The 46456-nt window shown below is 45.8% G+C and carries 40 protein-coding genes and 2 pseudogenes; 32 read left to right on the top strand and 10 right to left on the bottom strand.

From position 1 onward, the window contains the following. Positions 1-171: 171 nt before the first annotated feature. Genes Selli1_RS13955 through Selli1_RS13970 form a run of 4 tightly spaced genes read left to right on the top strand, consistent with a single transcriptional unit; the run spans position 172 to position 4394 of the window. Positions 172-825 carry a nitroreductase gene (locus tag Selli1_RS13955; protein WP_281873506.1) on the top strand — a complete coding sequence of 218 codons (654 nt, stop codon included), beginning with the start codon at positions 172-174 and terminating at the stop codon, positions 823-825. Then, positions 753-2090 carry an MATE family efflux transporter gene (locus tag Selli1_RS13960; RefSeq protein ID WP_281873508.1) on the top strand — a complete coding sequence of 446 codons (1338 nt, stop codon included), beginning with the start codon at positions 753-755 and terminating at the stop codon, positions 2088-2090. Before Selli1_RS13955 ends, Selli1_RS13960 begins: the two co-directional genes overlap by 73 nt. Before the next feature lie 22 nt (positions 2091-2112). Continuing rightward, positions 2113-3486 carry an MATE family efflux transporter gene (locus Selli1_RS13965; protein WP_281873510.1) on the top strand — a complete coding sequence of 458 codons (1374 nt, stop codon included), beginning with the start codon at positions 2113-2115 and terminating at the stop codon, positions 3484-3486. After that, positions 3483-4394, top strand: coding sequence for an ABC transporter permease (locus Selli1_RS13970; RefSeq protein ID WP_281873512.1), 912 nt, complete (start codon positions 3483-3485; stop codon positions 4392-4394). Before Selli1_RS13965 ends, Selli1_RS13970 begins: the two co-directional genes overlap by 4 nt. Here the strand turns inward: Selli1_RS13970 and Selli1_RS13975 are convergent. After that, positions 4384-5262 (bottom strand): LysR family transcriptional regulator, encoded by an 879-nt coding sequence (locus Selli1_RS13975; RefSeq protein WP_281873514.1) that lies wholly within the window; start codon positions 5260-5262, stop codon positions 4384-4386. The genes Selli1_RS13970 and Selli1_RS13975 overlap by 11 nt on opposite strands. A 116-nt stretch (positions 5263-5378) precedes the next feature. On the opposite strand from Selli1_RS13975, the gene Selli1_RS13980 reads away from it, so the two are divergent. The 6 genes and pseudogenes from Selli1_RS13980 to fucO form a co-directional block, all read left to right on the top strand. Continuing rightward, the gene (locus tag Selli1_RS13980; RefSeq protein ID WP_281873517.1) at positions 5379-6386 is read left to right on the top strand and encodes an alpha/beta hydrolase; all 1008 of its coding nucleotides are present in this window, start codon (positions 5379-5381) and stop codon (positions 6384-6386) included. A 128-nt stretch (positions 6387-6514) separates the two neighbouring features. Beyond that, positions 6515-7642, top strand: a complete 1128-nt coding sequence (locus Selli1_RS13985; RefSeq protein ID WP_281873518.1) for an ROK family transcriptional regulator — start codon at positions 6515-6517, stop codon at positions 7640-7642. A 219-nt stretch (positions 7643-7861) separates the two neighbouring features. After that, entirely contained in the window at positions 7862-8911 is a 1050-nt protein-coding gene (locus Selli1_RS13990) for an NAD(P)-dependent alcohol dehydrogenase (protein ID WP_138372486.1), read from the top strand. Between the two features lie 83 nt (positions 8912-8994). Next, positions 8995-10371: an MFS transporter gene (locus tag Selli1_RS13995; RefSeq protein ID WP_281873521.1), complete on the top strand. Its 1377-nt coding sequence runs from the start codon at positions 8995-8997 to the stop codon at positions 10369-10371. Beyond that, a pseudogene (locus Selli1_RS14000) lies at positions 10364-10639 on the top strand (PfkB family carbohydrate kinase); the annotation flags it as partial. The gene Selli1_RS13995 and the pseudogene Selli1_RS14000, both read left to right, overlap by 8 nt. Before the next feature lie 26 nt (positions 10640-10665). Next, a pseudogene (fucO, locus tag Selli1_RS14005) lies at positions 10666-11603 on the top strand (lactaldehyde reductase); the annotation flags it as partial. An 88-nt stretch (positions 11604-11691) separates the two neighbouring features. On the opposite strand, the gene Selli1_RS14010 reads toward fucO, so the two are convergent. Beyond that, on the bottom strand, positions 11692-12369 hold the full coding sequence (locus Selli1_RS14010) for an alpha/beta hydrolase (RefSeq protein WP_087252818.1): 678 nt from the start codon (positions 12367-12369) through the stop codon (positions 11692-11694). A 230-nt stretch (positions 12370-12599) separates the two neighbouring features. On the opposite strand from Selli1_RS14010, the gene Selli1_RS14015 reads away from it, so the two are divergent. From Selli1_RS14015 to mgrA, 5 genes are all read left to right on the top strand, one after another. Further along, the gene (locus Selli1_RS14015) at positions 12600-12815 is read left to right on the top strand and encodes a hypothetical protein (protein WP_281873526.1); all 216 of its coding nucleotides are present in this window, start codon (positions 12600-12602) and stop codon (positions 12813-12815) included. 139 nt (positions 12816-12954) lie between these two features. Further along, positions 12955-14655, top strand: a complete 1701-nt coding sequence (locus Selli1_RS14020) for a M3 family oligoendopeptidase (RefSeq protein WP_281873529.1) — start codon at positions 12955-12957, stop codon at positions 14653-14655. Between the two features lie 97 nt (positions 14656-14752). Then, positions 14753-15586, top strand: a complete 834-nt coding sequence (locus tag Selli1_RS14025) for an acyltransferase domain-containing protein (protein ID WP_087168401.1) — start codon at positions 14753-14755, stop codon at positions 15584-15586. 251 nt (positions 15587-15837) lie between these two features. After that, positions 15838-17787, top strand: coding sequence for a fructose-1,6-bisphosphatase (locus tag Selli1_RS14030; protein ID WP_281873531.1), 1950 nt, complete (start codon positions 15838-15840; stop codon positions 17785-17787). A gap of 11 nt (positions 17788-17798) precedes the next feature. Beyond that, entirely contained in the window at positions 17799-18800 is a 1002-nt protein-coding gene (mgrA, locus tag Selli1_RS14035; protein WP_087168399.1) for an L-glyceraldehyde 3-phosphate reductase, read from the top strand. A gap of 55 nt (positions 18801-18855) precedes the next feature. Here the strand turns inward: mgrA and Selli1_RS14040 are convergent, their stop codons facing one another. Beyond that, positions 18856-19782, bottom strand: coding sequence for an AraC family transcriptional regulator (locus tag Selli1_RS14040; protein WP_281845859.1), 927 nt, complete (start codon positions 19780-19782; stop codon positions 18856-18858). A 251-nt stretch (positions 19783-20033) separates the two neighbouring features. Between Selli1_RS14040 and Selli1_RS14045 the strand changes: the two genes are divergently transcribed. Next, positions 20034-21197, top strand: a complete 1164-nt coding sequence (locus tag Selli1_RS14045; protein WP_087168397.1) for a galactokinase — start codon at positions 20034-20036, stop codon at positions 21195-21197. Between the two features lie 18 nt (positions 21198-21215). After that, positions 21216-22706: a UDP-glucose--hexose-1-phosphate uridylyltransferase gene (gene galT, locus Selli1_RS14050; RefSeq protein ID WP_087168396.1), complete on the top strand. Its 1491-nt coding sequence runs from the start codon at positions 21216-21218 to the stop codon at positions 22704-22706. 137 nt (positions 22707-22843) lie between these two features. Here the strand turns inward: galT and Selli1_RS14055 are convergent, their stop codons facing one another. After that, positions 22844-24586: an Rqc2 family fibronectin-binding protein gene (locus Selli1_RS14055; protein WP_281845857.1), complete on the bottom strand. Its 1743-nt coding sequence runs from the start codon at positions 24584-24586 to the stop codon at positions 22844-22846. 121 nt (positions 24587-24707) lie between these two features. Here Selli1_RS14055 and Selli1_RS14060 point away from each other — a divergent pair, with 121 nt between their 5' ends. The 8 genes from Selli1_RS14060 to Selli1_RS14095 all read left to right on the top strand — a co-directional run bounded on the left by Selli1_RS14060 (position 24708) and on the right by Selli1_RS14095 (position 31580). After that, positions 24708-25586 (top strand): YicC/YloC family endoribonuclease, encoded by an 879-nt coding sequence (locus Selli1_RS14060; RefSeq protein WP_087168394.1) that lies wholly within the window; start codon positions 24708-24710, stop codon positions 25584-25586. A gap of 29 nt (positions 25587-25615) precedes the next feature. Further along, positions 25616-26233, top strand: coding sequence for a guanylate kinase (gene gmk / locus Selli1_RS14065; protein WP_087168393.1), 618 nt, complete (start codon positions 25616-25618; stop codon positions 26231-26233). Between the two features lie 26 nt (positions 26234-26259). Next, a complete protein-coding gene (gene rpoZ / locus Selli1_RS14070; RefSeq protein ID WP_087168392.1) occupies positions 26260-26502 on the top strand; it encodes a DNA-directed RNA polymerase subunit omega in 243 nt (80 codons plus the stop codon). A 63-nt stretch (positions 26503-26565) separates the two neighbouring features. Next, positions 26566-27888 carry a 30S ribosomal protein S12 methylthiotransferase RimO gene (gene rimO, locus Selli1_RS14075; RefSeq protein WP_281873534.1) on the top strand — a complete coding sequence of 441 codons (1323 nt, stop codon included), beginning with the start codon at positions 26566-26568 and terminating at the stop codon, positions 27886-27888. Next, positions 27889-28434, top strand: coding sequence for a CDP-diacylglycerol--glycerol-3-phosphate 3-phosphatidyltransferase (gene pgsA / locus Selli1_RS14080; protein WP_087168390.1), 546 nt, complete (start codon positions 27889-27891; stop codon positions 28432-28434). Between the two features lies 1 nt (position 28435). Next, positions 28436-29701 (top strand): competence/damage-inducible protein A, encoded by a 1266-nt coding sequence (locus tag Selli1_RS14085; RefSeq protein WP_281873536.1) that lies wholly within the window; start codon positions 28436-28438, stop codon positions 29699-29701. A gap of 155 nt (positions 29702-29856) precedes the next feature. Beyond that, positions 29857-30549: an iron-sulfur cluster assembly scaffold protein gene (locus Selli1_RS14090; protein ID WP_048622003.1), complete on the top strand. Its 693-nt coding sequence runs from the start codon at positions 29857-29859 to the stop codon at positions 30547-30549. A 20-nt stretch (positions 30550-30569) separates the two neighbouring features. Beyond that, positions 30570-31580 carry a GGGtGRT protein gene (locus Selli1_RS14095; RefSeq protein ID WP_087252808.1) on the top strand — a complete coding sequence of 337 codons (1011 nt, stop codon included), beginning with the start codon at positions 30570-30572 and terminating at the stop codon, positions 31578-31580. Positions 31581-31839: 259 nt separating this feature from the next. Here the strand turns inward: Selli1_RS14095 and Selli1_RS14100 are convergent, their stop codons facing one another. From Selli1_RS14100 to Selli1_RS14110, 3 genes are all read right to left on the bottom strand, one after another. After that, positions 31840-32118 carry a DUF4160 domain-containing protein gene (locus Selli1_RS14100; RefSeq protein ID WP_087168387.1) on the bottom strand — a complete coding sequence of 93 codons (279 nt, stop codon included), beginning with the start codon at positions 32116-32118 and terminating at the stop codon, positions 31840-31842. Beyond that, positions 32102-32374: a hypothetical protein gene (locus Selli1_RS14105; protein ID WP_087168386.1), complete on the bottom strand. Its 273-nt coding sequence runs from the start codon at positions 32372-32374 to the stop codon at positions 32102-32104. Before Selli1_RS14105 ends, Selli1_RS14100 begins: the two co-directional genes overlap by 17 nt. Before the next feature lie 175 nt (positions 32375-32549). Further along, positions 32550-33089, bottom strand: coding sequence for a Uma2 family endonuclease (locus Selli1_RS14110; protein WP_118635871.1), 540 nt, complete (start codon positions 33087-33089; stop codon positions 32550-32552). Positions 33090-33341: 252 nt separating this feature from the next. Here Selli1_RS14110 and Selli1_RS14115 point away from each other — a divergent pair, with 252 nt between their 5' ends. The 6 genes from Selli1_RS14115 to Selli1_RS14140 all read left to right on the top strand — a co-directional run bounded on the left by Selli1_RS14115 (position 33342) and on the right by Selli1_RS14140 (position 41207). After that, positions 33342-33887: a histidine phosphatase family protein gene (locus Selli1_RS14115; protein ID WP_281873538.1), complete on the top strand. Its 546-nt coding sequence runs from the start codon at positions 33342-33344 to the stop codon at positions 33885-33887. Between the two features lie 129 nt (positions 33888-34016). Further along, on the top strand, positions 34017-35228 hold the full coding sequence (locus tag Selli1_RS14120) for a MalY/PatB family protein (protein ID WP_281873540.1): 1212 nt from the start codon (positions 34017-34019) through the stop codon (positions 35226-35228). Positions 35229-35357: 129 nt separating this feature from the next. Beyond that, entirely contained in the window at positions 35358-36701 is a 1344-nt protein-coding gene (locus Selli1_RS14125) for a CapA family protein (RefSeq protein ID WP_281873541.1), read from the top strand. A 59-nt stretch (positions 36702-36760) separates the two neighbouring features. After that, positions 36761-38092, top strand: a complete 1332-nt coding sequence (locus Selli1_RS14130) for a replication-associated recombination protein A (protein WP_191436186.1) — start codon at positions 36761-36763, stop codon at positions 38090-38092. Then, on the top strand, positions 38079-39659 hold the full coding sequence (locus tag Selli1_RS14135; RefSeq protein ID WP_118635976.1) for a DUF975 family protein: 1581 nt from the start codon (positions 38079-38081) through the stop codon (positions 39657-39659). The genes Selli1_RS14130 and Selli1_RS14135 overlap by 14 nt, the downstream gene beginning before the upstream one ends. Positions 39660-39758: 99 nt before the next feature. Further along, on the top strand, positions 39759-41207 hold the full coding sequence (locus Selli1_RS14140) for a 4Fe-4S dicluster domain-containing protein (RefSeq protein ID WP_087168380.1): 1449 nt from the start codon (positions 39759-39761) through the stop codon (positions 41205-41207). Positions 41208-41287: 80 nt separating this feature from the next. Here Selli1_RS14140 and Selli1_RS14145 read toward each other — a convergent pair whose 3' ends face one another. Next, on the bottom strand, positions 41288-42637 hold the full coding sequence (locus tag Selli1_RS14145; RefSeq protein WP_087252802.1) for a uracil-xanthine permease family protein: 1350 nt from the start codon (positions 42635-42637) through the stop codon (positions 41288-41290). Between the two features lie 161 nt (positions 42638-42798). On the opposite strand from Selli1_RS14145, the gene Selli1_RS14150 reads away from it, so the two are divergent. Then, entirely contained in the window at positions 42799-43668 is an 870-nt protein-coding gene (locus Selli1_RS14150; protein WP_191427493.1) for a radical SAM protein, read from the top strand. Positions 43669-43703: 35 nt separating this feature from the next. On the opposite strand, the gene glgX is transcribed toward Selli1_RS14150, so the two are convergent. After that, positions 43704-45815: a glycogen debranching protein GlgX gene (glgX, locus tag Selli1_RS14155; protein WP_281873546.1), complete on the bottom strand. Its 2112-nt coding sequence runs from the start codon at positions 45813-45815 to the stop codon at positions 43704-43706. A 69-nt stretch (positions 45816-45884) separates the two neighbouring features. After that, positions 45885-46196: a hypothetical protein gene (locus Selli1_RS14160; protein WP_087252799.1), complete on the bottom strand. Its 312-nt coding sequence runs from the start codon at positions 46194-46196 to the stop codon at positions 45885-45887. Between the last annotated feature and the right edge of the window lie 260 nt (positions 46197-46456).

A 46456-nucleotide genomic window follows, 5' to 3' on the forward strand; every position in this document is an offset into this window, starting at 1 on the left:
ATGGTCTTTAAAAATGGTTTGTAATATATTCATAAGTCTATTATGCAGGAAAAACACATAAAAAGAAACCCCCAATTCCCCCATGAATGGGGGCTAGGGGGCTGAAGTGTCGAAGACACTTTTTTATTGCCTGCATCTCGGAAATGTTGACAGAATGGAGGATGATTTTTTATGGAAAACAACTTCTTATCTCTGATCAAGACGCGCCGTAGTGTACGGGCTTACAAACCGCAACCTGTCCCTTCCGAGGCGTTGGACGCTGTACTGGAAGCCGGGACTTATGCACCTACCGGCGGAGGACGTCAATCCCCTACCATCATTGCAATCACAGACCCCAAATACCGGCAGGAAATCGCCAGGTTAAACGCAGAAGTGATGGGGAACAATACAGACCCTTATTATGGCGCGCCTGTCGTGATTTTGGTTCTGGCAGATGGCTCCGCAAACACCTTTGTAGAGGATGGAAGCTGCGTCCTTGAAAATATGATGCTCGCCGCCCATGCTCTTGGGCTGGGAACCGTATGGGTACATCGGGAACGTGAGATTTTCGACAGTGAAAGCGGTAAGGCTCTCCTGCGGGAGTGGAAGCTGCCGGAAACCTTGCGTGGCGTCGGAGCGATTGCATTGGGTTATCCAGCTAAGGAAGCCGGTCAGCCCGCAGCACGCAAACAAAACTATATTGTTCGGATTGAATGTCCTGCTGTCCGGCGCAATGTTTTTGCGCCGGACACTTTGTGGAGAGGAGGGAAAGTATGCAGACCAATAATAAAATGGCGGTCGCCCCTGTTGGAAAGCTCATCTGGCAAATGTCGATACCGCCGCTGATCTCCATGTTCCTGCAATATTCCTATAACCTGATAGACAGCGCATTTGTGGCGCAGTTGAGTGAGAATGCACTGACGGCTGTTTCTCTGTCATTTCCCATTACCACTCTGATGAATGCGGCTTCTATCTGGATTGGCGTTGGTGTGAATGTGCTGATTGCCGGATATCTGGGAAAGAAGGAACAGGACAATGCGGATACGGTTGTCACGCACGGTTTGCTGCTGGCATTTGGAATCGGTGCGTTACTTAATCTCTTTGCGTTATTGATTATGAGGCCCTACTTTTGGGCATTTACCAGTAATGAAGAAATCTATCAGTTGAGTATCGCCTATATGAGCGTATGTTCGTTTATGCAAATACCAAATATGGTGCATATCGCAATCCAGAAAATGATACAGGCCACCGGAAATATGGTTGCTCCCATGTGGTTCCAGATTGCAGGAGTCGTTGTTAACTTTGTGCTCAACCCCATTCTGATTTTTGGCATTGGCATTTTCCCGGCTATGGGAATCCTTGGCTCTGCAGTGGCTACTGTCGCGGGCTATTTGCTGTCCATGATTTTGGCGTTGGCTCTGCTGCTGGGGAAAAAGCAGAAGGTGAAGGTAAAGATCGAAGGCTTTCATTTGCAAAAGCAGATGATCGGCCGTATTTTTGCCTTTGGCCTGCCATCTTTTATTATGAACGCCCTCAGTTCGTTTATGGTGACGTTCGTCAATCTGTTTCTGGTGGCGTATTCCGATACGGCAATCGCTTTCTTCGGCGCGTATTTTAAGGTGCAGCAGTTGATCGTTATGACGGTAAACGGCTTGATCCAGGGCTGTTTGCCTGTCATGCGGTTTAACTATGGCGCGGGGAGCAGCGAACGGCTGCATTCCGCTTTCCGATACGGAACTGCTTTGGTCACCGGCATGATGATACTGGGAACGTTGGCTGTCATCCTTTTTCCGGCGCAGATTTTGGGATTATTTACGGCGTCGGAAGCCATGCGCTCCTTTGGAATATCCGCTATGCGGATTATGGCGACAAGCTATCTGTTTTGCGGTCTTTCTACTATGATTTCCACCTATTTTCAGGCCACAGAAAAAGTAGGTTCCAGCATGGCAATTCAATTATGCAGGCAACTGCTTTTCCTTGTTCCATCCTTATGGTGTCTGGACAAATTGTTCCATCTGAACGGAATCTGGCTTGCATTCCCTGTCGCGGAAACTGGCACCTTGCTTGTTGCTCTCATAATGATGGCCTGGTATCACCGTAAAAAATCATAACGTATTCTGCGAAGGAGGAATTATGAACGATACTTTCATGAAAGAAAAGCCGGTATTACCGCTGATTTTATCCATGTCCCTGCCTATGGTGTTATCCATGCTGGTCAATTCCCTCTACAACATTGTGGACAGTTTTTTCGTCGCGCAGATCAGCGAGGAGGCTATGACGGCATTATCGTTGGTTTACCCGGTTCAAAATTTTATCAATGCTGCCGGAATTGGATTTGGCGTTGGGATCAATGCAGTGATCGCCTTCTATCTGGGCGCGGGGGATCATGAAAAAACGGATCAGGCCGCCACGCAGGGACTTGTGCTTGCCGTGATTCATGGCGTTGTTATGACAGTCTGCTGTATCGCCATCATGCCGGTTTTCCTGCGGATGTTCACTTCATCCGAAGCGGTCATTGAACTTGGCGTCCGCTATTCTATCGTTGCGTTCGCCTTTACGCTCATTGTTACCGTCAGCATGGCGTTTGAGAAACTGTTCCAGGCAGTAGGAAACATGAAGACAACCATGATCAGCCTGATGTGCGGGTGCATCACAAATATCGTCTTAGACCCCGTTCTGATTTTTGGCTATGGCCCATTCCCGGAAATGGGAATTGAAGGCGCTGCGCTGGCAACCGGCATCGGACAGGCTCTGACACTGGCGATTTACCTTGTAGTCTATCTTTTGCGGCCAATTCGCGTGCATATCCGCAGGCAGTACATTTTGCCCAGCAAAAAGATGGTCATCAAGCTGTATTCTATCGGCATTCCCGCAACCCTGAATCTTGCACTTCCGTCTCTTTTGATTTCGGCGCTCAATGCGATTTTAGCTGCCTATTCCGAAGTGTATATTCTGGTTTTGGGGATCTATTACAAATTGCAGACCTTCATCTATCTTCCGGCGAATGGCATTGTGCAGGGGATGCGCCCCCTGATCGGCTATAACTACGGTGCAGGGGAGCACAAACGAGTCAGCCAGATTTATCAGATTGTTTTGTGCATGAGCGGTATCATTATGGTGCTTGGAACCGCGATATGTCTGCTGATCCCCGGCCAGCTGATAGGGCTGTTTACCCACACGGAAGCGACGATCCAGGCCGGGGAAACTGCCTTGCGCATCATCGGGGCCGGATTTATCGTCTCGGCGGTTTCTGTTACTTCTTCCGGCGCATTGGAGGGGCTGGGGAAAGGCACGCCCTCCTTACTGATTTCTCTTTGCCGGTATGTAGTGGTAATCATCCCGGCTGCGTTTTTACTCAGCAGGTTTCTCGGAGCGGTTGGCGTCTGGAATGCGTTTTGGATCACGGAAGTGATTACTGCGATCATATCCATTTACGTTTACCGCAAGGTAATAGCAAAGCCAGCCGAGCCAGTCAACGGTCAAGATGAACGACGCATGAGGCAATGATCGAACAGCTTCGTGATTATGTTCTGGAGGGAGAAATTTCACCGGAAACCATAAAAAGTGAAAACCAGGTGATTGTGACGGCCAATATGGATGGCCAGGGGAATTACTATTTTTACGGGAAAAAGCCGGGAGATACGATTACGCTGCGGGTTCCAAAGCCAGAGGCGTATACAGATGACCTGCTGAAATTTCAGAGCAAGGAAGAAAATTATATAGAAAAAGAATTTGTCATCGCGGCCATTGTAAGCAGACCGCTGGCTCAGGAACAGGATTTCTTGAATACGGAAGTCTGGGAAAATGCGCAAAGCATCATTATGACAAATGAACAGATGAAAGAAAACTTCGGAATCACGAATTACAGTTTTATCCATGCGTCACCGGCAGAAGGAGCAGAGACGGCAAGCGTAAGTAATCAATTATTGCAGACGATTCGTGATGTCCCAAAAGCAGTATTGCAGGATTATACTTCCGCGATTGAGACACAGAGGAATTATCTGAACCAGCAGCAGATTTTCTTCTCCAGCATTGCCGTGATTCTGCTCATCATCAGCCTGTTCCACATCATGAACAGTATGAATCACACCATTCTAGCAAGGAGAAAGGAATACGGAATCATGCGTGCCATGGGGATTACGGACAGTGGCTTTTACAAAATGATCCTGCAGACAGGTATTTTGTATGGATTACTGGCAGATGCATTGATCTTCGTATGTTATCATTACATTTTCCGTAGAGTCATGGATTACTACATGGCACATGTCGTACAGTTTTTACATGTAACCTCCACGGTCCCGAACATGGTTTTGGCCGGAATCATGGTGTTGAATGTGGTGCTTGCCATTGTGGCGGTGATGATTCCGGCACGGAAGATGATACGCGAAAATATTATCAGTGAGATCAGACGGTAAACCGCTCTTTTACCATTTCCAGCATCCGTTCTGCAATCGGAGTAAATACCTGATATTTTTTCCAGATCAGGTAGATACTGGTTTCGAGCTTCGGATTCAGCGGGCGAAAGACAAGTCCGCTGTCCGGATGGGTGTCAATGAGGTGGTCAAAGGTCAGGAGATACCCCAGTCCTTCCCGGACGAAAATGGAGCCATTGTAAGAAAGGCGGAAAGAGCCTTCCAGTTGCAGCTCATCCATACGACTGCCGCACCATCTGGCAATATCATGGTTCCATCCCTGTTCCGAGCAGAACAGAGGGAGCCCGGCCAGATCATCGACTGTAACAGCGGATTTTCCGGCCAGCGGACATTCGGCAGGCATGACAAGACCCCACACATCCGGTTCGGGAAATTTTAGAAAATGATACCGGGCAGGATCGGGCTCCTGGGCCAGTACGGCAAAGTCAATAATTCCTTTGTCCAGTTTTTCTGTAACCTGCTCGGTATCACCGCTGGTAATATGATAATGAAGAGCGGGATAGGTTGTTTTCATGGTACGGATCACAGCGGCAAGATGGCGGATCTGATAGGATTCTGCAAGACCCAGATAAATATCGCCGCCCAGAATATCGTCCAGAGTATGAAATTCTTCTGTGATTTTATCTGCCATTTTGACAAGATCTTCCGCACGTTTCCGCAGCAGAATCCCTTCTTCGGTGAGCTGAATGCTGAAACTGTGTCTCGTAAAAAGTTTCTTTCCAAGTTCCTCTTCCAGGGCTTTCAGCTGTTTGGAAAGAGTGGGCTGAGTGACGTGAAGCTGCTCGGCGGCCCGTGTCATATTTTCTTCCCGTGCAACAGCAAGAAAGTAGTTTAATGTTTTTAATTCCATTCCAATCTCTGCCTCCTGATATTCTAAAAAATTATATCACGATATAAATTATAACCATTAGCGACAGGGAAAACAAGAAGATATAATAAAGACAGAATGAAAGGATGGTAATGGACATGACTGATACTCAAAAGCTGAATTTAACGGAAGAATGGGATAAAATATTTCCGAAAAGTGAAAAGGTGAATCACCGGAAGGTGACATTCCACAACCGGTATGGGATTACCCTGGCAGCGGATCTATATGAGCCAAAAGAGAGTGAAGGAAAACTGCCGGCCATTGCGGTGTGCGGACCATTCGGAGCGGTGAAGGAGCAGGCAGCAGGACTCTATGCCCAGACTATGGCAGAGAGAGGGTTTCTTACGATTGCATTTGATCCTTCTTTTACCGGGGAAAGCGGGGGCGAACCGAGGTACATGGCCTCCCCGGATATCAATACGGAAGATTTTCAGGCAGCGGTTGATTTTCTCTCTGTACAGGATAACGTAGACCCGGAGAAAATCGGTATCATCGGCATCTGCGGATGGGGCGGCATGGCGCTGAACACGGCGGCACTGGATACCCGGATCAAAGCGACGGTGACGTCTACCATGTACGATATGTCCCGTGTCAATGCAAACGGATATTTTGACGCAGAGGATTCTGCAGATGCCAGATATGCAAAGAAAGAGGCGCTGAATGCACAACGGATCGTAGACTACAAAAACGGAAGCTACGCACTGGGCGGCGGCGTGGTGGATCCGCTCCCGGAAGATGCGCCGTTCTTCGTGGCAGATTATCACAATTATTATAAGACAGACCGCGGCTATCACAAACGCTCCTTAAATTCCAATGGAGGATGGAATGTCATCGGCTGTATGTCGTTTCTGAATCAGCCGATTCTGAAATACAGCAACGAAATCCGCAGCGCGGTGCTGATGATGCATGGGGAGAAGGCGCATTCCTGTTACTTCAGCCGTGATGCCTATGCTGCGATGGCCAAAGAGAATCCATATGCAGATAATAAGGAATTACTGATTATTCCGGATGCGGTGCATACCGATCTGTACGATGGAGGCGGAAAGGATGCGATTCCATTTGACAAAATGGAACAGTTTTTCCGGACTTATTTAAACTGTAAATAGATGGACAGGAATGCTGACAGAAAAACAAATTTATAAATAAAAACGAAAGCCAGTATGGTAAAGTTGCTTTCTGGAAGACAGAATGTTATACTAAAGAAAACACTTTAATAAAGTATGGGTGATATAACATGGAAAGAAAGCAGACAACAAATATGGAGGTAAAGAAAGCAAACAGAAATCGTGTTTTCAGGTATATCTGTAAGCGTGGAACTGCCTCTAATCCGGAAATCTCGTATGATATGAAGATGAGTCTTCCTACTGTGACGCAGATCACAAAAGAGTTGATTGAGAAGGGCTTCATTGAAGAAACCGGAGAACTGCAGTCTACTGGAGGAAGACGTGCGAAGGCACTCTCAACTGTGATAAATGTAAGGCAGGCTGTAGGATTAGATATTACGAAAAACCATATTAGCTTTGTGCTTACGAATCTTACCGGTGAGATTTTAAAGCATGTGCGTATTTATCTTCCGTATGCCCATGAGCCGACTTATTATCATAAGGTGAAAGAGGAACTGGAATGTTTTCTGGATGAAAGCAATGCTGACCGTAAAAGAATTTTGGGTATAGGAATTTCTTTTCCTGGAATCATTGATTTGGATAGACAGTTAATTACGTATTCGCATATCCTTGGGGTAGAAATGATACCTTTTGATTCCATAAGCAGTTTTTTTGATTATCCCTGTTGTTTTGTGAATGATGCGAATGCGGGAGCTTATGCGGAAGGAATTTGTTCAGATGAACGAGAGAGTTTTTTCTACTTGTCTTTAAGTAATACAGTTGGAGGGGCAATTTTTGATAATAATGGGCTCGTACAGGGCAAGCATTTTCGCTGCGGAGAAGTCGGGCACATGACTGTGATTCCGGATGGAAAGATATGCTATTGCGGGAAAAAAGGATGCCTGGATGCGTATTGCAGTGCGGCAATTTTGTCAGATGCAGCAGGAGGAAAATTAGAAAAGTTCTTTGAGCTATTGGAGAAGAAAGATCCAAAGGTGGCAGATATATGGGATGTCTATACAGGCTATCTTGCTGTGGCATTAAATAATATCCGGATGCTCCTTGATTGTGATATTATTCTGGGAGGATATGTGGGAAGCTATATAGAGCCTTATTTACCGGATCTATGGAATAAAGTATCGGAACGGAATACATTTACAGAGGATCAACAATTTGTAAATAGCTGCAGATATAAGGTTGGGGCAGCGGCGCTAGGAGCAGCACTGGAAGTAATTGAAAATTTTGTAAAACAGATATAAACTGCACGCAGGTGCTTTTACAGGAGACTTCAGAAAAGGAGTCTCTTTTTTTGATGCAGTTTTACTAAAACGTAAGATGTCTTTTTGAAGATAATGACGAAATAATACTTGATTGCCAGGAACTATTGACAAAAAGTGGAATAGGATATAAAGTAAAAAACATAATAAAACTATTTAATTAAGTATAAAATAAAGTAACATAAAAAGGAGGAAATAATAATGAAAGGAAAGATGAAAGTTGCTGTCATGCTGGGAATCGGAAAGATGGGATTTGAAGAGCGGGATATTCCAAATCCAAAAGATGACGAGGTATTGGTAAAACTGGAATATGTGGGTATCTGCGGAAGTGACCTGCATTATTATGAAACAGGGGCCATTGGAGACTATGTGGTAAATCCGCCTTTTGTGCTGGGTCATGAACCGGGAGGAACTGTTGTCGAAGTTGGTAAGAATGTAAAGCATTTAAAGGTTGGAGACAGAGTTGCTTTGGAACCAGGAAAAACCTGTGGACACTGTGAATTTTGTAAAACGGGACGTTACAATCTGTGCCCGGATGTGGTGTTCTTTGCAACACCTCCTGTAGACGGCGTATTTCAAGAATATGTTGCTCACGAAGCAGATCTGTGTTTCAAACTTCCAGATAATGTAAGTACGCTGGAAGGTGCTTTGATTGAGCCATTGGCAGTAGGGTTCCATGCAGCGATTCAGGGAGAGGCACACCTTGGACAGCGGGCTGTTGTCATGGGCGCAGGCTGTATCGGTCTTGTTTCAATGATGGCATTGAAAGCAAGAGGAGTGTCGGAAGTGTATGTGGTGGACATTATGGAGAAACGGCTTGAAAAAGCATTGGAACTGGGGGCGACGGAAGTTATTAATGGCGCAAAGGAAAATGTACTGGAACGGGTAAAGCAGCTGACAGATGGAGCTGGTGTAGATCTGGTAATTGAAACAGCGGGTACGGAAATTACAACAAGGCAGGCAATTCATATGGCAAAAAAAGGCTCCAATATTGTTCTTGTGGGATATAGCAAGAGTGGAGAGATGACACTTCCGATGAGTCTTGCACTGGACAAAGAACTGACCTTTAAGACCGTATTCCGTTACCGTCATATTTATCCAATGGCGATTGATGCGGTTGCAGCAGGAAAAGTAAATCTGAAGGGGATTGTAACGGATATATTTGGATTGGACGAAGCACAGAAAGCAATGGATTATAGTGTGAATAATAAAGCGGATATTGTGAAGGCTGTTATCCGTATTACAGAATAAGGAAACAAATTTTTTCAATTACCGGCCCGGATCAGGAAAAAGTAGAGCCAGCCAGTATTTGTAATTGATAAAGGAGAATTGTAATGAATCAGAAAGATACAAACGTAAAAGTACCACTGATCAGTAAGATTGCATACGGTATGGGAGATGTGGGATGCAATTTCAGCTGGATGTTCGTGGGAAATTTCCTGATGATATTCTATACAGATATTTTTGAAATTAGTATGGGAGCGGTGGCAGGTCTGATGTTGTTCTCACGATTTTGGGATGCAATTAATGATCCGATTATTGGCGGATTAAGCGATAAAACCCATACGAAATGGGGAAGATACAGACCATGGCTTTTGGTGGCGGCACCATTGACAGCCGTGATACTGATCTTGACGTTTTGGGCACATCCGGATTGGTCGTCCACTGCAAAGGTCATCTATATGGCAATCACTTATTGTATTCTTGTATTAGGTTATACGTGCGTGAATATTCCTTATGGGACACTGTGTGGAGCAATGACACAGAATATAGAAGAACGGGCGAAAATCAATACATTCCGATCTGTCAGTGCAATGATTGCGATTGGCATTATCAATATTGTGACGGTTCCTCTTATTGGAAGGCTTGGTGGTGGAAATGATCAAAAGGGATATTTATTGATTGCTGTTTTATATGGATGTATTTTCGCAGCGTGTCATATTTTCTGCTTCGCAAAAACAAAAGAAGTGGTGGAAGTACCGGAGAAAGAAAAAATTTCTATAAAGGTTCAGTTAGCGACTGTGACAAACAATCGTCCATATATGATCGCTCTTGCAGGACAATTTCTGTTCGGTGTGACACTCTATGGAAGAAATGCGGATGCATTATACTATTTTACCTATGTGGAGGGAAACGAAGCGTTATTTAGCACCTATTCTTTGTTTATTATTCTTCCATCTATTATTGGTGCTGCCTGCTTTCCACTGGTATTTCGGCTTACCAATAATAAAGGACGTTCTGCATCCATCTTTGCACTGTTGACGGGAATTAGTATGTTCTGTATGTACTTCTTTACAGTTGGAGAAAATCCTGTTCCATTTTATACATTTTCTTGTCTGGCACAATTTTTCTTTTCCGGTTTTAATACTGCGATCTATGCGATTGTTCCGGATTGTGTGGAGTATGGAGAATGGAAGACCGGACTCAGAAATGATGGATTTCAGTATGCATTTATTTCACTGGGAAACAAAATCGGAATGGCGATTGGAACTTCTGTACTTGCAGGTGTTTTGAGCATGTTTGGATATGTTGCAAACCAGCAGCAGAATGCAGCGATATTATCCATTATTAAACATTCTTTTACAACAGTTCCGGGGATACTCTGGATCGTAACGGCGATAGTTTTGTATTTCTATCGTTTGAATAAGAAAGCATATAACAAAATTGTGAAGGAAATACAGGAAAGAAAGGTTGAGGGCAAGCATGTATGATGTTGTTGCGTTAGGCGAGCTGTTGATTGACTTCATCCAGAATGGGAACAGCTCCAATGGGAATCCGGTATTTGAAGCAAATCCAGGAGGTGCACCATGTAATGTGCTGTCAATGCTGACCGGGTTGGGTTATAAAACTGCCTTTATAGGAAAGGTCGGAGACGACTATTTTGGGAAAATGCTTGGGAATACCATCAAAAGAATTGGCATCTCCGACAAAGGTTTGATTTATGATAAGGAAGTGAATACTACCCTTGCGATAGTACATACGATGGAAGATGGAGACAGGGATTTCCAACGATTGAGAACGTACAGCACGGAGTTGAGGCATTTAAGGCAGCAAAGGCAGACTATATATCATTGCGATCGGTGGAGGTTCCTCCATGGACACTGCAAAGGCTATCGGAATTATCATTGCCAATCCGGAATTTGAGGATGTAAGAAGCCTGGAAGGAACAGCACCTACGAAAAATCCTTGTGTGCCGACTATTGCTGTGCCGACCACAGCAGGAACTGCAGCGGAAGTGACGATCAATTATGTCATTACGGATGTGGAAAGAAAGAGAAAATTCGTTTGTGTAGACCCGCATGACATGCCGATTGTTGCAGTTGTGGATCCGGACATGATGTCTTCCATGCCGAAAGGACTGACAGCATCGACAGGAATGGATGCTCTGACACATGCCATCGAAGGATATACGACAAAAGCAGCCTGGGAAATGACCGATATGTTCCATCTGAAGGCAATCGAAATCATCAGCAGATCCCTTCGGAGCGCAGTGGCAGGAGAAGCAGAAGGCCGGGAAGGCATGGCACTGGGCCAGTACATTGCCGGTATGGGATTCTCCAATGTAGGACTTGGAATCGCTCATTCCATGGCACATACATTGGGAGCAGTTTATGATACTCCGCATGGTGTTGCATGCGCTATGATGCTGCCGATCGTAATGGAATACAACGCTGACAGCACAGGAGAAAAGTATCGTGAAATTGCAAGAGCAATGGGCGTCAAAGGTGTGGACGAGATGTCTGTGGAAGAATACCGGAAAGCAGCAATCGATGCCGTTCAGCAGCTGTCTGTAGATGTTGGAATCCCGACAAAACTGGAAGCATTAAAAGAAGAAGATCTGGACTTCCTTGCAGAATCTGCTCACGCAGATGCCTGCGCGCCTGGCAACCCGAAAGACGCAAGCGTGGAAGATCTGAAAGATCTGTTCCGCAGATTGATGTAAAAACAGTCAGAAAAAGCAAAAAACCCGCTGGTGCCTTTGTGTGGGGCATCCAGCGGTTTTTTGGATATTTCACCATCTGGCATGGAATTCAATGCTGTTCTACGATCCATTGAATCCCCGCCGCTGTCCTTTGGTCAGGATGATCGAAATGTCCGCCCTCATTCCATTCAAAGGTTACGTGAATGTTCTGTGACTGAAACCAGGAGAAGGCCTTTTCCGTATGATGTGCGACTGTTTTCATGAGAGGATTTCTTGTTTTGTGCTCTTTTTTTCCGAGAGAAAGGTAAATACAGTCCGGCCGAACAGCCAAGGAATGGGATTCCATGTATTCGGAGAAGCCGGGAAACCACAGAGAACCGGACATACTGGCAGCTCTGGAAAACAGATCTGTGTGATAGAGCGTATAGATGGCGAACAGCCCGGCAAGAGAATAGCCGGCGATTCCTCTCCAGACTGGTTCGGATCCGATCCGCCGTTCTGCTTCAGGAAGAATCTGCTCTGTCAGCTGGTGGATGTATGCGTCAGCGCCTCCGGTAAAAGGATCACCTTTTGGAAAGACAGCCGGACAGTCCCAGGGTGCCATATCGTGATTCCAGGAAAGATCACTGATCGAAATAAGTGTAAGATCCGGACAGCCGGATTCCAGCAGATACCGGGAGATGCAGGCACCTTCGTCCTTAACCGAAGGAAGATAAATAACGGGTGCGTCCGGTCGTCTGCCAGGTAAAATGGAAATCTGATTTTGGCCCAATGAAAAAGACTGCATAAAACGTTCTTCCTTTCTTTTCATATCGTTTAATTAAATATAGAAATAGTATAGCAGAAAGAAAACTAACCGGAAAGAGTTTGAAAAGATACAGCGGGCATTCTGGAAATTCCATATTTGATAATTTTTTATCAGAAATTCTTTGACAACAGAAAAAGGAAGGACTATACTAAAAGTTAGAAATAACTAATTAAAGAAAGAAGGCCTTAAAATTGGGAAGGTATTATCGAGTGGCAAAAAATCTGACAGAGGAGATGGTTTCGGAAATCCTGAAAGAGATGTTGGAAATCCCGGAGGTGGAACGGGTAGAGTTTACGGAAGATAATACGAAAATACTGGTTCTGACACAGGAGGAGCAGTATCCCGAAGTCATGACGAGAATCGTCAATATCTTCAGCCGTGTTGGACACGGATGCGAATTATCGTTTGCCGGATTTGCACATTAGGAAGAGCGTGTGAGGGCACAAAAACAGAATAGACAGAAAAAGGCGGGGAGACGACTGGAAAATGTCGTACTCCCCGCCTTTTTTTGCCTGTATGAATGTGGTATACTGAATCTATCTTAAGACTGGAGGGAAATGTCATATGGAGAGAAAGGAAACATTCAGCGAATTTTCTTACAAAAGAATCGATCTCGAGGAAGTGAAAAAGAAGATCAGGGAAATCACAGAAGAGGTAAAACAGGCATCTTCTGCTGAAGAGCAGGCAGCGGCCATTTACCGGATGAATGAAGTGGAAAAGGAGATTTCCACAGCAGATTCTCTCGTATACATCCGTTATACGGTGAATACGAAAGACGAATTTTATGTGAAAGAGCGGGAATATAACGATCAGATTTCTCCGATTCTCGAAGAAGAGATGCAGAAATACAAGGAAGCGCTGCTTCACTCGCCATTCCGGAAAGAACTGGAGGAAAAATTCGGGAAAGTGATCTTTTTGAATCTGGATCTTGCGATGAAAGGATTTTCCCCGGAAATAACCGGGCTTCTTCAGGAGGAGAGCACGCTGCAGACTCAGTATCAGTCTCTGCTTGCAGGAGCGCAGATTGAGTTTCAGGGAGGACAGTATAATCTTTCCCAGATGGGCCTGTTTATGCAGAGCCAGGACCGTAAGATCCGGAAGGAAGCGTATGAAGCCTACGGGAAGTTTTTTGATGATCATCAGGAAGAACTGGATGAAATTTTCGATAAACTGGTGAAAAACCGTACCGAGCAGGCACACCGCCTTGGCATGAAAAATTTCGTGGAGCTTGGCTATGTGCGCCGCCAGAGAAACTGCTATGCACCGGAAGCCATTGCGGACTTCCGTGATCAGGTGGTTCGGGATCTCGTTCCGGTTGTCTGTGAAATCAAGAAGACACAGGCAGAGTGTATCGGTGTAGATCATTTGAAAATATACGATGATTCCTTCCGTTTCCCGGATGGCAATGCGGTTCCGCAGGGGACGCCGGAGGAAATCATGGAGGCAGGACGCCGGATGTATACGGAAATGTCCCCGGAGACTGCGGATTTTATCAAAATGATGTTCGAACGGGAGCTTTTCGATGTGGTAGCTAAACCGGGGAAAGCGACCGGCGGTTACTGCTGTGATATACCGGGCTATGGCTGTCCGTTTATCTTTTCCAATTTTAACGGTACGGCAGGAGATGTGGATGTGCTGACCCACGAAGCGGGACATGCTTTTGCCTCCTACATGGCGGAAAAGCACATCGATCTGCTTTCCATGCATCTGCCGTCCATGGAAGCTGCAGAGACTCACTCCATGTCCATGGAATTTTTTGCGACACCGTGGTATGAGCTGTTCTTCAAACATCAGACAAAGAAATATGAAGTTTCCCACCTTGAGGGAACGCTGAATTTTATTCCATATGGATGTCTGGTGGATCACTTCCAGCAGGTAGTCTATGAGCATCCGGAGATGACGCCGCAGGAGCGCAACGAAGCGTGGCTGAAGCTGGAAAAACGGTACCGCCCGTATCTGGATCTGGAGGGAATTCCTTTTTACGAAAGAGGAGCCGGATGGCAGAGACAGAACCATATTTATGCATCACCGTTTTACTATATTGATTACTGTCTGGCACAGACCGTGGCGCTGCAGTTCTGGCTGGAAATCGAAAAAGACTGGGATCAGGCCTGGGTAAAATACAAAGAGTTTGTAAAACGCGGAGGTACGGATACATTCCTTGGACTGGTAAAGGGAGCGGGACTGACTTCTCCGATGGAGGACGGATGTCTCCGTTCGATCGCAGAGTATTCCGGTAAGTGGCTGGAAAAGCATAAAATCTGAAGTGTTTAAGAAATAGGATGTTAAAAATAACATCAATGGATGGACTGAGAAAGGGACAAGCTTTCTCAGTCCGTAACTATGTTATGGAGGTGACAGAATGACCTTGCATACCATGCTTTCAGAACTGCATTACCGGGATCAGATTCAGGAAGCGGTTCAAAAGGAAATAAACAGGCTGGGTGACACAGTGGAAGTGCTTGCAGACAAAGCGTATCAGGGAGAGGATTTCCAGTTTTTCCTGTGTGATCAGGTTCCGGCTGTCCGTTTAGCTGTCATTACCTGTCTTCTTGTGGAGAAATATGAAGAATACAGGGCACGGGGAATCTCGGACAGTATTATTTTTGATACCTTCCAGGATGTTACGCTGCGGGCAGAGATTTATTTTCAGAAAACCGGCCGGGCCGGGCTTGAAAAAGACGATGTGATCTGGTTTCGCCACATTATGAATGCTGAGATTTTTAAAATTGGCTCTTTGCAGTTTCAGCCATTCCAAATGGTATATCTGGATGATGATTATTTTTATATGATTTATTCCACGAATGCACAAGAACTTCTTCCCTGCGGCTGTCCGGTGTTAAACTGTCATGTTCAAAGAGGGGCAGATCTGCATACAGAGGCGGTGGAGGACTCCTTCCAAAGAGCGAAAAAGTTCTTTGCTCAGATTGATCCTGAAACGAAATATAAGGCTTTTCTGTGTTACAGCTGGCTGCTTTATCCGCCGATGATCCAAGCTCTTTCTCCGTCCTCCCATATCAGGCAGTTTGCGGAAAAGTTTCAGATAATTGGTACAAGCAGAAATTCAGATCAGGCAATGGAAAATCTTTTTAACGGGAAAGAAAAGAGACTTACTCCAGACTCTACGTTCCTTCAAAGGATGGCATTGAAGCAGGAAGAGCGGTTTGGATTTGGCTGTGGTGTTATTTTGCTTTAATTTGAGTGGAAATTGAACGAGAAATTTACGCACTGATAAGAAAATATGATATAATCATTTCATCAGGTAAAGTGATACGGAAAACCTGCGGGCAGTGAGATGATTTGAAGCAAAGAAACGAGGCGGGAATTGGTCAGACCAGTTCCTGTCTGTTTTATAATAATCAAATATAGAGCAGGGATTCTGGCAGGGGAAATACCTGGTTTTCGAAAGGCTTTAAATCCGTTTCGCGCCGCGGTAAGGAGGAGAATATGGAGCAAAATAAATATCTGGAATATCTGGCTGAACTGTATCCGACGATCGAGAAGGCATCCACTGAGATCATCAATCTGCAGTCGATTATCAACCTTCCGAAAGGAACAGAACATTTTCTGTCAGATATCCACGGGGAATATGAGGCTTTTTCCCATGTGCTGAGAAATGGTTCGGGTGCCGTGCGAAAGAAGATTGATGATGTATTCGGACATACCCTTGGTACGGCGGAGAAGAGGTCGGTCGCAACGTTGATTTATTATCCGAGAGAAAAGCTGGAACAGCTAAGACAGTCCGGGGAGGACATGCAGAACTGGTATCGAGTGACGCTTTACCGGTTGATCGAACTTTGCAGAGTCGTTTCTTCCAAGTATACCAGATCCAAGGTACGGAAAGCGCTGCCGCCGGATTATGCTTACGTTATTGAAGAGCTGATTACAGAGAAGCCGGAACTTTCGGACAAAGAGGCGTATTATGAGGCCATCATTCAGACGATTCTGGATATCGGGAGGGCAGAGCCTTTCATTATAGCAATGGCAGAATTGATACAGAGGCTTGTGGTAGACCATCTGCATATTATCGGCGATATTTTTGACAGGGGACCTCTGCCGCACCAGATCATGGACTGCCTGATGGACTATCATTCACTGGATATTCAATGGGGAAATCATGACGTCCTCTGGATGGGAGCCGCAGCCGGACAACAGGCATGTATCGCGACGGTGATTCGCCTGTGCCTCCGGTACGGAAATCTGGACATTCTGGAGGATGGATACGGCATCAACATGCTTCCGCTTGTAACCTTTACGCTGGAGACATATGTGGATGACGAAGCCTGGCAGTTCGGAATCAAAACCCAGCAGGAAAAAGCAGATATTTCGCTGGCTCTTCAACAGAGAATGCACAAGGCAATTTCAGTGATTCAGTTTAAAATTGAAGGACAGCTTGCCAGCGAAAATCCGGAGTTTGGAATGAATGGACGTTGTCTCCTTGACCAGATTGACTACGAAACAAATCAGATCAGGATTGACGGAAAACAGTATGAGCTTTTGGACGGGCGGTTTCCGACAATCGATCCGGCTGAGCCATATGCCCTGAGCGAACAGGAGAAAAACGTGATGGAGAGGCTGACACGGGCCTTCAAAAACTGTGAGAAACTGCAGAAGCATGTGAAGTTCCTGTTAAAGAAGGGCAGCCTTTATAAAGTATACAATGGAAATCTCCTTTATCATGGATGTGTGCCGATGAATGAGGACGGAAGCTTTATGGAAGTTCCGGTTTATGGGCAGACTTATCATGGGAAGGCACTCTACGATGTCCTGGAACAGTATGTACGTAAAGCATTCTTCTCAATGGAAGAGGAGGAGAAAGAGCGGGGCAGGAATATTCTCTGGTTTTTATGGTCCGCACCGGGATCTCCGCTCTATGGCAGAAGTAAGATGGCGACCTTTGAGCGGTATTTGATTGCAGAAAAAGAAACGCATCAGGAATTGAAAAATGCGTACTATCAACTTCTGGAAAAGAAAGAGACGGCTGAGAAAATCCTGAAGGAATTCGGACTGGAAGGGGAAGAGGCACGTATTATCAACGGTCATGTTCCGGTACATCAGAAAGAGGGGGAAAGTCCTGTTAAATGCGAAGGCAAACTTCTGATTATCGATGGCGGATTTTCCAGAGCATATCACAGGGAAACCGGAATCGCCGGATATACGCTGATTTATAATTCCTACGGAATGTCGCTTGCGGCACACGAGCCGTTTGAGACGACAGAAATCGCCATTCAGGAGGAAAAAGATATTGTCTCCCATCAGATTGCGGTGAATTACAGCCACAAGCGCCAGACAGTGGGAGATACGGATAACGGAAAACAGCTTCTGAAAAAGATTGGGGAATTAAAGGAACTGATCGGCGCATACCGGTCAGGAACAATTAAAGAGAGAGGAAATTAAGGAGGAGCAACATGTATCAGGCAGCAGAAACAAGATATCAGGGGATGAGCTATGCAAAATGCGGGAAGAGCGGACTGAAGCTCCCGGCAGTTTCATTCGGACTGTGGCATAATTTTGGCAGCAATGCAGCATATGACAGAATGAAGGAACTGGTATTTACCGCGTTTGATCTGGGAATTACCCACTTTGATCTCGCGAATAACTATGGGCCGGTACCGGGAAGCGCCGAGGAGAATTTCGGACGGATTTTAAAGAATGAGATGGCAGCGTACCGGGACGAGATGATTATCAGCACAAAGGCAGGATACGACATGTGGGACGGCCCTTATGGAACAGGAGGAAGCAGAAAGTATCTGACAGCCAGCCTGGATCAGAGCCTGAAGAGAATGGGACTGGACTATGTGGATATTTTCTACCACCACTGCATGGATCCGGAAACACCGCTGGAAGAGTCGATGGGCGCTCTTGCGTCAATTGTCAAAAGCGGGAAGGCATTGTATGCAGGGATTTCCAACTATGATGGAGAGACGATGGAAAAAGCGGCAGATCTTCTGGAATCTTATCATTGTCCGTTTATCATCAACCAGAACCGTTACTCGATCTTTGACCGTTCGATCGAAGAAAACGGATTGAAGGCAGCGGCAAAACAGCGTGAAAAAGGGATCATTGCATACAGCCCGCTGGCACAGGGAATGCTTACGGACCGTTATCTGAATGGCATACCGGACGACAGCCGGATCCGGACAGACGGAAGATTCCTGAAAGAAAGTGCTCTGACAGACGAGCGGATTCACCAGATCCGTGCCTTGAAAGAACTGGCATCCCAGAGAGGACAGACCCTTTCACAGATGGCCTTGAACTGGGTATTAAAAGACAAAGAAGTGACAAGCGTTCTTGTAGGAGCATCCAGACCGTCTCAGCTTATGGAAAATGTCGGAGCGGTCAGCAGAACGCCGTTTTCTGAGGAAGAACTGGAACAGATCGATAAAATCAGCTTAAAGAAATTCAACTAATATAAAATGAGAGCAGCCCCGGGCAGAAAAATCCGGGGCTGTATTTTTCAGCTGTTTAATCTGTTTGGGAAAATGTCTCCCGGGATGGATGTCTGTCCGGGCGGAACCGGGCCTGATACTGTCTCGGAGTACAGTTCATATACCGCTTGAACAGTTTCCCGTAATAACACGCATTGGAAAATCCGCAGGACTCGGCTGCCTTGGAGATCGTACAGAGACCTTCCTGCAAAAGCGGAAGACTCTGCTGAATACGGTAATATAAAAGATAATCAAAGACGGTCATATTCATATGCCGCTTGAAAAAGCGACAGCACTCACTTTTTGACAGATGCACATGATCTGCAATCTCTTCCAGTGTAATCTGCTTTGCATAGGAAGTATGAATGAAAGACAAAATCTCTTTCAGCCGTCCAATGGAATCTGATGAGGACGGCTCTTCAAAGGAGCAACTTGTGAAATGTCCATATAAGTGTCTCCAGATTTCGGATATGAGAATATGAAGACGCAGTTCCTGGTCCGGTGCCGGCTGCAGATAAAGTGCATAGATCTCCCGAAGAAGGGAAAGAATTTCTGATGCCCATTCTTCCGATGAAAGAAATACAGCAGAAGAGAACGCCGGGGCATTCAGGACCGGATCCACATATTTGGTCTGAAGAATGCTGTTTTCAAATCCGTACAGAAACCGGGGATGAAACGTGGTGGAAAAATACTGGCAGTCCTGGTTGTCAATGCGCATTCCTGCATGCATGGCGTTGCTGTTGCAGAACAGCCCGTCGCCGGCCTTCAGATGGTAGGTGCGCTCATTGACCCGGTATTCGATCTGGCCTTTCAGAACTAAAGTCAGTTCTATTTCCGTGTGCCAGTGCCAGAAAAAAGCACCGCCTTCATATCTGGACAACATCTCGCCGCTTAAATTCACCGGAAACGTGTAATCTCCATGTTGTTTTAATTCTTTTTTATCTTCGTTAATCTGAATCTGCATAGTTTCAAACTCTACAGTCGAAATACAGCCCTTTCGACTGGAAAGCATAGTAGTTTAGTAGTGTCAATAAGACTTGGCTGAAAGGCTGTGATTTCAGTCCTATGTATCATACGCTGTTCCAGGGAAAAAATCAAGCTTTAACACCTCAATATTGTTATGGTTTTGAGCAATATATTTGTTGTACTGATCTCATAAACGCATTATAATTTTATTACAGAGAATAAATCAGGAAAAGAAAGCAGGTATGAAGTATGGAAAAGAAACTGATGGAAACATTTCAGAAACTGTACGGAGGGGAAGGGGAAATCAAAACCTTCTTTTCGCCGGGAAGAGTCAATCTGATCGGAGAACACACAGACTATAACGGCGGACATGTATTCCCATGCGCACTGACCCTTGGTACATATGGAATTGCAAGAAAAAGAGAAGACAGAAAGCTTCGCTTTTATTCTGCAAACTTTGAAAAATTAGGCGTGATTGAGACAAGCCTCGATGATCTGGTGCCGTCACAGGCAGCACAGTGGACCAATTACCCGAAGGGTGTAATCTGGGCATTTGAAAAGAAAGGCTACTCAATTCCGCAGGGAATGGATGTCCTGATTTACGGAACAATCCCGAATGGATCCGGACTTTCTTCCTCCGCATCACTGGAAGTACTGATCGGAGTTATGCTGAAAGAACTGTTTAACATTGAAATCTCAATGCAGGACATCGCGCTGATCGGCCAGTATTCCGAGAACAATTACAATGGCTGCAACTGCGGTATCATGGATCAGTTCGCTGTAGCAATGGGCAAAAAGGACTGTGCAGTATTCCTCGATACGAATACACTTCAGTATGAATATGCTTCCGTAAAACTGGATGATGCAAAGATTGTCATCACAAACAGTAAAGTAAAACACAGCCTTGTAGATTCCGCTTACAATGACAGAAGACGGGAGAGTGAAGAAGCGCTTCATGATCTCCAGAAAGTCGTAGATATCAAGACACTCGGAGATCTGACAGAAGAAGAATTCGAGGCACACAAGGATGCCATCAAAGATGAAATCTGCAAAAAACGTGCAAAACATGCGGTTTATGAAAACCAGAGAACAATCCGTGCGGTAAAAGCACTGAAAGAAAATGATATTGCAGAGTTCGGACGTCTGATGAATCAGTCTCATATTTCTCTTCGCGATGACTATGAAGTATCCTGCGAAGAAATCGATGTTCTGGTAGATCTGGCATGGAAGATTGACGGAGTGATCGGATCCAGAATCACAGGAGGCGGATTCGGCGGATGTACAGTCAGCATTGTAAAAAATGATGCAGTGGATACCTTTATCGATCAGGTCGGAGCAGGATACAAAGAAAAGACAGGCCGTGAAGCAGAGTTCTATGTAGTAGAGATCGGTGACGGTGCAAGAGTATTATAAGGAAAGAAGGAAAATACGATGTTAAACGAAAGTATCAGCAGGCTGGTGCAGTATGGAATCGAAACCGGACTTCTTCCGGAATGTGAAAAAATCTATGCGACAAACCTCCTTCTGGATCTGTTCCATGAGGACAGCTATGAGGAACCGGAAGAAAAGGCAGAGAACATTGATCTGGAAAGTGTATTAAAAGAGCTTCTTGATGAAGCGGTAAACAGAGGACTGATCGAAGACAGTATCGGATACCGGGATCTTTTTGATACAAAGATGATGAACTGTCTGGTACCGCGTCCGGCACAGGTACAGAAAGAATTCTGGGATGCATACGAAAAATCTCCGGAAGCAGCCACAGAATATTTCTACAAACTGAGCCAGGACAGCGATTATATTCGCCGTTATCGTGTAAAGAAAGATAAAAAATGGACGGTAGAAAGTCCGTATGGTACGATTGACATTACGATCAATCTTTCCAAACCGGAGAAGGATCCGAAAGCCATTGCGGCAGCGAAAAATGCGAAGAACAATGCATATCCGAAATGCCAGCTCTGTATGGAGAACGAAGGATATGCGGGAAGACTGGATCACCCTGCAAGAGAAAACCACCGGATCATTCCGATTACCATCAATGAATCCAAATGGGGATTCCAGTATTCACCGTATGTTTACTATAATGAGCACTGCATCGTGTTCAACGGGGAGCATACGCCGATGAAGATCGACCGTGCTGCATTTACCAAGCTGTTTGACTTTGTAAAGCAGTTCCCGCATTACTTCCTTGGATCCAATGCGGATCTTCCGATCGTAGGCGGTTCCATTTTAAGCCACGACCATTTCCAGGGAGGCCATTATACGTTTGCCATGGCAAAAGCACCGATTGAAATGAAAGTGACAATCCCGGGTTATGAAGATGTAGAGGCCGGAATCGTGAAGTGGCCGCTTTCCGTACTTAGAATTCGTCATCAGGATGAAAAGAGACTGATCGACCTTGCGGATCATGTACTGAAAGCATGGAGAGGATATACAGATGAAGCGGCATTTATCTTTGCCGAGACAGATGGAGAGCCGCATAATACCATCACTCCGATTGCAAGAATGAAAGACGGTATGTACGAACTGGATCTGACGCTTCGGAATAATATTACGACAGAGGAGCACCCGCTCGGCGTTTACCATCCGCACGCACAGTACCACCATATCAAGAAAGAAAACATTGGTCTGATCGAGGTAATGGGACTTGCAGTTCTGCCGGCCCGCCTGAAAGACGAGATCGAATTTCTGAAAGAATACATTCTGGAAGGAAAAGACATCCGCAGCAATGAAAAGATCGAAAAACATGCGGACTGGGTAGAGAAATTCCTTCCAGAATACGAAGAAATCAATGCGGACAACATCGAAGAGATCCTGCAGCAGGAGATTGGTAAGGTGTTTGTTCATGTACTGGAAGACGCAGGTGTCTATAAATGCACCGAAGAGGGAAGAGAAGCGTTCATGCGCTTTATCCAGACTCTGTAGAAACAGACGGAGAAAAAGAGATGTATAGGATTGCGTCACGCTTTGACGTGAAAGCATCAGATAATGGAAAAGAATAAAAGAATGAATAAAGGGATCGACGGGATTTTACCCGACGATCCCTTTTCTGGCTCTTATGATCAGGATTCGGATACTTCTTTTAACATACTGATGTCAGTATCCGCAATCAGTGAATAATTGGTATGATAGATAACGAATCCCGGCTTCTGGCCTTTTACCTTTTTTACATGTTTTTTCTCCACGTAATCGACTTCGACCTTTTCGCTTCCATTATTTTTGGAATAGAAAGCGGCAAGTTTTCCGGCCTCCTCAAAGACGCGGTCCGGCATGTCTTCTCCCTGGGATTTGACAATGACATGGGAGCCCGGCACTTTTTTTGCGTGGAACCACCAGTCATTTCCCGATGCGAAAGAGAAAGTCAGCTCTTCGTTCTGGAAATTATTTTTTCCTACATACATATCATAGCCGTCGCTGGAAATATAGTGGAGCGGCATACTTTTGAATTTCTCTTTTTTCTTTGTGAATTTCCGGCGGACATAACCGCTCTGTGTCAGCTCTTCTTTGACCTGCGCCAGATCGTCTTCAGTCCGGGCAATGTCCAGCGCGTTGCTGACAGATTCCAGATAGGAGATTTCGTCCCGGGTCTCTACGATCAGATGAGAGAGCGCTTCATAAGTCCGCTTCATCTTATTATATTTTTCAAAATAGCGTTTTGCATTTTCCAGAGGCGTCTTTGTTGGATCCAGTGGAATCCGGATCATTTCATTCGTGTAGTAGTTCAGCGCCTCTATCTCTTTAGCCTCCGGTTCCGCCTGATAGCCGTAAGTCTGTAAAAGTTCTCCATAGACTTTGTAGGTTTCCCGTTTGTCCGTATCTTTCAGCTGGCGGGCCTGCAGGTCATATTTTTTCCGGTTTCGTTCCAGGGCAGTCTGCACGATGTGCCGTAGATCGGCTGATTTCTGACGGATCCGGGTGATCCTGTTCTTGACTGCGTAGTAGGAAGAAAGAACCTGCGAAATGGTTTCAAACTCCTGATATGCACATCCCTCCAGATGGGTCAGGGGGACAGATGCAAACTCCTGAGGCTCATTGTTCCGGTAGTAGATGGCCGGATGAAAATCCTCTTCCCTGATCTGATCCAGAAACAGAGAAAACTGCCGGTACAGATGCGTCATCAGATCATCGGAAAGCTCTGACGGCGGAAGAGCAGAATCCAGTCCGGCGAGAAAGCAGATTTCTTCAGCCACGACAGGACTGATTCCGGTAAGGCTTGTGTAGAGAGCCTTGGAAAGCGCGGACGGCTTCTGTCTGAGAAGCGCTGCAAAATCGGATTCCGATATGGTCAGCGGGTCTGCTTTGTGCATCGTATCCGGTATAAAGTAAGTCCGTCCCGGAAGAACCTCCCGCACGGAACTCATCTGGGCAGGCACGTGCTTGATACTGTCGATGATCCGGTCATCCTCATCACAGAAAATGACGTTGCTGTGTTTGCCCATGATCTCAATGACAAGTTTCTTACGGCAGAGATCTCCAAGCTCATCCAGATGCTCGATTCCAAGCACGATAATCCGCTCAAGAGACGGCTGTGTGATGGACACGATTCGTCCGTTTGCAATATGTTTTCTGAGAAGCATACAGAAATTCGGGGCTGTAAACGGGCTTGGTTTGTTCTCGTCTGTCAGATACACAAGAGGCAGGGAAGCGCTCGCTGAGATATAGAGACGGCGCTGTCCGGAAGGTGCCTTGACAGTAAGAAGAAGCTCGTCAGCCTCCGGCTGGGCGATCTTTGCGATCCGTCCGCCAAGGAGGGCATCCCGCATTTCTTTTACTATATTTGCAATGGTAATTCCATCTAATGCCATAGGTCATTCTCCTTTGCTTTTAGTCTGTTTTACAGTATAACATAGTTGAACATGGTTGACGATAAAAATCAAATGAATTATAATGAAAAACAGCAAAATAAACTTTATAGAGGAAATGATCATGATAAGAAGTATGACGGGCTTTGGCCGGTGCGAGATTCAAAGCGGAGAAAAGAAATTTACAGTCGAGATGAAGGGTGTAAACCACCGCTACCTGGATGTCAATATCCGTATGCCGAAAAAGCTCTATTTTTTTGAAACCGCAATCCGGAGCTATTTGAAAAAGTATATTCAGAGAGGGAAAGTGGATATCTTTGTAACTTACGAAGACCTCTCAGAAGGACAGATGTCTCTGAAATATAATGAGGCGCTTGCCTCTGAGTATCTGGACTATTTCAGACAGATGGAGGAGAAGTTCGGACTGGAAAATGATGTCCGCATTTCCGCTCTTTCCAGATACCCGGAAGTCTTCACAATGGAAGAGCAGGATGTGGATGAAGAGGAAATGTGGAATGGCCTGAGAGAGGCACTGGATGGAGCATGTGTCCAGTTTGTATCGGCAAGAGAGACCGAAGGAGAGAAATTAAGAGAAGATCTCATCGGCAAGCTTGACGATATGAAGGCTGTTGTAGAGAAGATTGAGGAGCGCTCCCCGCAGATTCTTTCGGAGTATCGGGAAAAGCTGGAAGAGAAGGTAAAAGAACTTCTGGCAGATACGCAGATCGATGAGAGCCGTATCGCCGCGGAGGTTGTGCTGTTTGCAGACAAGATCTGTACGGATGAAGAAATTGTCCGTCTGAAAAGTCATATCGATCATATGAAATCCACCCTCCAGGCAGGAGAGGGCATCGGACGTAAACTGGACTTTATCGCTCAGGAGATGAACCGGGAGGCCAATACGATTCTGTCAAAGGCCAATGACCTGACCGTTTCCAATTATGGAATCGATCTGAAAACAGAGATCGAGAAAGTCCGGGAACAGATTCAGAACATCGAATAGCAGTTAGATAGGAAAGGGAAGAAACAAACATGCAAAAAGGGATACTGACCGTGCTTTCGGGATTTTCCGGAGCAGGAAAAGGGACGGCCATGAAGCGTCTGATGGAGAAATATGAGGACTATGCTCTGTCCATTTCAGCCACCACGAGAAAACCGAGAGAGGGAGAAGTGGACGGAAGAGAATATTTTTTCAAAGAAACCGAAGAATTTGAAAAAATGATTGCACAAGACGAATTAATAGAGTATGCTAGATATGTTAACCATTATTATGGGACACCACGCTCCTATGTGGAGGAGCAGCTTGAGAAGGGCAAGGATGTGATCCTTGAGATCGAAATACAGGGGGCATTGAAGGTAAAAGAAAAGTTTCCGGATACGCTTCTTGTTTTTGTCACCCCGCCAAGCGCTGAGGAGCTTCGCAGACGTCTGATCGGACGGGGAACCGAGACGATGGAAGTCATCGAAGAGCGGCTTGCCCGCGCCAAAGAAGAGGCCAGAGGCATTGACTGTTACGACTGTCTGATCATCAATGATGATCTGGAGACCTGTGTGGATGAGCTTCACGCAGTGATTCAGAATGAGAAGAAGAAAGTCATGAGAAACGCGGAGTTTATCGCTAAAATAAGAGAAGAACTTGAAGAATTGTAAAGAAGAATAGAAAGGAGAATGAGGCTATGCTGCATCCATCTTACACAGACTTAATGAAAGTGGTGAATCAGGACGTAGAAGAGGGGGATACAAAGATTGTAAACAGCCGTTATTCTATCGTTCTTGCTACGGCAAAGAGAGCAAGGCAGCTGATCGATCATGCGGACCCGCTTGTTTCGGTTAAAGACGGAGAAAAACCGCTTTCTATTGCTATCGACGAGATGAACAATGGAAAGTTAAAAATTCTTGGAGAAGAAACCGAAGAATAAGAGACAAAAAGGCAGGTGCTTTTGAAACAAGTATCTGCCTTATGAACTGTTAGGAGAGAATACATGAATATTTTATTTATCTCACTTGGGTGCGACAAGAATCTTGCCGACTCGGAAACGATGCTGGGGATGCTGGCTTCCAGAGGATATCAGATCGTCGATGAAGAGGAAAAGGCGGATGTGATTATTGTCAATACCTGCTGCTTTATCCATGATGCCATGGAAGAAAGTATTGAGACGATTCTGCAGATGGCGGAGTACAAAAAATCCGGCAGTCTGAAAGCTCTGATCGTGACGGGATGTATGGCAGAACGATACCGTGAGGAGATCACAAAGGAGATCCCGGAAGTGGACGCGGTCCTCGGGACAGCTTCCTACGGACACATCCTTGACGCAGTGGATGAGGCTTTGAAAGGACACTCTTATCTGATGATGGAGCCGCTGAATATACTGCCGATTATCGAAACACACCGGCTCGTGACTACCGGCGGCCACTATGCCTACCTGAAAATCGCAGAAGGGTGTGACAAACACTGTACGTACTGCATCATCCCGAAACTCAGAGGAGATTTCCGAAGCGTTCCGATGGATCATCTGATCAAAGAGGCGGAACAGCTGGCTGCGGACGGAGTGAAAGAGCTGATCCTGGTGGCTCAGGAGACGACACTTTACGGAAAAGACCTTTACGGGGAAAAGAAACTTCCGGAGCTGCTCCATAAGCTCTGCCAGATCAGCGGGATCCGCTGGATCCGGATTCTTTACTGCTATCCGGAGGAGATTACCGAAGAGCTGATTCAGACGATGAAAGAAGAGCCGAAGATCTGTCATTATCTGGATCTTCCGATTCAGCATGCAAGCGATGGCATTTTAAAGAGAATGGGAAGACGTACATCCAAAGAGGAACTGGTACACATCATCTCAAGACTGAGAGAAGAGATCCCGGACATCACACTTCGTACAACACTGATTACCGGATTCCCGGGAGAGACGCAGGAACAGCATGAAGAGCTGATGGACTTCGTGGATGAGATGGAGTTTGACCGTCTTGGAGTATTCACCTATTCGCCGGAAGAAGGCACTCCTGCGGCATCCATGCCGGATCAGATTGAGGAAAGCATCAAGGAAGACCGGAGAGCCGAACTGATGGAACTTCAGCAGGAAATTGCCTTTGAACAGGCAGAAAACATGATTGGAAAAGAAGTTCTCGTTATGATCGAAGGGAAAGTAGCAGATGAAAATGCCTATGTGGGCAGAACTTATAAAGATGCGCCGAATGTAGACGGACTGATCTTTGTCAATACCGATGCAGAACTCATGTCCGGAGATTTCGCGAAAGTCAAAGTGACCGGTGCATGTGAATATGATTTGATAGGAGAGTTGATGTAAATGAATCTGCCAAACAAACTGACTGTACTGCGTGTCATCATGATTCCGTTTTTTGTTGTATTTATGCTGACGGATCTGGGAGGAACGTACAGCAACTATATCGCACTTGTGATTTTCTGTGTGGCAAGTCTTACAGATATGCTGGATGGAAAAATTGCAAGAAAGTATAATCTGGTAACAAATTTCGGAAAATTTATGGATCCGCTGGCGGACAAGCTGCTTGTAAGCTCCGCAATGATCTGTCTGATTCCGATGGATAAACTTCCAGCCTGGATTGTCATTGTCATTATCAGCCGTGAATTTATTATCAGCGGATTCCGTCTGGTAGCATCGGACAGCGGTATCGTGATTGCCGCAAGCTACTGGGGAAAATTCAAAACCGTTTCCCAGATGTTTATGATTATTTTCCTGATTCTGGATCTTCCGGGGAATATTGCTTCCGTCATTGAGACAGTGTTGATCTATCTTGCGCTGATTCTGACGGTAGTATCCCTGATCGATTACATTGTAAAGAACAAAGAAGTATTGACAAAAGGAGGTATGTAGGATGGTTGCAGAGCTGATTTCCGTCGGTACAGAAATCCTGCTCGGCAATATCGTAAATACCAATGCAGCTTACCTAGCAGAGAAATGCGCTCTGCTAGGTTTGTCTTTATATCACCAGAGTGTGGTAGGGGACAATGAGGCGCGCATGGAGGATACGATCCGCCGGGCGTTGGAACGGTCTGATGTGGTAATTCTGACAGGAGGACTTGGACCGACCAAAGACGACCTGACAAAAGAAGTGACCGCAAAAGTATTTGGAAAGGAATTATATGAGGATGCCCGCACAAAAGAGCGGATTCAGGAATTCTTTAACCGGCTTCATTCAAAGGGGAAAATTACCCGGAATAACTGGAAGCAGGCGCTGGTTCCGGAGGGAGCCATCGTGATTGAGAATCAGAACGGTACGGCTCCTGGGCTGATTGTGACGGGAGAGGAAGGCACCGAGTATGAAGGCAAGCGTGCAATCCTGATTCCGGGGCCGCCGAATGAGTGCATCCCGATGTTTGAAACTCAGATTGCACCTTATCTTTCCGGGCTGCAGCCGGAAGGAATCTATTCCTGCATGGTAAAGGTCTGCTCTATCGGTGAAAGCCGGGCGGAGACCATGGTTGCAGATCTGATGGATGCTCAGACCAATCCGACTCTTGCGCCGTATGCAAAGACCGGGGAAGTACACTTCCGGATCACTGCAAAAGCCAAAGACGAGAAGACGGCAGAGCAGCTGATGGCGCCGATGGTACAAGAATTGAAAAACCGGTTCGGCGATTATATTTATACGACAAAAGAAGAAGTCACACTGGAAGAAGCCGTGGTTCATATGCTGGAGGAACGTCATATGACAGTGACGACAGCAGAGTCCTGTACCGGAGGACTTCTGTCCGGACGGCTGATCAATGTGCCGGGAGCATCCAGCGTGCTGAACGAGGCGCATGTGACGTATTCTAATGAAGCAAAAGAGCGGATTCTGCATGTGCCGCATGAAATTCTGGTGCAATACGGAGCAGTCAGCGAGGAGACAGCACGGGCCATGGCAGAGGGAGCATGCAAAGTCTCCGGGGCAGACGCATCCATTGCTGTGACCGGAATCGCAGGTCCGGACGGCGGAACACCGGAAAAGCCGGTAGGGCTTGTTTACATCGGCTGTACTGTGAAAGGAAAAACAAAAGTCGAACGATGCTGCTTTACGGGAAATCGTCAGAAAAACCGGGAATATGCTGTGGCGAGAGGACTCATTCTGTTAAGAGAGATGCTTCTGGAAGCAAAATAGGATGATCGCCACATGGATCTAACCGAAAAATTCGACGTTTTGTGCAATCAGCTGATTGACGAAAACGCATTTTTGTGAGAAAATTAACACGGATAAAGGCTGTCAAAAGGCAGTCTCCCAAGAGAGATTACACATAGTTGAAAGGAGTCCTTAAGATGATTTATTCACACGAAGTAGAAATGATGTGTCCAGTTGCACAGGGTGCGAATCATGGACCAGCTCCAATCCCAGAAGAAGCAAAATGGGTACAGGCAAAAGAAATTAAAGATATTTCCGGTTTAACACACGGTGTAGGCTGGTGTGCTCCTCAGCAGGGAACATGTAAGCTGACACTGAACGTAAAAGACGGAATTATCCAGGAGGCACTGGTTGAAACAATCGGATGCTCCGGTATGACACATTCTGCAGCCATGGCTTCCGAGATCTTACCAGGAAAAACTATCCTCGAAGCTTTAAATACAGACCTTGTCTGCGACGCAATCAACACAGCAATGAGAGAGCTTTTCTTACAGATCGTATACGGACGTACACAGAGCGCATTTTCTGAAGACGGACTTCCGATCGGTGCAGGACTGGAAGACTTAGGAAAAGGTCTTCGTTCCCAGGTTGGTACCATGTACGGAACACTTGCAAAAGGTCCTCGTTATCTGGAAATGGCAGAAGGATATGTAACAGGAATCGCATTAGACGAAAACAATGAGATCATCGGTTACAAATTCGTAAGCCTTGGAAAATTCACCGATTTCATTAAGAAAGGTGACACACCGAACGAAGCATGGGAAAAAGCACAGGGACAGTATGGCCGTGTGGATGATGCAGTGAAGATCATCGACCCAAGACAGGAATAGGCGAGAGGAGGACTTTTAAAATGGCTTTATTTGAATCATATGAAAGACGAATTGATAAAATCAACGCTGTATTAAACAGCTATGGCATCGCTTCTATCGAAGAAGCAGAGAAAATTACAAAAGACGCAGGCCTTGATGTTTACAATCAGGTAAAAGGCATTCAGCCGATCTGCTTTGAAAACGCATGCTGGGCATATATTGTAGGTGCTGCAATCGCAATCAAAAAAGGATGCACAAGAGCAGCAGACGCAGCAGCAGCAATCGGAGAAGGACTTCAGGCTTTCTGTATTCCAGGATCTGTAGCTGACCAGAGAAAAGTAGGTCTTGGACATGGTAACCTTGGAAAAATGCTTCTGGAAGAAGACACAGACTGCTTCGCATTCCTTGCAGGACACGAATCTTTCGCAGCAGCAGAAGGTGCTATCGGTATCGCTGAGAAAGCAAACAAAGTACGTAAAAAACCATTACGTGTTATCTTAAACGGTCTTGGAAAAGATGCTGCAAAGATCATTTCCAGAATCAACGGATTTACATATGTACAGACAGAGTATGACTACTATACAGGAGAACTTAAAGAAGTTTCCCGTACATCCTACTCTGACGGACTTCGTTCCAAAGTAAACTGCTACGGAGCAAACGATGTTCGTGAAGGTGTTGCAATCATGTGGAAAGAGGGCGTAGACGTATCCATCACTGGTAACTCTACAAACCCGACACGTTTCCAGCATCCGGTTGCAGGTACATACAAAAAAGAATGTATCGAAGCAGGAAAGAAATACTTCTCTGTAGCATCCGGCGGTGGTACAGGACGTACACTTCACCCGGACAACATGGCAGCAGGACCGGCTTCCTACGGTATGACAGATACATTAGGACGTATGCACTCTGACGCACAGTTCGCTGGATCCTCTTCCGTACCGGCTCATGTAGAAATGATGGGTCTGATCGGAGCAGGAAACAACCCGATGGTTGGTATGACAGTAGCTGTTGCAGTTGCCATTGAGGAAGCTGCTAAGGCTGGCAAATTCTAAGAAATTTTAATTTTAAGCGGTACTTTGTAAAACAGAGTGCCGCTTATTTTTATTTTTCTGTATCTCCTCTAAGTTTTTCAAGACTTTATGTGTCGATGATCAGGATTTAATTTTAGTATGGAATTAAGAAACGGGAGACTGTGAATAAAAGATAAGAATAATATAATGAAATGAAGGCTAGCACCTTAGGCGCTAGCCTATTACAATGCAAAATACATGCTTGACAGGTAATCATGATTTTATAACAAAAGTGAAAGTGCTAGAGGTAATACCGTATCTCACCAAATTGTGTGTACCATTTGTCTAATATAAGGTCACTGTTTGCTTCGATAATTCGGATCATTCGGCGAAGTTCTTTTTGAGGAATCTTGGAGTTATTATTGCATACTAAAGCTTTTCCAGTGCTGGTTATCCAAATTTTTGTGGCATTTGCTGATGCGCGTCCTTCTGAAATATGCACGTGTACTGGTTCCAGAGGATCGTTTTCATTTGACCAAAAGTAAACAAGATAGGAACCAATTCTAAAGATTTGCGGCATCAGAGAAGCCTCCTTCCTGAGAAAACTCCATGATCAAGTGCGCGTTGTTGCGAATCAGTTTTTTGAAATAGTTCATTTCGTTTTCTGAGTAGCCGTGAATATCTGTCCATTCATATTCGGGAAGAAAACAAGTTGCATTATGGAACCCGTCTTTCAGATCGGGTGTTTCAATATAGACTTTGACACGACCATCTGGGAGCATCTCAGAATGTGTGATTTCCGTATCATCATTAAGAGTTAAATATGGATACATCATGCCTTTATACCGTCCTTTCTATATATTATTCCCCAGATTGCTATGGAGACATCTGGTGATTTTCTATTTTTTCTTCTATAAGAAGATGTATGATATTTGTGTCCTGTATTATCATGAGCAAGAGTGATGTTGCTAAAGAATAATGAGATCATACCATCAGCACACCACTTTTCACCTAGATCAAAGAAGCTATTGTAAAGCTTAAATCTCCATATATTCCCACTGTTACAGGCTGATCGAAAGGAATCATGACCGGAGCGGAATCTTCGTCATAATGGTAAACAGTCGTTCGTTCCTTTTCGGGATCGACAATCCAGTATTCGCGGACACCTGCCTCGGCATATTTGCCATTTTTGATGCTGTAGTCCAGCTTACGACTGCCTGGAGAGACAATCTCGATGATGAAGTCGGGAGCACCAACACATCCTTTATCGGTCAGCTTATCTTTTGAGCAGATAACAGAGATATCCGGCTCAACATACACGGTATCATCTGCGTTGAGGTTTACGGCAAATGGTGCAGGATAGATTTTACAGTCACCACGTTTGTCAGAAATGTAGTTGCCAATAATGCGGCTTAACTGATGTACCAGTTCCTGATGTAAGCGACTTGGAGGAGCCATCATGTAAAGCTGTCCGTTAATTAGTTCTGCACGTTCTCCGTCCGGAAGGTTCCAGTAATCATCTGATGTATAGCGTTTTTCCGGTAATGGCATAGTGTCACGTCCTTTCTCAAAGCTCTTTTTTGTTCAAGCTGTTTAAATATATTATACAAAAGAACACAATGAATATCAAACTTTTTGGAACACCCACTGGTTTGAAATCTCTTAGTATTATTGAATTTTCGACATCGACACAACAGACTTTGCAAATCTGGACATCAAAAAGATTGCGAAATGGATTGACAAAAACCAGGAAGCATGAGAAAAATATCATATACTTACGATAAAAAGCAAGGAGTGATCAGTATGGAAACTTTTCATGAAGCATCCATGAATGTTTATTTTATCCGGCATGGTCAGACTGATTATTCTCTGAAAGATCAAAAGATTTATCAGGGATTCGGTGTGAATATGGCACCGCTTTCCGAAGAAGGGATCCGTCAGATTGAAGAGGCAGCCAAAGATCCGAGACTGAAAGATGCAGAGTTAATTCTGACATCTCCTTATACAAGGGCGGTCCAGACAGCGGCAATTCTTTCCAGGCGGTTGGATCTGCCGATTGCCGTAGAGACCGACCTGCATGAATGGGTGGCAAACAAGCATTACATATATGAAGAAAATGAAACGGCTCACAAAGCATTTCACGAGTTCATGGAACGTAACGGAGAAGCGACGGAAGGAGCCCTCTGGGAGTCATCGGAGGATATCCGGCAGAGGGTGGAAGCAGTTCTGAAAAAATACAGACAGTATCATAAAATCATAGTTGCCGGACATGGATATATGATTCAGGCGATGACAGGGGTACCGCATCCTGACAATGGAGAGATCTGCTTTTATCAGGAAAAGCTATAAGTTTCCGAAGACATTGGGAAGTATCTATCAGTAACTTGTACCGCATACCGGGATGATTGTGGTATAATAATAAAAGCGCTTGCGTTTGCAAGAGAAGATACGACAGCAAAAACGAGGAGGTTTACCAACATGAAGTATGATTTTACATCCATTATGGACCGGCGCGGTAAGGACGCCATTGCAGTGGATCTTCCGGGCAATGCTCCGGCAGGGGGATTTGCGCCGGGAGGCCCGAAGGAAGGGTTTGATCTGATCCCGATGTGGGTGGCGGACATGAATTTCCCGACAGCGCCGTCTATTATCGAAGAGGTGAAGACACGTCTGGAACATCCGGCATTTGGATATTTTAATCCATCGGATGCATATTTCGACGCCATCATCAACTGGCATAAGGAACGTAAAGGCGTGGAAGGACTTACAAAGGAAGATATCGGTTATGAGAACGGAGTGCTTGGGGGACTGGTATCTGCACTGAATGCGTTTGCATCTCATGGGGATCCGATCCTTGTTCACAGTCCGACTTATATCGGTTTTACAAACAGTATCGAAGGAGCAGGGTATAAGATCGTACACAGTCTGTTAAAGCAGGATGAAGAAGGAGTCTGGCGGATGGACTATGAAGATATGGATGCCAAAATCAAGGCAAACAAGATCCATGTCGCAGTGTTCTGTAATCCACACAACCCGACCGGAAGAGTCTGGGAGCCGGAAGAAATCGAAAAGGCCATGGAAGTCTACAAGGCAAACGACTGTATTGTTATTTCCGACGAGATCTGGTCTGATCTGATTTTGGAAGGATATCACCACACACCGACCCAGTCTGTAAGCGTGGACGCAAAGAACCGGACCATCGCACTGTATGCGCCAAGCAAGACATTCAATCTGGCCGGTCTGATTGGAAGTTATCACGTGATCTATAATTCCTATCTTCGTGACCGAGTTGTGGCAAGCAGCAGCAAATGCCATTATAATTCCATGAATGTGCTCTCCATGCATGCGCTTGTGGGAGCATACAGGAAAGAAGGAGCTGAGTGGGTAGATGAGCTCCGTCAGGTACTGTCCGGAAATGTGGACTATGCATATGATTACATCAAAGAGCATTTTGAAGGTGTAAACCTCTCAAAACCGCAGGGAACCTACATGTTGTTCCTGGATTGTGAAGAGTGGTGCAAAAAGCATGGAAAAACAGTGGACGAGCTTTTGAAGGCAGGATGGGATGTCGGTGTTGCATGGCAGGACGGACGTCCGTTCCACGGTGAATACGGTATTCGTATGAACCTTGCGCTGCCGCTTTCCAGGGTGCAGGAAGCATTCCGTCGGCTTGACGAATATGTATTTTAAAGGATAAAGGCTGATTACAAAAGAGATGTGCCAGGATAGAAGTGTAACATATATCCGGGGCGCATCTCTTTTTACTGCCTTTTTATGTCGAATATGGTATAATCAGCACAGGACGAAATGTCTGAAGGAATGAAAACAGTTACAAAAGAGAAAAGAGGGTGGAAAGCTATGACCGAAGAGGAAAAAAGACGGGAATTAGCCAGGCGCAAGAGAATCCGAAGAGAAAAGCGCCGGAAGAAGCTGATCTGGAAGCGGAGAATTCTGATCGGCTGTATGGTACTGATTCTTGTGCTGATTGTTGGCTTGATTTCATCGATCCGCTCCTGCCATCAGAAGGCAGTAGAGACTGATGCGAAGATTCAGGCGGAGAAAGAAGCCAAAGAGAAGAAAAAACGGGAAGAAGCGGAGAAAAAAGAAAAAGAGGAGCACACACTGCACATGGTGGCTGTTGGAGACAACTTTTTCCATGACACCGTACTGGCCGACGGACAGCAGGAAAGCGGAGTGTGGAGCTATGATTACATTTATGAAAATGTAAAAGAAGAGATTGAAGGGGCGGATCTTGCCGTTGTCAATCAGGAGACGCCGATTGTGAGCAGCCACGACAATACGAGCGGCTACCCGACCTTTGGAATGCCGCAGGAAGGCGGCCAGGCCCTTGCAAATCTGGGATTCGATGTGATTACCATGGCAACGAATCATTCCTATGATAAAGGAAAAGAAGGAGTGACAGATTCCCTTGCTTTCTGGGAATCCCAGGAGACGCCTCCGGCAGTGCTTGGAATTCATGAAAGCGCCGAAGACCAGCAGGCGGACCGGGTGAAGATCATCGAGAAGAAGGCGTTTAAGATTGCAATGATGAATTACACAACCCTGATCAATATCGGAGCTCCGGTTCCAGAAAATGAATCTTATGCGGTTGATGTCTATGATGAAAAGACGGTAAAAGCGGATGTGGAACGAGCCAAAGAAGAGGCGGATATCGTGATGGTCTTTCTGCATACCGGGGTGGAATATCAAAATGAACCGGATGAAGCGACGAAAGAACGGGTGGAGTATCTGGCCGATCTTGGAGTAGATGTAGTGATTGGCACGCATCCGCATGTAATTCGTCCGTACGGCATGATGGAACGTCCGGATGGAAAGCAGATGCTTGTGTACTATTCTCTTGGGAATTTTGTTTCCGGACAGCAGGGGATTTCCCAGCTTCTGGAGGGAATGGCAGATATGACGTTTGTCAAAGATCCGGATACAGGCGAGATCAGTATTGAAACGTACTCCATGGAGCCTCTCGTGATGCATTATGAACCGGGATATTCAGGATATGCGGTATATCCGCTGGAAAAATATACCGAGGAGCTGGCAGCGGCCAGCGGTGTCCATCAGGAGACGAATGAGGATTTTTCACCGGAGAGTATTCAGGCTTACTTTGAACCATATCTGAAGCCGCAGGTATTTGAGCGGTCAGAATAATCCGGTCAGTCAGACAGCCTGCAACAGGGGCGAGATGAAAAAGGAGGTAAAAAAGAGCTATGGAACAATTATCGTTATTTGATGACAGAGAACGGTCGGCGCCTCTTGCCTCCCGGCTTCGCCCTTCCTCTTTGGAGGAGTTTGCAGGGCAGGAGCATCTGGTCGGGAGAGGGAGGATTTTAAGGCAGCTGATTGAGAAAGATCAGATCTCCTCCATGATTTTCTGGGGGCCGCCTGGTGTCGGAAAGACAACCCTTGCAAGTATCATTGCGGGGAAAACGAAGGCGGAGTTTGTCAATTTCAGTGCCGTGACAAGCGGGATCAAAGAGATTAAGGAAGTCATGAATACGGCGGAGATGCAGCGTCAGATGGGAAAACGGACCGTGCTCTTCGTGGACGAGATCCACCGGTTCAACAAGGCGCAGCAGGATGCCTTCCTTCCGTTTGTGGAAAAAGGAAGTATTATTCTGATCGGGGCGACTACGGAGAATCCGTCTTTTGAGGTAAATTCCGCGCTCCTTTCCAGATGCAAGGTCTTTGTACTGAAAGCACTGGAGACGAAAGATTTGGTGAAACTGCTCGAGCATGCGTTGAAAAGTCCGGCGGGATTCGGAAATCAGAATATTCAGATTACCGGGCAGCAGATAGAGGCGATCGCCGCCTTTGCAAACGGGGATGCCAGGACTGCGCTGAATACGCTGGAGATGGCGGTGCTGAACGGGGAAATGAGCGCAGAGGGAATCCAGATCACCAATGAAGGACTGGAGCAGTGTATCAGCCGGAAATCTCTGCTCTATGATAAGACCGGGGAGGAGCATTACAATCTGATTTCCGCCCTTCACAAGTCCATGAGAAACAGCGATCCTGATGCAGCAGTCTACTGGATGTGCCGGATGCTGGAAGGCGGAGAAAATCCACTTTATATTGCCCGGAGACTGATCCGGTTTGCAAGCGAGGATGTGGGGATGGCAGACAGCCGGGCGCTGCAGGTGTCGGTTGCGGCATATCAGGCGTGCCATTTTCTTGGAATGCCGGAGTGCGATGTACATCTGACCCATGCAGTTGTATATCTGGCAATGGCGCCAAAATCCAATGCCCTGTACCGGGCGTGTGAGTCCTGCAAGCGGGATGTGAAAGAAAAACGCGCAGAGCCGGTGCCGCTGGTATTGAGAAATGCGCCAACAGGACTGATGAAAGAGTTAAATTACGGAAAAGGGTATGAATATGCTCATAATACTGAAGAAAAACTGACCCGTATGCAGTGTATGCCGGACAGTTTAAAGGGAAGAATCTATTATGAGCCGACGGAACAGGGAGAAGAGCGCAAAGTAAAAGAGCGCCTTCAGAAGATAAAGGAATGGAAAAACGGAGATCGAAATGATGTGGAGTAGAAAAAAGCTGAAGAAACAGGGAAAGCAGGCTTTGCGTAAGAACTGGTGGCGGATTATCGGAATCAGTTTGATGCTGGCATTTATTGCAGGAGGTATGAGGATTTCCTACCGGATTGACGATGCGGCAGTCAGACTTACCGGAGGGGAAATCGGAATACCGACGAATGCGCAGATTTTGAACGACTGGTATTTGAGTATAGAGAGAAGCTCTGATACGGAGAGCGGACAGATTCTGGCCTTTCTGGGGGAGCACTATACCCCGAAAAAAGGGGTGCTGGCCGGAGTCTATAATCATATGACCAAGGAAAGATCTGCTTTTTTTGGATTTTTAAATGCGATGAATGATTTTTTGTTCAAAGATAAAATTGCAGAAGGCTTTGTTATTCTGATCGGTGTCATTTTACTGATTCTGTTTTTGATTTTTGTAAGTAACGTCCTGAGCGTAGGGCAGTGCAGATTTCTTCTGGAAAACAGAACATACCGCCAGGTAAAAATGGGCCGGCTTGCCTTTGTCTGGAGAGCAAGACGCTGGAAAAATGTAATGTTTATCATGCTGAAAAAATCAGTTTTTCTGTTTCTGTGGGATATGACGATTATCGGCGGTATCATCAAAAGGTATTCTTATCGGATGATTCCGTTTATTCTGGCGGAAAATCCGGATATTCCGCACCGTGAAGCCTTTCTTTTGTCCAGACAGATGATGAATGGAAATAAAATGCGGGCTTTTATCCTGGATCTTTCTTTTCTGGGATGGCATATCCTGAATATATTTACCATGGATATTTTAAGGCATGCCTTTATTACCCCGTATACGGAGACCACATCTGCCGAGCTTTATGTGGCGCTGAGAGAGGAAGCGTTTGAAAAAGGACTTGATGGAGTCCGTTTCCTCGATGACGAGAGGTTGTATGAAGAATCAGATCTGGAAGAGTATCCGGTAGAATCCCATAGACTTTATAATCCGCAGGTGAAAAAATGGATCCGCATTGAGTATGAGCGGACCTATTCTTTGAGATCCCTTATTCTTATATTTTTTACCTTTTCATTCGTCGGATGGCTGTGGGAAGTGTCTCTTCATTTGTTTGGGGACGGTGTGTTTGTAAACAGGGGATTTTTTCATGGACCGTGGCTGCCGATTTACGGAACGGGAGGCATTCTGGTAGTCGTGCTTTTGAAACGGTTTGTGCATAAGCCGCTTGTGACTTTTTTGATGGCGGTGGTTGTGTGTGGTGCTGTAGAATATCTGTCCGCATGGCTTTTGTGGGAAATTAAAGGTATGTACTGGTGGAATTATACCGGATACTTTTTGAATCTTCACGGGCGCATCTGCGCGGAAGGGTTGATCGTATTCGGGCTTGGAGGCTGTGCCTTTATCTATATCGCGGCGCCGTTTTTTGATGAAATTTACAGGCGGATTCCACAGAAGATTGCAAGAATCATCTGTGTAGTCCTGCTGCTTCTGTTTGCTGTTGATATCGTTTATTCACTGATCCATCCGAACAGCGGGGCAGGGATTACCGACTATCATGTACATGCTGGCGAAGTATTGTCGCTGCTTTGTCTTTGAATAAATACACGGTGCACACTTTCCTTTTTTCCATGATTAATTTATAATAGAATCAGCGCATTAATGAAAGAGTAAGAAAAAAGGAGACAGGAGAGAAACATGTACGCTGATGAAAATGTAATCACAATCAAACATAAGGTACTGAATGAAGTGGCGAGGCTGGCTTTTGAAGGGAAACTGGAAGAAGAGCGGGATCACATTGCAGGCAGACTGATTCCGGGACCTCTTCCGCAGTTTCGATGCTGTATTTACAAAGAAAGAGAAATCATACGTCAGAGAGTTCGTCTGGCAGAAGGAAAGGCGCCGGGTGAAGAGGATGATGGAAATATTATTCAGGTCATTAATTCGGCGTGTGAGGACTGTCCGATTTCCAGTTATACAGTGACTGAAAACTGTCAGAACTGTCTTGGAAAAGCATGTATCAACGCATGTAAATTCGGAGCAATCGAATCAGGAAGACACCGGTCCCATATTGATGCATCCAAGTGTAAAGAGTGCGGACAGTGTGCAAAGGCATGTCCGTATAATGCAATTGCACATTTGAAGCGGCCGTGTAAGTTCAGCTGTCCGGTTGACGCAATTACTTACAATGAATACGGTCTTTCCGTGATCAATAAGGACAAATGTATCCGCTGCGGAAAATGTATCCACAGCTGCCCGTTTGGAGCAATCGGAACAAAGAGCTTCATGGTACCGGTTATTGAAGCGTTGAAGTCCGGAAAACATGTTTATGCAATGGCAGCCCCTGCCACAGAAGGACAGTTTGGTCCGGATATCACGATGGCAAGCTGGAGAAAGGCCATGAAGGAAATCGGCTTTGTGGACTTTTACGACGTAGGACTTGGAGGGGACATGACTGCGGCATACGAGGCGGAAGAATGGACGGAAGCCTACAAGGAAGGAAAGAAGAAAGTGACATCCTGCTGCCCGGCATTTGTCAATATGGTGCGGATGCATTTTCCACAGCTTGCAGACTGTGTTTCTACAACGGTATCACCGATGTGTGCGGTATCCAGGCTGATCAAGGCACAGGATCCTGAGGCAGTTACGGTATTCATCGGACCATGTGTGGCGAAGAAATCAGAAGTTGTGGATCAGCAGATTGAAGGAAATGCAGACTTTGTACTTACATACAGTGAGATCCGCGCGATTATGAGAGCAAAAAATGTGAAACTGGAACCATGTGAGAATAACGATCAGATTGCATCTACATTTGGAAAACGCTTTGCAAATTCCGGTGGAGTGACGGCGGCAGTACTGCAGAGTATGAAGGAGGCCGACGCCGATATCGATGTGAAAGTACAGAAGGCGAACGGGGCCGCAGAATGCAAGAAGGCTCTTCTTCTTTTAAGAGCAGGAAAACTTCCGTTTGACTTTATCGAAGGAATGGCATGCGAAGGCGGCTGCGTGGGAGGACCAAGCGCATATAACGACCAGTTTTCATCTAAAAAGAACAGAGATGCACTGATCAGCCAGGCAGACGACAGAGGAATTCACGAAAACCTGAGCAGATATCAGATGGACAGCTTCTCCATGCACAGAGAGTAGGAAATATCTGATTTCCTGTATATAGAAACGAATATAGAAAAAGGAAAGTTCATTGGAACTTTCCTTTTTTGTTTGTTTATCTATGATTTCTTTTTTTCTTCTTTCGGAAGAATGGTATTCAGAATAATCGCCGTCAGTGTTGCAAGGACAACCGGAGAACTTCCAAAGATTGTTGTAACCCAGGATGGAAATGACGCCAGTGAAGCAGGTGCCTGTGTAACACCCATGCCAAGGGCAACTGACAGCCCGACAATAGCGGTATTCCGGTAATTCATCTCCTGGAGCATGATCAGCTTGATTCCGGTCATTGCGATGGATGCGAAAACGGAAATCGTTGCGCCTCCAAGTACACATTGAGGAATCGTAGTCAGAAGCGCTGAAAATTTCGGGACAAATCCGGCAACCAGCATGATGACCGCTGCAAGACCAAGTACACAGCGGTTGATGACTTTTGTTGTCGTAACAATGCCGACATTCTGACTGTAAGTTGCTGTCGGAAGTCCGCCGATCAGGGAGCACAGAATATTTGTGACCCCATACATGACGATACCGCCCTGCAGTTCTTTATCTTTTGGTTCCCGTTCCATACTTCCTACTGTTGTAGCAGAAAGATCTCCGATCGCCTGAATGGAGTTGATGGCAAACAACACACCGATTGCAATGCAGGCGGATGGATCGAAAGAAAGTCCGAAATGCAGTGGCTGCGGGAGCTGGAAGTAGCCCGCGGACTGGATTCCGGAAAAATCGACGAGTCCCAGACACGATGCAAAGATATACCCTGCGATGATTCCTACGAGGATGGACGCAAGCTTTAAAAATCCTTTCGCAAAGTGATTCAGACCGACTACTACGGCAAGAGTGAAAAAGGCCGCAAGCCAGTTTTTCCAGGAACCGTAATCAGGATTCGAAGTACCTCCTGCCATATAGTTGACCGCGGTAGGATACAGGGAGAGTCCGATTGTAAATACGACGGTTCCGGTAATGATCGGCGGGAACAGAACACGGATCTTCTGTATGGCAAGACCGACTATAATTGCGACAAATCCGCCGATGAGCTGCGCGCCGAGAATCGTTCCGACATCAGAATTCGCGGCGATGGCCTGCATGCTTGGCACGTAGGCAAAGCTGATTCCCATAATGACCGGAAGAGCCGAACCGAGCTGAAAATTTTTAAACCGGATAAAAGGAAACAGCTGAAGCAGAGTGCTGATTGCAGAAGTGAAAAGGGCAGCCTGCACTAAAATGACCTGATCACGCTCGTTGAGTCCGGCCACACCGGATACGATGATTGCAGGGGTGACACATCCAACAATCATGGCAACGACGTGTTGAAGCGCAAGAGGAAGTGCCTGGCCAAACTTCGGTACTCCGTTCAGCTCAAAAACTGAGGCATACTGCCTGCTTTGAGACGAGTGGTTTGAATTTGACATAATGTCCTCCTTAGTATAAATCTATAAAACATGATAATACTATACCAGTCACAGCCTGCCTGCAAGTGGTTTTGCCAAAAATCTTAAATTTTCTTAAAGATTTCTCCGCCTTTCTGCATGTTACGGTGTATAATAAAGGCAGGAAAGGTGCAGGTGATGGTATGAATTACGAAGGACAGATTTGCAGGGGACCGATGGAACGTTCCTCTTTTATGCTTCCTGTGGAAGTGGGGTGCGCGTATAACGGCTGTAAATTCTGCACCCTGTTCAAGCATCTGAAATACAGGGAGCTCCCAATGGAACAGATCGAAGAAGAATTAAAACGGGTCAGTACGGTGGGCGGAAATCCCAGGACCGTATTTCTGGGAGATGGAAATGCATTCGGACTTTCAACGGAAAAACTTTTGGCGATTATTGAAAGGGTACATGTTCATTTTCCGGGATGCGAGGGGATTCACATGGATGCGACTGTGACCGATATCAGCCGGAAAAGCGATGAGGATCTGCGAAGGCTCTACGAAGCGGGAGTCCGGCATCTATATCTTGGTATTGAGAGCGGACTGGATGATGTCCTTGCTTTTATGAATAAGGATCATACATTAGAGCAGGCATACCGGCAGATTGACCGGATGAGAGAAGCCGGGCTGATTTACGATGCACATTTTATGACCGGTATAGCCGGAAAGGGCAGAGGTATAGAAAATGCGGAGTATACCGCAGAGTTTTTTAACCGGACCAGGCCGTCCAGAATGATTAATTTTTCCATGTTTCTTCATGAACGGGCAGCATTGTACGAAGAAATTCAAAAAGGTACATTCCGGCCTGCGGATGAGCTGGAAAATCTGATCGAAGAGAGAAGACTTCTGGAGCTTCTTAAGCCTTGGGGGCAGGAAGTGCTTTACGATGGATTTCATGACATGATTGAGTTCCGGGTCAGAGGAAAACTCCCGAAAGATAAGGAAAGTATGCTTGCAAGGCTTGACGAAAGAATTGCCGTAGAAAAGCCGGGACTTACAGCCTTTGTGAAATAAGAGAAAAGAAAAATGAAGGAGTGTCTGATTAGAAATCAGACACTCCGTTTTTTGACAACAAAGAGAATGACGGAACGTTCACCTAAAAGGACGGTATGGTCTGCCGGAGGCATTTCTGTATCCTGAAAGATCGTCCGGGACGGATCACCGGTATTGACGGCAATGTGCCAGTTCCATTCAAAAGGAAGATCAGGCAGAAAAAGGGTAACGGGTTCCCAATGTGTATTGATGGCAAGGTAGATGGTATCCTGAATCTGCTGTTCCTTGTCAAAACCGGAAAACAGCACACAGAGAACGTGCGATTCCAGGTCAGATACAGGTTCCCATGGATGGATACCGTGAAAACTCATCGACGGGAAAGAAAATCTTCCGGCAGGAAGATCTGTACGGATGGCAGGATGTCTCTTACGGAATGCAATCATATACTTGACGAAGGAAAACAGATTCTGGTTTTTCTCAATCAGCGACCAGTCCAGCCAGGAAACCGGATTATCCTGACAGTACGGGTTGTTATTCCCGTACCGGGTGTCTCCGAATTCGTCTCCCGAAAGAAACATCGGGGTTCCGCGGCTGCATAAGAGTACGGCAAATGCGTTCTCCATCATACGTAGACGAAGGGAAAGAACATCCGGATCATCTGTTTCCCCCTCGACCCCGCAGTTCCAGCTGTAATTATCGTTGGTGCCGTCCGCATTGCTCCATCCGTTTCCCTCATTGTGCTTCGTGTTATAGGAATACAGGTCATTCAGGCAGAAGCCGTCATGGCAGGTCAGGAAATTGACGGAAGCATTGCTTCCGCGCCCTTCCGGAGGATAAAGGTCCGGTGATCCCATAATTCTCTGCGCTGCGGCATGAATCATGAAAGTATCTCCCTTTAGAAACCGCCGCATATCATCCCGGTATTTACCGTTCCATTCTGCCCAGCGGTTCCAGGATGGAAAGGAACCGACCTGATAAAGTCCTCCTGCATCCCACGCCTCGGCAATCAGCTTGACATTGCCGAGGATGGAGTCGAAAGCAAGTGCCTGCAGAAGGGGAGGCTGGTTCATAGGGGATCCGTTCTCGTTCCTTCCAAGGATAGAAGCAAGATCGAAACGGAAGCCGTCCACCCGGTATTCTGTTACCCAGTATCTGAGGCAGTTCATAATCAGATTTTGCACGACCGGATGATTGCAGTTCAGCGTATTTCCACATCCGCTGAAATTATAATAATGTCCGTCCGGGGTCAGCATATAATAAATCTGATTGTCGAATCCTTTGAAAGAAATATAAGGACCGCGCTCGTCACCTTCGGCTGTGTGATTAAATACCACGTCAAAGATCACCTCGATGCCGTTTGCATGACATGCACGGATCAGCTGCTTCAACTCGGTCCCTTCCCGGTTATATTCGGAGGTAGAGGCATAACTTGTATTTGGAGCAAAAAAGCTGACCGGATTATAGCCCCAGTAATCCAGAAGCTGATTTTCGTCGAGGAGACGGCAGTCCCGCATTTCATCGAACTCAAATACCGGCATAAGCTCAATGGTAGTCACACCAAGCTCAAGAAGGTAGGGAATCTTCTCGATCAATCCGGCAAAAGTGCCGGGATGTGTGACGCCGGAAGAAGGATCTTTTGTAAATCCCCGGACATGGAGCTCATAGATGATCGTGTCCGACATGGAAATCATCGGTTGTTTATGATCGCCCCAGTCAAAATTGCTTCTGACAACACGGGCACGATATCCATGTTTCTGGTCGTTTTTACATCCCCAGCGGCTCTGCCCGGTGACAGCTTTTGCGTAAGGATCAAGAAGAATTCTTGTCTTGTCAAAACAAAGTCCTTTTTCCGGTTCGTACGGGCCGTCCAGCCGGTAGGCGTATTCAAACTCTTCGATGTCAAGCCCGAATACGATCATGGAGTAGACAAAACCGATCCGGTAGGTTTCCGGAAATTTCAGAACTGCAAAGGGTTCTTCAGCCTCCCGGTGATAGAGAAGCAGCTCACAGGAGGTAGCAGCCTGTGATTGAATCGTAAAGTTGACACCTCCGGGAATAACGGTGGTTCCAGGAGAAAGAAAAAATCCGGGACGTACCTGAAATCCGGAAATGACATCCAGTGGTTTTAGATGGCTGCTGGGAACAAGAGTTAAATCGGAGCAGGTCAAAATAATATACCTCCTTTCAAAAAGAAAGAGCTGCTCTGTCTTGCAGAGCAGCATTGATTTCCATGGATATTATGCTTCCGTGTTGTCTTTTTCGTCTTCTTCAGGCTCTTCACCGTCGGACGCGGCTTCTTCAGAAGAGGCCTCCTCTTCAGATGATTCCTCCTGCTCTTCTTCAGAAGAACCGTTGTTCAGAGGTACATATTCGCGTCCGGATGTATCGCTTAAATCATCATCCAGATCGAAGTCAAGATCTTCAAAATCATCAGCAAATTCGTCTTCCAGCTCTTCATTATCTTTTTTATTCTTCATATAAAGAATGCCGGCCGCTGCTGCACCGATCGCCGCGAGTCCGACGATACCTTTTGTCCATTTTTTCGCCATAAAGGGCAACTCCTTTCTGTTCAATCATATACTATCCTTATTGTAATACTTTTTGAGTGAAAAAGAAAGAAAAGATTCATAATTTTATATTTTCTTAATAGAAGTTTAGAATAGTTAATGAATGATTGAATCGGTTAGTGTATAATTATTATTGGCAAAAATAGGAATTTTTCCTAAATAAAAAGGGAAGCAGAGAAAATCCCTACTTCCCAATCATACAGTTTTTCTTTATGATGTTAGTTGCAAAATAAAACACGTAA

Source organism: Sellimonas catena, from assembly GCF_027924685.1.
GTDB lineage: Bacteria > Bacillota > Clostridia > Lachnospirales > Lachnospiraceae > Sellimonas > Sellimonas catena.

Bases quoted from the DNA above. Each gene is read 5' to 3' on its own strand.
- Selli1_RS14105 (WP_087168386.1), bottom strand. From the start codon at position 32,374: ATGATGTATCCATATTTAACTCTTAATGATGATACGGAAATCACACAT.
- Selli1_RS14120 (WP_281873540.1), top strand. From the start codon at position 34,017: ATGAAGTATGATTTTACATCCATTATGGACCGGCGCGGTAAGGACGCC.
- Selli1_RS14060 (WP_087168394.1), top strand. From the start codon at position 24,708: ATGATAAGAAGTATGACGGGCTTTGGCCGGTGCGAGATTCAAAGCGGA.
- Selli1_RS14025 (WP_087168401.1), top strand. From the start codon at position 14,753: ATGACCTTGCATACCATGCTTTCAGAACTGCATTACCGGGATCAGATT.
- Selli1_RS14160 (WP_087252799.1), bottom strand. From the start codon at position 46,196: ATGGCGAAAAAATGGACAAAAGGTATCGTCGGACTCGCGGCGATCGGT.
- Selli1_RS13975 (WP_281873514.1), bottom strand. From the start codon at position 5,262: ATGGAATTAAAAACATTAAACTACTTTCTTGCTGTTGCACGGGAAGAA.
- Selli1_RS13960 (WP_281873508.1), top strand. From the start codon at position 753: ATGCAGACCAATAATAAAATGGCGGTCGCCCCTGTTGGAAAGCTCATC.
- Selli1_RS14095 (WP_087252808.1), top strand. From the start codon at position 30,570: ATGGCTTTATTTGAATCATATGAAAGACGAATTGATAAAATCAACGCT.
- Selli1_RS14125 (WP_281873541.1), top strand. From the start codon at position 35,358: ATGAAAACAGTTACAAAAGAGAAAAGAGGGTGGAAAGCTATGACCGAA.
- Selli1_RS14040 (WP_281845859.1), bottom strand. From the start codon at position 19,782: ATGCAGATTCAGATTAACGAAGATAAAAAAGAATTAAAACAACATGGA.
- Selli1_RS14110 (WP_118635871.1), bottom strand. From the start codon at position 33,089: ATGCCATTACCGGAAAAACGCTATACATCAGATGATTACTGGAACCTT.
- Selli1_RS14100 (WP_087168387.1), bottom strand. From the start codon at position 32,118: ATGCCGCAAATCTTTAGAATTGGTTCCTATCTTGTTTACTTTTGGTCA.
- Selli1_RS13990 (WP_138372486.1), top strand. From the start codon at position 7,862: ATGAAAGGAAAGATGAAAGTTGCTGTCATGCTGGGAATCGGAAAGATG.
- pgsA (WP_087168390.1), top strand. From the start codon at position 27,889: ATGAATCTGCCAAACAAACTGACTGTACTGCGTGTCATCATGATTCCG.
- Selli1_RS14130 (WP_191436186.1), top strand. From the start codon at position 36,761: ATGGAACAATTATCGTTATTTGATGACAGAGAACGGTCGGCGCCTCTT.
- Selli1_RS14140 (WP_087168380.1), top strand. From the start codon at position 39,759: ATGTACGCTGATGAAAATGTAATCACAATCAAACATAAGGTACTGAAT.
- Selli1_RS14020 (WP_281873529.1), top strand. From the start codon at position 12,955: ATGGAGAGAAAGGAAACATTCAGCGAATTTTCTTACAAAAGAATCGAT.
- Selli1_RS14145 (WP_087252802.1), bottom strand. From the start codon at position 42,637: ATGTCAAATTCAAACCACTCGTCTCAAAGCAGGCAGTATGCCTCAGTT.
- Selli1_RS13970 (WP_281873512.1), top strand. From the start codon at position 3,483: ATGATCGAACAGCTTCGTGATTATGTTCTGGAGGGAGAAATTTCACCG.
- Selli1_RS14090 (WP_048622003.1), top strand. From the start codon at position 29,857: ATGATTTATTCACACGAAGTAGAAATGATGTGTCCAGTTGCACAGGGT.
- Selli1_RS13985 (WP_281873518.1), top strand. From the start codon at position 6,515: ATGGAAAGAAAGCAGACAACAAATATGGAGGTAAAGAAAGCAAACAGA.
- Selli1_RS14030 (WP_281873531.1), top strand. From the start codon at position 15,838: ATGGAGCAAAATAAATATCTGGAATATCTGGCTGAACTGTATCCGACG.
- Selli1_RS13965 (WP_281873510.1), top strand. From the start codon at position 2,113: ATGAACGATACTTTCATGAAAGAAAAGCCGGTATTACCGCTGATTTTA.
- Selli1_RS14085 (WP_281873536.1), top strand. From the start codon at position 28,436: ATGGTTGCAGAGCTGATTTCCGTCGGTACAGAAATCCTGCTCGGCAAT.
- rimO (WP_281873534.1), top strand. From the start codon at position 26,566: ATGAATATTTTATTTATCTCACTTGGGTGCGACAAGAATCTTGCCGAC.
- Selli1_RS13955 (WP_281873506.1), top strand. From the start codon at position 172: ATGGAAAACAACTTCTTATCTCTGATCAAGACGCGCCGTAGTGTACGG.
- rpoZ (WP_087168392.1), top strand. From the start codon at position 26,260: ATGCTGCATCCATCTTACACAGACTTAATGAAAGTGGTGAATCAGGAC.
- Selli1_RS14055 (WP_281845857.1), bottom strand. From the start codon at position 24,586: ATGGCATTAGATGGAATTACCATTGCAAATATAGTAAAAGAAATGCGG.
- Selli1_RS14010 (WP_087252818.1), bottom strand. From the start codon at position 12,369: ATGCAGTCTTTTTCATTGGGCCAAAATCAGATTTCCATTTTACCTGGC.
- galT (WP_087168396.1), top strand. From the start codon at position 21,216: ATGTTAAACGAAAGTATCAGCAGGCTGGTGCAGTATGGAATCGAAACC.
- Selli1_RS14045 (WP_087168397.1), top strand. From the start codon at position 20,034: ATGGAAAAGAAACTGATGGAAACATTTCAGAAACTGTACGGAGGGGAA.
- Selli1_RS13995 (WP_281873521.1), top strand. From the start codon at position 8,995: ATGAATCAGAAAGATACAAACGTAAAAGTACCACTGATCAGTAAGATT.
- Selli1_RS13980 (WP_281873517.1), top strand. From the start codon at position 5,379: ATGACTGATACTCAAAAGCTGAATTTAACGGAAGAATGGGATAAAATA.
- Selli1_RS14150 (WP_191427493.1), top strand. From the start codon at position 42,799: ATGAATTACGAAGGACAGATTTGCAGGGGACCGATGGAACGTTCCTCT.
- Selli1_RS14135 (WP_118635976.1), top strand. From the start codon at position 38,079: ATGATGTGGAGTAGAAAAAAGCTGAAGAAACAGGGAAAGCAGGCTTTG.
- Selli1_RS14115 (WP_281873538.1), top strand. From the start codon at position 33,342: ATGGAAACTTTTCATGAAGCATCCATGAATGTTTATTTTATCCGGCAT.
- mgrA (WP_087168399.1), top strand. From the start codon at position 17,799: ATGTATCAGGCAGCAGAAACAAGATATCAGGGGATGAGCTATGCAAAA.
- gmk (WP_087168393.1), top strand. From the start codon at position 25,616: ATGCAAAAAGGGATACTGACCGTGCTTTCGGGATTTTCCGGAGCAGGA.